Genomic DNA, 57671 nt, shown 5'->3' with positions numbered 1-57671 from the left:
TTGGATAAAGATCCTGATTTACTCATACATCTAACAGATATCTCATGCTGTCTTCGTAATTCTTCAACTGTAACATCATCACTATTTCTTGTTCGCCTTTTTTCAGCGATATTTTTAGCCTTTACTTTATTTCGCTTTTCATAGTTATCATTTTTTCTTCTTTCCTTTTCTTCTAAATATTTTTCCTTAAAATTATTTTTAAGGACCTTCGATACATACTGTTTAGAAACTCCTAAATTATCAGCAATGCCAACAACACTTAAGCATTCATTAAAATATAGTTTCTCTATAGCATCATATCTACTCTCCATACCTACATCCCCCTAATTATAACTTTTATTTATATTCTTATTTAGCTTGTACTTTTTTACCTAACAAACCTAAACTCATAAAATAATGCACATTAACTCCCCCTCCAGAGGTATAAACCCTTTATACGTAAAAAAATAAAAAATAAAAAATCGTTAGACTTGCTAACGATTTACTTAGTTGACTTTTTGGGTAACAAAAAATGTATATAGTTCTACCCATATAGACTTTATATTACATAATTTCTCTCTCTATTCGCTCCTATTCTACTATCATTTAGTAGTAAAGTCAACATTTTCATATTAGATTCAAATAAAATGTAATGGGTGATGAAAATGTTATACTTTGTAAGATTAAAAAATTTTAGAGAAGATCGGGACTTAACTCAGGTAGAAATTAGTGAGATTCTCAATATAGATCAACGTGTATATAGCAATTATGAAACTGGTAAAAGAAAAATTCCTATAAATCATCTTATTACTCTTGCCAAATTATATAATACTAGTATTGATTATCTTGTTAATTTAACTGATGATCCCAAACCATACTTACGCAAGTAATACTTCTATATTAAATTTATTATTTTATTTTAAAAGTCAACTAACCGTTTGCCTTAAACGATTGGTTGACTTTTTGGGTAACAAGAAATGGGCATAATATGACTAATATACATACCTTTTTTCTTAATATTGGGGAAAATGTTTTACATATACTATTATAATCTATTTTTCTTAGGTCAAATTTCAAAATTCTATCAACTTTTATTCAAAAATAGGTTATTTTCATATATTTTCTATATCTATATTAATATAGTATCACTTAACGTCATATAAGACAAGTATTTTTTGCAAATTGTCGTCATAGCCTTCCAATACAAATAATGATTCTTGCCTTATAATGTTATTAAGGGGGTGATTTTATGTATGATTCAAATTCCAGCATTACTATAGGAAGTAGACTTAAACAACTTCGACATGAGCTTAATTTATCTCAAAACGAGGTAGCTAATCTATGTTTTGTTGCTAGATCAAGTTATGCTCAGTATGAAAACAATGCTGTATATCCTCCCCAATCTGTGCAAATAACATTGACTAAACTTTATAAGGTTAGTCTTGATTACTTGAATGGTTTAACAGATATTAGGAAGCAAGATATTGGGGTTGTTTGTGAGAATCCAGTTATAAATAACTTTAAAATAGTTCCTATAATAAACCCTAATACTCTTGAAGTATTGAATAGGATTCCTGCACCCTTAGATAAAGTAACTAAAGGTTCATTTTGTTATATGTATTCTCCAGCACGATTTCCTGATTATAGAATTAAAAAAAATGATTTATTATTGTTAAGGCGATTAAAAAAATTCTCTACTGGTGATATTTTAGTTATACGATTCAAAGATGAAACTTTTATTGGAAAAGTGTTTATTACAGAAAAATCTTTCATTCTTTATAATTCCATATTAAATAATGGTTTTATTGAGATTCCAATTGATGACTCCCTCCCTATCGGCCAGGTTAAAGAAGTTACTTTCTCAATATAAAAATGGTATTATCTATTTGATTGATAATACCATTTTTATATCTTATTTTAATTTTAATCTCATATAATCGCTTCCTTCAGATATAAATCCAAATTCAGAATAAAACTTCATTAAATCTGACTGTGACATGAAAAATCTATCTGCACTTGCAAACAAATATAATTCCTTAACCTCTCTAAGCTTAGCCCATTCAATTACTCTTTCCATCATAAAAGTTGCTATACCATTTCTCCTATAATCCTTTAGCACTCTTAATTTTTCAATTTTGTATATGCCTTCCTTTTCTCTATACAAATCTATTAAAGCAATCTTTTTTACCCCGTTTCCATATTCTATGTTCATATCTATAATTTCATCATATCCCATGTACAGATCTATATCTTTTTTGTTAGATACATAAATATCAATACCTTTGTACATATAATCAAGTTCATCTTTTATTACTAAAACTTCATTACTTTCTTTCAATTCAAAGTTAATATTGGAATTAGCTATCCTCTTACTATTTAAGATTTTGTTTCTATATTCCTCATTACTACTATCCCGTAAGGAATTTAAACGTTCATATTCTTGTTCTAAATACTCATTTCTTTTCTTTATATCTTTCCTAGAATAATAAAACCATGTACTTGTAAACATCAATCCCCCTATTAAAATTAATTCAAACATAATATTCCCCCTTCTAACTATACATAATTAAAATATAAGGGATATTGCCACTAAAGACAATATCCCCTGGTTCTATAAGTTTAATTCCTCGTCCAAGATATTAGCTACGTTACTTATTCTCCTAGAAATAGTTGATTTACTAATATTCAATTTTTTTACTATAAATAGATAATCCCTTCCATGCTTGTATCGCATTTCGATTATAGTTCTTTCTTCTTCTGGTAATGATGAAATAATAAATTCCGCTGCAGCTGTCTCTGTTCTAATATCACTTGCTTGTAAAGACTTATTTAAAATCATATTATTATTCTTTTCTATCCTCTTACTTATAGCATTACTCTTAAAATCAGTCTCCATAATTTTTTTCATTTCTTCATTGTTCTTAGTTAAAACATCAATCTCATACTCAAGCTTGTCTAACGTACGTCTCTTCTTATAAAAATCCTTTAATAATTCTTCTTTTTCTGTCTTTCTCATAAATTACTACTCCCCTAATAATTATAATTTGTTATTATTAGTTCCTTGTAACTCTTTCTCGCTTCAGCACTCCTTGATATCGAGTAATTTACATTTACCTCTTTAATGTTAAAATCACTATACAATTTTCTAATTTTATTATGGTCATTTATTGTGAGTAAAAATTTCCCCTTTATGTTCGTTAAGTAATCTTTTAATTTTATATGATCATTCTCATCGAATTTAACACCATATCCTCCAGTTTCGAGATATGGAGGGTCACAAAAGAAAAATGTATGCTCCCTATCATATTTTTCAATAATTTTTATAAAATCTAGATTCTCAACATATGTATTCTGAAGCCTATTTCTAATGTCCACAAGAACTTCCGGTGTAAAAATTTTAGATGATGGAGTTTTAGTAGTTCCGTATCCATAATTATTACCCTTACTTGCAAAGCTCTGACTTATTAAATACAGGAATCTTATTGCTCTATAAGGTTCTGTTAAACTGTCTATAGGAGTGCTTTTATAGTTTTCAAAAATGTCTCTGCTAGAAATTTCATACTTCATCAAGCGCTCCAGCTCTGGCTCATGGTATTTTATTGTTCTAAATAAATTTACAAGCTCTCGATCAATGTCATTTATAACTTCAACCTGGCTGGGTTCCTTTCCGAAGTAAACCCACCCTGCACCAAAAAATGGCTCTACATAGCAAATATGTTCTGGTATCATTTCAATAATTGTTTTTCTTAGTTTACTTTTTCCGCCCATTCTTGAAATTGGTGGTACTAGCATAACTATCATCTCCTTAAAATTTAAATTAAATATAGATGATAGATAATAGTTTAAAGTTTAAATTTACCCCCTCTCATCAATAATATTACTGTTAAGAAAGGTTCTAGGAACTCCCTCCATATTCTACTATTTATTTTCCAAACATAGTAAAGTTTTAAGCCTTCTTTGGGCCCCTAGAATATCTGCAATATTTATAGTCTCTGATCTATTAACAAAAGATAATATACTAGAATCTAATTCCCTCGTTTCTTCAAAATAAAATATTGTTTTTTTCCCACTCTTCTCCTTTTTAATGATTTTGAAATTTTTAGCAATTAGATATACTAATAAATCCATATCTGTTATCTGCTTAATTTTCATAAATAACACCCCTTTTATATAATTGTACAATATTTAAATAGGGGTTATTTATCAATTTTAGCTCGTCATATGTTCTCTTTTATGTCAATATATTTCTTCTTATGTAAAATTAATCATAAAAAAATAGGATAGCATGAAAAATCACTATCCTAATCACCTTACATTTTTTATTATTTCTCATTAAACTTATATACAATTAACTAAGCTCATTTATATCAATGATTTCCTCTACATTCCACAATCTATTTTCCATAACACTTTCTATTATCTTTTTTATATCAGCAGCACTATATCCTTCTTGTAAAAAATGTTCCTTAATCATCCTTTTTAATTTATTTTGGTTCTTTTCTGGTAACTGGCAAACAAAAATATTGGAATTCATATATTACCCTCACTTACTTTTAGAGTACCTATTATTTTATATCTTTTAAGAATTCTTCAATAGCTATTTCAGTTTCTTTCTTATAACACTTTTCAACTTTATCCTGAAGGTATTCTAAGAATTTTCTTAAATTTTCCTTTTCTATCTTATTCATATATAAAACACCTCTTTTCTTTATATCCTTAAATTGTGAATTATCTTGTCCATGCCACACCTTTTTGTAAATAATTAAGCATTTCTTTAAAGCTATTGCAGTCTTGAATTTTAGTAATTCTCTGTCCTTTTTCAGTTAAATATTCTACACAACAGCCAACTAAAAAAGTCTTATTCTCAAAACAATCTTCAATTTTTAAAATCTTATCATATCCTTTTCTTTCATACCATTCCCAAAAATATTCTGGCATAATAAACCTCCCTCAAACACTCACTGTATCTACACATTATTTTCTTGTTATATACACGAAACAAAAACACCACATATTCAATTTGAACAATACGGTATCCTTAAAACTTATTCCACTTCAAATAACTAATTAAAAACTATTTTTTAAACTAAACTTTCATGAATATTTTTTATAGTAAATGATTCTACAAGATATTTCCCTAATAATGTTGGATTAACAACATTAAAAATTTCTCCGCCTCCAATGCTTTTTTGAACAGATATACACCCTAAGCGTGAAAGATTAGCAAGTGCAAATAGTACTTGTTCATTTTCTAAATGATATTCACTTATCTTTTCAATTTCTTCATGTGAATACGGAATTGCTTCTTCTGGTAATCCAATTGTAAATACTCCTCTATGTTCAATTTCATTGAATGGATGAGAATAAATAGTTATTAAAATTCTTGCCTCTAATGGACTCAACTTTTCTAAAATATCGATATAAGTTCTACATAGCTTTACATTACTCTCATTATTGCTAGAATTTACAAGTAACTTTACCCATAAATCTTGTAGGTAGTCATCATCTTCCAAAGTAGCAGCTTGAAATAATGGAATAGCAAATTTTAATGGTATAGTTTTCGTAGGCCCTTTGAAATTTATAGATTCCATAAATTCTTCTGATTTTTTCATTAAGCGAACTTGGCGTTCCCACCTCATATACTTTAACCTATCTTCGAATATTCCTATGCCTTGTTCTAGTGATCCTGATATAAATTTAGCTATAAAACCTCCAACCTTTTCACTAGCATCTATAACTTTTCCAGCTGTTTTAGCAATTTCTTCAATAGATTTTAAATCTTCACTCATCCATATACCTCCATTCAACGTCTTATTTTCAACATTTAATCTTAATTATAATATATATTTCTATATCTATCCATAGAATCTTATTTCGATATACTACATTATATTTTAAAACACCGTACTATTAAATTTTCAAAGAACATATTTTTTAAATTTATAATATCTACAATTAAAGAATTTCAAATTAGCCTATACTTCCATCACTATAGAAATAGCTGAACATTCCATCAAGATAATATATCTTAAACTTATCGTTACTTAACTTTTCTACTTTTATCGGAACATCTTGCCTATTTCCACAACCACAACCGTTCAAGTACCCTATAAATAACATTATAACCAATTCTTTATCTTCTTCTGATAATATATCTAATCCTTTCATCGCCAATATATCTGTCCCATGTAAGGCTTTTACATCATCCACAGTTTTTAATTTATAATCCATTAATCCCATTTCTTCATACTTTTGATATATAGTCATCTTTTCAAATCCTCCCTTTTAAAACTTTAATATATGTTGCTCTTGGGCTATACTTATCCTAATATGTAGCTTTATAATAAAGTCATATCATTATTGTATTACAAACAAAAACACCATAAAATTCATCTATGAATAATACGGTGTTTTAAATAACTATTCGGTTTTATTTTTGTGATGTTAAATAAGAATTATATATAAAATAAATATTGAATAATGTTATATAGTTATTAAACTCTTGTATCTTTAAATAAAACAGTTCAAATTAAAAGGCTACGTTTCCTATATACCCTTTCAATTTCACATAATTTTTGCTTTTACAAGCCTTTTGACTTAAGGTATTTTAAATAATCCAAATCATTGCAAAAAACAAACGATGTACCATTATTTGATATCTTAGCCAATCCTACAAGCTCAAATAAATCTCCTGAAGGCATAGGAATACTTGTAAATGCTACTGTATGGGGTTCTTCACCTTCTATGAAATTTATAACATCTTTCATCGTTTTAATCATATTATTTATCTCTTCTTTACCATGCTCTCCATAATATTCATCATTTTCATCTCCAATTAATGATTCAGGTGGTATTGTAGCTTTCCAAAAATCGAATGGGCTTGTTTGTAAAACATATTTAAAAGATGAACCAGGAGGCATTATTGCCAAATCCTCTATTCCACTCAATTCCCACCATCTACTATAGTAAGAATATCTTAAAGTATAATCTTCTTTTCTCTCTCTTGATTCTTGTATTTTTTTTATTATTTCTAAACTTTCATTTTCTAAACCCATAGTGCTATCAACTCCTTCTTAAATTATCAACAAAGTAAACTGAGTAACAATTTATTACTATTATATCATAATAATTTACGAGCGAGACTTGTTTATTTGTAATTATACCATATTTAAATATATTATATTTTTTCACCGTATTATTCAATTTTCAAAGAACACTATTTGTATATCTAATTTCAATAATTACTTCGCAATCTCTACAATAATTGAATTACGTATTAAAACACTTGTATATCTATAACTGCTTTTTTTGTTGCTCCTATAACTTTGACCTTCATCTCTAATATATCTGCTGGAATATCATTTGTGGTGCCTTTATATATATCTTCAAAATCTCTATTATTTGCTTTATATATGGTCACTTTATCAAAGGTAACACTTATCAACTCTTTAACTTTCATTATAAATCTCCCTTCAAAATTCGCTCTTCCTACAATTAGATTATAATAATAAAACAAGAAAGCGTAAATATTATTACACTATTCATTTCAAAAAAAGAAACATTTAGTTACCTATTTCTTTTTCAATCCTCATTTCTTAAGTTTAGTATCCATAAATCCCCATTTCATATAACCTACATATTTTTTATGTCTTTCTTCAAAGTTATTCATGCAATAAATAAATATAAGTAATTCTGTAAATTCTCCTACTGTTAACTTTTTTCCATGCATTCTCATACATAAATTCTTATAATTATTAAAATCTACTTTAAACCTTTTTTGAGTATCGCTAGATAAAAGTAGTCCTTTTGGTTCTCTACGACCTGTAAATTCTTCAGTTATTATATAATGAAATCCATTATATGCTATATAGTCTAATGAGAAATTTACTAATTCCTCATATATTTTAATAGAATCTCTGCCTGTTTCTTTTGCGAAAAAATCTATAAAGGTACAAAGAGTCCTATATTCTTCCCTTAATCTAACTATCTTTTGATTCCATCCCTGTTTAGTCGCACTCATCTTTGTAACCTTACGTTCCATGTTTACCTCCAATTTATTAAAATCTATCGTTAAAATTCTCCTTTTTTAAAAAATATATAACCATTATACTACATTTTTCATTGTAATAATATATACAGTATCGTTGCTTCACGGCGATGTTTCCTCAGACTTTCTTTAAAATATGAACTATTCAACGATATTCCAACCTTCATATTTATTTATATGCTTTTTAACTATCTCATCTAAAGCTTCATCTGAAAAGTGATGATATGTTATGTCTAATTTTTCATAAAGTTGATGGCATTTTGACATATCGAAAATCCTTATTATTAGTTTTACATCCATCCTAGAATGTTTTTCAAAAACTTCAACCTCAGCTTTATATATAATACCTAGTTCACTTCTAAATAGTTTTTCTTTTTTATATGATTCATTATCCATTTTACACCCCTTTATTATATCTCGTGCACCTGCTTGTACACCGACTTAATTTCGTAATACCTACACATTGTGCTTGAATTGTGAATTAGTCCATCAAGTCTATCTTGAAATTTTTATCTAATTCAAGAAATGAATGTTTAATTTCTCCATTCTCTATCATAATATATTCATCGTTTCTATTATTTGAAAAAGATAATATTTCTTTCTTATATGAATAAAAAATATTTGATAAATAGTTTTTAGCAAATTCATCACAAGGATTAAATATAAAAATCTTATCAAACTCATTTAATTTTTTTATCCAGGGCAACGTTAAATTATTTAATTGAATTCTTAACACCTCATTAAATAACACCTCATTAAATTCTTCTAATAACCAATGATAATCCATTAAAAATTCAGGATCATTATGATAATTCATATAAAATTCTTGCTTTCCTCCTTGAAAATTAAATGTCTAAAGAAAACATAAGCTCCACTCCCTCGGTTTCCAATAATAACTGTTTTCATATTTTATCTTTAGTGAGAGAGTGTATTGTAAGTACCAAACCCTCACTAAATCCTCCTTTCTTCTTGCTATTCATTTTTGAGTGTCTAACAAGTTATTTTTTACGGTTTAATAAATACTCTTTATAATTTTCCTTTTCTTTTAAAATCTCTTCATCTGTAAATTCAAAAGATTTAAAAATAGCCTTAAGAGTAAGATTTGTTATTTCCTGTTCTTCTTTATAATTTATTATTTCATCTTTTACATTCTCAGGAACATTTATTTTTTCAATTACTGTATCATTAATATTATAAAACTTTAATATAGTTTCCAAGGAATAATAAAAAATTGAATTTACCAATATTGAGGTTTCCTTAACTAAAATATCATTTGGACCTATTGAAATAATATTTCCATTCTTATTTTTATATAGTGCATTGCTATTAGCGTGTGAGTGGTTACATAAAACTTCATATGCTTTATATAACCTTGTATTAAAAGAATATATACTCTTTTTATATTTTCCAACCTTATTTCCATCTTTAAAATAGTTCAATGCTCTTTCATAGGTTTTATTTGTATCTCCTAAAATGAAATTGATTTCTAAAATTATTTCTACCATTTGTCTTAAATTAACTAAAGCATTTGTTGCATATCCATTACGAATTAGCAACATGCTTGAATTATAATTTCTTATTTCTTGGCAAGTTAAAAATGTAATCGCCTTATTTATTAATAATTGTTTTTTGTCATTTTTAACTCCATGAAGATATTCATTTATTTTAGGGACTATATCATTATCTATTAAAATTTTAATATCATCCTCAAATTGAAACTGTTCTTTACATTCAATATTTACTTTATTTATTATCTCATCTTCCATAATACCCTCCAATTATTACTTTAATTTATCTAAACTTTCTCTTAATCTTTTATTTTCATCTTTAAGTTCTTCCAACTCTACTAATTGGATAATTAGTTTTTCTTTATCTTCTTTAAGTTTCTTTATTTCTTCATAAAGTTGCTTTCTTTTCTAACACTCTTTTTAATTCTTACATTTCATTATTCAATCCTTTTACCTATATTAATTATACTTTCTTCGGCTACTTTTTCATATATATCACCTTCCATGATAATTCTTCTTATATCAATAATGGCTTTCTGTATCTTCATATATTTTAATCCATCTATATAAAGTAGCCCTTCCACATCCTAATAACTTAGCCATTTCTACCTTTGTTATTTTTTCCTCTTTAATGTTACTCTTCATCTTATCATAGTATTTTCTAAAATTTTTGGGTAAATCCTCAGCGGTCTTATTCTGTCTACCAAACCATCGCCCAGTCTTTGTTGTTCCCCTTATTTTACATAACTCAACACCTTGAAGCACTCTCTCTTGAATATACTCACCTTCCATTTCTGCAACTCCTCCAAATATGGCCAGCAATAACTTATAAGTACTACTACTGGTGTCTATTCCTTCTTTTACGATTATTACCCTTCCTCCCTTTTTTAGTAGCTGCTCTACTATATCTATAAGATCTTTCAAACTTCGCCCTAATCTACTTATACTTTCACTATAAACTATATCTCCTTCTTTTACTTCTACAATCATCTTATTTAACTGTGGTCTTTCTTCTGTTTTTCCTGTAACTTTATCTATGTATTCTCTATCAAACTTAATACCTAGTTTATCCAATTGAAGCTCTTGTCTTCCCTCATCTTGTTTTTTAGTGCTTACTCTCAAATATTTGATTAACATTTCTATTACCTCATACATTAAATTTAAATATGTATCATTAAACTATGATTTACATTTGATACACTTTAACCTTCTAAAAATACATGAAATTCTATTTAAATTCCATGTTTTTAATTCTTAATTATAGTGTATCATAAAACTATAGTTTGATGATACATATATCATTAATAAAAATGCAGGGCCACCGCTTCCCCTGCATTTTTAGATCCACACTTAAAATCAATCTAGCTAATTTAATTTTTTTCCAAACAAATCATTAATATTAATTCCTATTGCATACATGTATTTTAATAAATTGTTCAATGAAGGCTTATTTCCATATTTCTCTATCCTGGATACAGCCTGTTGAGACAACCCTGTCCTTTCAGCTATTTCTTTTTGTGTAATAGACCTCCTTTTTCTTTCTCTTACTAAATTCTCAATTAATTGAAACTCCATATCTTCTACTTCATATAAAAATTTTGAAAAATCGTTATTAAAAATATTTTGTTCTAAAAATATGTTTAAATTATTATTTGTAAACTCCTTCATAGCGGTATTCCCCTTATTATTGTTTAGTTTTTTAAATTACGATTTGGGGGCGACCTAAACTAACCCTCCTCATCTTATATGTAATCCCATATTATAGTATAAATAAAAACTAAAAATGAAATTACTATTTTTCTAATGGAATCTGCAGATTTAAATATACAGATTATTTAGATGATCATGTAATAAACACTTTGTTATTATGTTATATTACCTTAACTACCTTTTAACACCTCCAATTCATTATTTTCTTATTAATTATTCTATAATTATTTTGACTTATTTTTTGAAGAATATCCCCCTAGGGGGAAAATGTTATTGATTTTTATACTTCTTTTGCACGATTTAGAATTAAGTCTACATCCGTTTGTTGTATCTTTGCACTTTTCTTTCTTATTATATGAATTATATGAATTCCAGAAATTTTAGTAGTATAGAATATTCTATACCATCCTACTTTCAATTCTTTTACATTCTTTCTGAATGCTTTTATGTTTAAATTTTGTGAACCCTCCTCTAGTCCTTTAAGTGCCCTAGATAATTTAACTTGTTCCTGAATTGGTTGTTTAAGTATAAAATCAAAAATAACATTTTCTCCCCTGGAGTCAGTGTAATATTCCATATTACTTCCTCCAACAGTCAAAATTTTATTTTTTCAAAATACATCAAATATGATGTATAATACTATTATATACCATTCCCTTAAAAAGTAAATACTTTTTGTGAAATTTATTTATTATATTTTTTTAGTATTTAATCTATTTAATTAAATACACTCTGATCCATAGGTAAATATAAAAACAAGAGCATTTTTATTGGCCTTATTTTTATAAATTATTCTTACTTTAATTGAATTTAGGTATTTTAACATTGTTTATTTTTAATACATGCAATGTACACATAAGTATTATCATCAAAATTAAGCTTACTGCAGCTGTTATCAAAGTCCACTTAACAATAAGTCCTAACCAATTAATTATTGCTTCAATTCCTAATATTAATCCATTCATATCCATATTAATTCTCCCTTTCTTGTTTGAGCCGAAATAATATGTTACAATCATCTTGTTCAGGGATTGGTAGTAACATTTTATGTTCTGCCTTTCTTTTATATCTCGTGCATGTCTTAACACAAAATCGTATTTTATTCATTCTCAGATAACTTTTCTATAATCATCTTCCAAGCTTCCTTTTAATAGCATGTAAGAACTTCCACTAGCCTCTAGAACATCTGCGATAGCATCTAATTGTTTTATATATTGTGTACTAAAAATAAATTTACACCCAAACTTCCTGCTCTTAAGTGTCCCTATTACTATTTTGCCTACCAATTTGTTTACAATAACTACAGGATCTACACTTAGCCATATTTCCCTCCCACTTTGAATATCTACTATAGCTGAATTATGACTATTATATTTTATCTATAGCCTCCTTAAGTTTATATTACTTTTTATCACACTCTCTTAATTCGTTAACTGCATTGTTATAATCTCTCACCGATAAATCCTCTTCGAGCTCGTACTCTGTATAATTAATTATTGCTGAATATATGCCATTTTTATATATAGGTTCACCATATCTCACCCTTACAAGTTCACCTATCATGTCATAATCTCCTAAATACATAGCTGATTCTCTTCTTTCAAACTTTCCCTTTATTGAATTGTATTTGTTTTCAAATTCTTCACTACTATTGCTTTCAATTATTTTAACTTTTTTTGCTTCATAAAGGCGATTGTTATATTTTAATTTATAGTCTTCCAATAACTTATGTCTTATTACTTCTACTTCCTTCAGTTCTCTCTTCAATCTTTTAACTTTTTCTTTTCTTGCTTTTCTCTCTTGCCAATATCTAAACATCTTTATTTCCCTTTCCGTGCTTCATACCATAATTTTTATTTTCTCGTTTTAATACACTCCATCGACATATTTAACTGTCATCATCACCACAGTACCATCATAATTAATTAATGGTTCTACATCTATTATATTCCCTTGCTTATCTACAACATTTTTTAAGAAGTCATTTACTTCCCTATCTATTTCATCACATAGTTTATTTTTAAATTTAAAAGTTTTTATTTGAATTCCTCGTACCATTTTAATAATTCACCCTTTCCATTTAACCTTCTAATTTGTTTATAAAAAGTATTATTAACGATTTATAAAACACATACTCATTATCGGAGATATACTTATCTTTTTTATTACCATTTCCTAAATCATAAATACAATCATATAATTCATGATAAGCGCCATAAAAATCATTTTTTTCAATATTTTCTATTACTGAATTCCCACAAAGTATTTGTCTTAGAGTCATTCTAGACTTTTCATCTTCATAAGTCATAGATCCAATATATTTTTTTCTTTTTAGAATTTCATATGCTTTAATTAATGCTGGTTTTATATCTTCTTTTTTATCTCTTGCAAACCAATTAGCACCAACCTCATTTTTCTCAAGTATTTTCAGTAACTCAATAGATTTAATTTTTTCTTTCATCTTTTTCTCCTTCTACCTATTTCTCTACATAGTTTTGGATATTTTTAATTACCATGTTGATGCTGCCATCATCATTTTTAATAACCTCAAACTTACTTTGGTCACTATATGCTTCCTGACTTATAGAAATATCTATATCTCTATCAACTTTTAGCTTTATCTTTTTAAGCTTTTTTTCCACATATTTTTTATCAACTTCAAATTCATTTTCACAATTTGTAGTCATGTGTAATAAATAACTTTCCTTGTAATCACACATTATACTTGCTACATCTTCAATGATTATATTGTCCTTATTAATTAACTTTTCTCTTACTTGTTCTCTAAGCATTTCAGCTTTTATAGCATCCTCATTAAGGTATCTTTGAATAAAACCTTCTGTTGCTCTCATAAAGTTTTTGGTATTATCCCGATCATTAATAACTATTTTACATCCCAAATAATTATCTATAAAATAATTAGTACCATATTCTTTTTCTTCACTTATCTTCTTATTCTGCTTGTCCATAACTAATAAATCATATTCATTTGTTGTCGTTGTTCCTTTTATAAAAGTACATTTTTTTATCTTGGCCCCACTTGAAGGAAGTCCCATATGCTGGGGTACTATGTTTATTCCTACCTCTCCATTTATAGATTCTACGTTATGCATATAACTTTTTATATAATCCATTTTAAATATACCTAGGAATGGTCCATATTCTGTAGTAAATCCAACTGTAAGCAAATCACATGATGGTATATTCCCTTTTGATCTCATTAATCTAAACATCTGCTTGGCCAATTCCTGTGATACATTTATTAAATTATTTTCGCCATTTAGGTACTCATAAGCAATTTCTTTAACAATGTTCTTTTCTTCTGTGAATTTTGCATACCTCAGCTCTTCATCTCTTAGGCATCTTTGAATATGCTTAAAAATAAATATATATACCTCTTCCGTTAACTCTAATGAATATTTGTTTAGAACTGGTCCCTCTGAATTGTTATCTAAAATATGAATTATTGCTTCACTTATATTAATTTCGTTTATATATTCCATTTTTACTTCTCCATATCTATAAATTCTTTATTGTTGTTTATTAATTTTTTTACACACTTCTTATAAAATGCACTATGCTTATTATCAAAGATGCAATTTATTGTATCTCCATTGTTGTAAATACTTGTCACAACACCCTTAAATGTACCTTCACCATATTGTAGCTCTACACTATCCCCTACTCTAATTTCATCTTCTGTAATATTTCTATTAATAATATCTTCAGTTTCGCATACGCTGATATTATTAAACTCTAGCACCCAACCTTTACTATTTATACTTATAACCTTATCTCCTGTTAAAGCTATAATATTTTCATCACCTTTACGTCTTATTACCTTTAATAATCCATCTTGTATTTCTAATAACTTTTTCTCCTGGATCTCGTTAGCTTTAAAATCATTCCTATAATAAATAATTTTATCCATTGGAAGTGGTGATGCTTTTTTATCATATTCAAATTCCTTTATGCCATTAGGATTAATCCATATTGTTTTATACGAATCTTGAACTGCTAATTCTATAATTAATCCTCCGCTGCAATGTATTATTAATCTAGATAAATTCTCATTTTTCATTATTAAATTTTTAGTAAGAAAATCTTGTTGTTCACCTGTCATAATTAGCGTATTTTCTAAATTATCAATTTTAGTATTTGTCTCTTTCTTTGATAATTTAGTAAATAATATAGGGTTTTCTGATAATGACTTATTAACCCCAATATCACTGTTTTTAATACAATTATCTCTACTTTCTATGTCCCACAATGATACTTGTCCTTCAATCTGCTTTGCCATTCTGATACCTCATTTCTTTATACCTATTGAACAAGTTCAAATTTTCTACAATTTTAATATCTACCTTCATTTAAGATTTCTCTTACAATTTCAATATCCTTGAAATTATCTTCTTCTAATGGCCTATCTCCTATTTTTTCTACTATTTTATCAATAAATGATTTGTACTCTCTGAAGTTACAAGTACAAATCATTTTCCCTTTCCACTTTCCCTTAAGAATTGTTATTGAAACTCCACTAGCATATGAATTTATTGGATAGTGAACTGCATATCCCTTATACATTACTGCTGCAACTGTACCTTTTTCATCCTCTGTATACCTAATATCTATAAAAGATTTATCTAGATTTTCAAACTCAGTTTTTGATTTTTCCTCTTCAATATGATTTTTTTCAAGTTCTTCTTCTATTTTGTAGTACCCATGTTCATTTTTAAATTTTTCTATATTCTCATTATATTGCTTTAGATCTTCTTCTGTTGCTTCCCTTATATTCTCTAATTTATCTATATTTATTTCATTTATTAATTCACAATTTTCATTAAGTACATACCATATGCAATAGTTATAATTATTTGAAATTAACTCTTTTAATTCTGTATCATAACTTATCTTATAGAATTGTTCTATTTCTTCATAATCAATAGGTCCAATAATCATTGGATCCATCTCGCCAATTTGTGTAACTAATAAATTTAACCCTTTTATGTCTTTATACTCTTCAATGTCTTTTACAGTTCCAATTAAATTTCTAACCATCCATATCATCCTTTCTAAGCTTAATTTATTATACTTATCTCATTTTATATTTGTATTTAACTCTTGTTTTCTTATCATACTGAATACATCTGTATTCAGTTCTTTTCATTTAAGATTCTTTTGAATGAACTTTAATAATTAGAAATTTGTAATTCTTCTAAGCCTTCATTTTCAATTTTATCTGATATATCAAACAAACTCCCATCTTTTTTACCTAACTCAAACGCAAGATTATATTTATAAAATTCTTGGTTAACATCTATCGAATTAAATCCACTTGAGAACTCTTTATATCCTGCTATAACGACTTCTTCCTTTTGTAGCAGTAATCCCCACTCCTTATTTGAACCAACTTGTGTTTTAAACCTTTCTTCTAATCCACGTATAAATCCTAATGCATAATCACTCTTTATCCCTTTAAAGTATTTTCTTCGTTTATCATTTTTCATTTTTTTTACAAGTTTATCTCCATTAAGATTAATACATCTTATAGCATAGTCCAGCATTATATTACAAATAGCCACATCCTCACTCTTTCCATAAAAGCAAACTTTATGACTGTTTGAAGTTTCTAAATACATATAACATCCAAAGTTATTTGCAATTACTGAACCTAAATTTGACTTCCAACTACTTCCTTTAAACTTATGGCTTGTTTTGTAGCTATCTAAATCAATATTTGTTTTAGAATAATCTTCAACCTCTTTTAGAGATAACTTATGCTTCAATAAAAGCTTTTGAGCCATCATTATAGCATTTTGTGCTTCGTTTTCATTTGAGCTTTTGCTTAATGCTAACAGCTTTTGAATTTTTAGTTTTATATTGTCCATATTTTTCTACTCCCCATATTCACAATTTTTACAGCATTTGAATTGCTAAATATTATAAATTATATTTATCTTGAAACTTTAAAAATTCATTATGTCCAATTTTCTTGAATTATTCACTAATTTCAGCAGCCTTTAATTGTTCTGAAGCCATCTGTAAGCCTACTATATACCCTAATATTCTAGGTGGTGTCACTCTACCTATGTGATACATCTACTTTAAATTTATCTTTTCTAAATAATATTCTGATTCACTCAATGATCCACTGAATAAAACTTTTTCTTGTTCATCTCTCACTTCCCAACATCCTTTAAATTGATTGCAACATAAATGATACTTGATTTTCATTCCCTCCCTATATTGGTTAGTTCGTCTTATCTACAAATTAAAACTTAATAAATATATAAAAATAGCCAAACCTATATAAAAAAGCACCTATTACCAATGCTATTAGTACATAAACCCATATTTCTAAAATATAAGGATGTTCTGCAATATAGGTAAATATATTAACCTTTTTTATATTCCCAGGTATAGGACATCTTATATTATTATTTAAATTTTTTTGCATCGCTATAACTCTAGACTTTTCTTCTCCTTTTTTTCTTTCTTCCTCTGTTTCTTCTCTAAATATTTTATTGAACAAACCCATTTTTTACTCCTCACTTTTAAATATAATTACTTCTTCCTTCCTACAAACTCTATTTGAATTGTGTACTAAATACTTTCTAATATCTTAACTACATCTGATAACTTCTTATATTTGAGCTATTCTTCCTATTCATTTAATACTTCTAATTTTAAACATCTGTTATTTGCATTGTTCTTTATCAATGCAATGATTACAGTCCTTCATATTGCACTTCTCTAAACACATCATATCTTTTTTCTCATCCTTAGATTTAAGTATAAACATCATGTAAATTACTAGTACTAGCATTATAAAGAGAATTACTGCCATCTTATTTTCCTCCCTTTTTTCTTGAATGGTAAACTTATTCTTCATCTAGATCAGGAATAATTACAGTAAATTCAGTACCATCTTCTGATTTCTCATCTGTAACTTCAAATACATCATCACCTAAATATTCTTACTTCATAATCTAGAATTTCTAATATAATCTTCATCAACATTTTTACTGTATTCTTCTTCTGTTATTAGAGTTATGTATTTTTCATCAACTTCCATTTGATATGCCATCATCTTTTTTAGAACTTCATGTTGATTCTTATATTCTTCTTCAGCTATTTCTTTTTCAGTATCAGCTGATACCCTCATGTAAAATTCGCAAGGTTCTCCAGTATCAATCTCTTCTCCTAGCTCTAATTCTTTTTCTAACCTAAAACAATAAGATACTCTCATCTTTCACACCTCATATTTTTACTTATTTTCTTCATCTTTGTCATTCATGTTATCCTTAGATATTGATGAATCTTCATCTTCATTTACTAATACGTACTTATTTAAAAATTCTATTAACAACATAGCTTGTCTCCTTTCTCCTCCTTTGTATATCACTATTTAAACCGAACTAGTTATATTTTTTAATCTGCATTCACATACTATTGGAGAATCTCTATTTACCAAAGATATTATTTTCTTTTTTATTGTTAATCTTTCATATAAAATTAAACTTAAACATCCTATTGAAATTACTGAAATAGGTATACTTAACAAAGAATTATCTAAAAAAGCAAATGTAATTATTAGTATAATTTCTGTTATTAATAAATTTCTTTGTTTTTTATTATATAAACACAACTGATCTAGTTGCATACGATTTAACCTTGATATTTTACATAAATTCATTAACCCCACAACATCCATCTAACTCTCTCCTTCTTCATCTAAAAATTTAATTATTAATTTATACTGGATATAAAACTAATAAGTTATATAACTCTCCTGCAGCTAAAAAATATAAAAATAATATTTTCATAAACCTTACTGATCTGGAATCTATAAATTTATTATCAAAAACTATGCCTAAACTTTCTAACCTATACTTCTCAAACAAATATAGTCTTATTTTTTTATATATCCTTGATACTATTTCAAATAGTATGACCAATCCTATTAAATAAAAAATTAGACCTAACCCATATTTACTTTTTATATTCTTTAATCCATTAAAAGTTGTATAAATTACTATTCCTATCTTCATTCCCTTGATTAAAAAGTCATTTAGTAGTACAACTATCAAATTTAATAGCTTAAATGTAACTATCTTAATTTTCACACTAATCATTTTAATTCTCCTAACTCAATTAACTAAAACTCTCATATAGTGAATTTAAACCCACTTTATTCTCTATAGGTGTAATTACTCTGCTACTTCAATTTAAATTCGATATGGGTTATTCTGTGAAGTCACTTTTATTTTGAAATTATATTTTCACCATCACTCTTTATAACTACTGTTCCATCTATGTCTGTTCTATATGTTTTAATAGATTTATCATTTAATCTACTAAGAGTTTCATCTGTTGGATGGTTATATTTATTACCTTCTCCAACACTTATCACCCCCACTTCAGGATCTACTTTTTCTAAAAATTTTTCTGTTGTTGATAATGAGCTGCCATGATGTCCAACTTTAAGTACATCTGATTTTAAATTTTCAACACTAGATATGGCTTCTAATTCAGCCTCTCTTTCTGCGTCACCTGTGAACAAAAATGATGTCTCACCATAAGAAACCTTCATTATTGGTGAATAATTATTCAATTCTCCATATAATCCCTTCATAGGTGTATATACTTCAACTTCTGCACCTTCACCTAAATTAAACTCATCACTCATTCCTTCAGCTACAATCTTAATTTTTAAATTCTTCTTGTTAAGTTCATTAATCATGTTTTTAAATGTTTTAGTATTGGCTGCTACTTTAGGAGAATAAAATTCTCCAACTTCAAAGTTTTCTATTACTTCATCCATTCCACCAATGTGATCTTCATGTGGATGAGTTGCTAATACGTAATCTAATTTTTTAATATTATTTTTATTTAAATAATTAACTACATCGTCTTCACTACTTCCTGATCCCGCATCTATCAATAAGTTTTTATCATTTACCTGGATTAATATTGAATCCCCTTGTCCCACAACGATGTAATGAACTATCATTACATCGTTTAAATCTAAGTTGTTATTTACTGGCTGACATCCAACAATATTTAAAACAATTATTATTAGTGTTAAAAATAAACTTAATACTTTTTTCTTTTTATTCATTATGAACTTCCCCTAACATTTAATTTTTCAGTTTAGATTTACCTTATATTGTTATTATAGTTTTCTATGTTTGTAAAGTCAACTATGTTTTTATAGTTTTTATAGTTTTTATAGACTTTTTTTGTTTTTACCTATATAATAAATCTATAATCAATAAATTGAGGTGAATTTTTTATGGCCAATGAAACTAAAAATACAAACTTAGTTCCTATTAATATAAAATTAGATGCGACTTTATATAATAAAGTAAAAATATTATCAACAATTCTTGAGACAAAAAGAAATAATAAAGTCCACATATATGATGTGATGAACGAAGCCATGGCTCTCGTTATTGAAAAATATGCTGAAGACATAAAGTCTCAACTTGAGCTGTTTAATGATCTAAAATAATAAACCTACAATAAACAGCGGTATTTTCACAATTAAACATAAAAAAAATCAAGGTATTGAAAGTTAACAAGACCTTGATTTCTTTTTTTCTATTCTATAAATTTATAACTTTCTCCACGTATTTCTTTAACATTATTAATTCCTGATTCACAATTAGGATTTACTTTATCTATCTCTGCATTATATACATTGCATACACCATTTTTACAATGATCACATTTATCACATTTTATTTCTAAGTTATTTGAAAAAATATTTATATCATCTCTTTCTAATAACTTTATAAATCCTAGTCTAGCTAGTGATTTAATAAAGTCTTTCTCTTTATCTACATATATCTTTTCAAAATTAGTAATATCTGCTGGCATTTCATAATCCTCGTCGTCTGATGCAGCTGCATAGTTATTATTTATAACCCCTTTCTCCCTATCATATACAACAATATCTAAGTTTCTATTTAATGCAAACATGGCCTGTTTTCTTGCATATCTAACTCTTAAATTCCAATCATCTAAGCTATCTTCTGCATCCAAATATTCTGGAATTATAATACTTATTATTCCTCTAATAGAATCAGCCTCTCCGACTATTCCATCGTTTTTTACAACAACAAATGGTAATTTAGGTGTACTCTCTTCAACTCCATCTTTGTAAATTATTCTTTGAATACTCATCTTAACCCCTCCATTAACCTAATTTTTTAGCTATTTCATATATTACTTTTACTGTAACTCCATTCCCGGCTTGTTTATACAGTTGTGAATTACTACATACACTTGCAGCTCTATCAAAATATTCATCTGACCATCCCTGCAGTCTAAAATATTCTCGTGGGGTAAGCTTTCTTATTCTATACCCCTTCAATGTCCCCTGATTACAACCACAAGTAAGTGTATGTGCAATGCCTCTTCCTACTCTTCCTCTTTTAGAATTACTACTAGGGTAACTTATATTTACGCTATCTCCTTCATGGGCTATCTTATAGCCCCTTTTAGTTGCTTCTCTAATCGCTACACCATGTCTATCCTGTGCAGTTAAAGTAAACATAGGTTCTTCATCATTTTTAAATCTTCTTCCATTCTGTCTCTTATTTATTCTATCTGGAGTTAATACCGCCCTGGCTATAATCTTTGGCTGTGTGTTTCCACCTTGTGCACTAGTTAAAGTTGGACTTACTCCTTCTGGATCATATACTCTTCTCATACTTTCATGACCTGGTATATCTAAGTTTCCTTTAACCAATATTCGCTTAGGATCTTTATAATCAGTTGCAGTTAAACAACTACATGAACCTGTTGTTCCTAAAACTAAAGATCTCGTGTTTCTTCCTTCTATTAATGCCCTTATATCTGTAGCACCTATTACTTTAATATCAGCTTTTTCTGCATTTCCTCTGATAGGAAATACTTCTCGTCTACGTTTTCCTCTAAGATATCCGATAATGAACACTCTTTCCCTGTGTTGTGGAACTCTGAAGTTTTGCGAATCAAGTACTTCCCATTCTGCATCATACCCGATTTCATCCATTTCAATGAGAAGTTTTGCGAAATCAAACCCTCTGTTAACACTAAGTAAGTTTTTAACGTTCTCAATAAATAGGATTGAGGGTTTACAGTTTTCTTCTGTATCTCTAATAAGTCTTGTAACTGTGAAAAACAAACTTGAACGTTTTCCTTCAAAGCCTTTTCGTGTTCCTGCAAGACTAATATCTTGGCATGGGAATCCGAAGCACCACACATCGGCTTTAGGCACTTCACTTGCTCTGACATTTCTGATATCTCTTTCAAACCATTCACTCTCCTTCGGCTTATGCATAGCTGCATAACTCATATTTGCATATTTATCATACTCACAATGGCCTATACACTTATGTCCTGCCATTTCCATACCTAATCTAAACCCACCTATTCCACTGAAAAAATCAATAAAAGTTAAACCCAAATTTTCAACTCCCTTTATGTAATCTGCATTATACCGCTCTCTGATATTTAATTCAATTTGATTAATTCTTTACTATCTCCATATATTTTTAGCGAATACATTCAAAAGTGCATCCTTATCTCTTTTCCTTGTACATATAACATCTAAAAATTCAGCTATTTTCTTATTACTTCTACTAGCTGTATTATTAGGATTCTTAAGTAACTTTCCTCTTCTTTTGAATGCATCAGAAACTTCATAACCTATAGAATTAATATTTTTTGTTCTACATTTTCTGGCAGCCATCATTACCCCTGCAGATAACTTTACATTTGCCTGTATTTGTTTTGCATTTAATGAACCATTGAAATACCTAAATTCAACAGTATCTGGCTTACCCATTTCAGCTACATTCTTTAAGTTTAATGCATAATATCTATTTCTCTGACTAACATCCTCTGCAAGATCTCTAACATCATCTATACTTTCTAGTCTTATTCTTCTGCTCGAACCATAATCTGCTCTATGTTGAAAGGATTCTGCATAATGTCTATGTCCACTTCTTATTTGTCCTTCATCCCCACCTGCAGCTCTATAAATGCATTCTTCATATCCAGACATGACATTAAAAAATCTTCTCCACCGCTGCCTTGCAGTATCCAGTGGCTCCATTCCTATATGTACATGTCCTCCACACCTATCATCGATTCTTGCTCCATGTCTTTTAGCTATCTTACAAATCTTCTCTATATTTTCCCATGTTTCAGGAGTATCTTTTAAAACCGGTGAAACAAGTTCCCCCCCATGACTTCCATTTGATACACTTCCATCACGTTCTAATTTCCACTTACCTTCAACTGAACGAGCGTGATAACTTACTCTATGATCAAAAGCACATATACCTTCTCTATATAGATCTCTAGCTATTGCATCAGCATCACCTCCAACAAATTCTAATTCAATACCAAATGTTACATCAGAACCATTTAACACATTTTCATACTCATATGGTACATTAACCCCATCTCTAAGTTTTCTTTCAAACTCTTCTTCATTATCTAAATAAAAAAATTCATCATCTTCCTGGTCTACCATAATTTCATTTCTATTAATTTCTTCTATGGTATCTGATTCCACTAAATTCTCTATAGCATTTATGTTGTTACCCGTTCTCTGCCTATCTATTACCTGTCCCATTGCCATATCTACAGCATCCATATGCCTACAACGCTCTTCCCTCATGGTATGATGCATACAAGTACATCCTCCATTTATATGATCCACGCTATATGTATTTCCGCTTCCAGAACGTACATGAGCCATACCAGGAGTATCTGAAAATGTGACTTCTAAATCTTCTAATTGATTTCTTGATCTGGAGTTAATCTGAACTCTAACAGTCTCAGCCTCCCTCAATCTTTCATTTATTTGTTCGGCAGTATTATCAGAGCCTTGAAAGTTTGTCGCTGCTGCAGATATACTGCTACCTCCACCTCCACCTGTTGCTATACTATTTCTTCTGCCTTTTGGCATTCAATCACCCCATTCTCATTAATTTCTTTATATAACTTATTAAAATATATTATATTTTTCTCAAGTAATTTTTCTTTTGGGGTAACTATGTCCCGGGACCTATCTCCAGAATACATTCCTCTTTGACTTTGAATATAAGCAGACTGGTTTAGAAAATATAATTTAATATTTTCCCCTGCTGCTCTTCTTATTTCAATTGCCTTCTTAGCTGAAGATGCACCTATAATTATAAAATCTACATTCTTTGAAATCTGACTACATAAATATCTGAATCCTGCTAAGTAATTTTTCCAGGCATTCGATGCTTTTAACCTAACATCTACAACTTGAAACGAAAATGCTGCAGTCTTTATTTCACTCTCATTTATCATCTTTATCCATAACTCTAAATCTTTTAATCCATACCATGAAACATCAGGTATCGCCCTTATACCTGCTTGTCTCATCTCATTATAAATAGTTATACTACGTTGAATATTGTAAATATGGTCCATTCTTGGGGCATCTTCATAAACGCTAAAATTAGGTGATATTATTGCTTCAAAGTCTTGTTCTGCTAATTCTTTATATAAGCCTAATCTATTGTCCCAAATGCATTCTAAAATCCTATCCTTTACATAGAACTGAAGAATCCCTTTTACACTACTTTCAACATTTAAAGCTTTGTTAAATCCATTCTTACTATATATATTTCTAATCTTTTTTCCATTTCTAGATAGAAAATTATTTCCTCTGATCCCTATGGTCTTTAATAAATCTTCTTTTACTTTATAATTTAATCTATCTGGAAGTACAGGGATATGGTATGACAAATTATATTTTTCATTAGGCATTAGTTTCACGTCCTCTTTTAATATTTGATTTAGATGGACTACCGAACTTCCTCTCTTTGGACAAATGGCAGCACACTTATTACAAGACTCACTGCATATTGCTCCTTCACACATAGAACATCCACCGCATCGTACATTAAAAAGACACTTATCACATCTAACTTTACATATTGCTCTCAAATAAATCCTCCTTAAAACAATCAGCGGTATATGTTAGACTCTATAGCTCTATCCATATACCACCTGGTTATTAAATGTATTTTTGACTTTCCTGGATTACAGCTTTTATAGAATTGTTAATTACCTGCTGTGTATACTCATCTTTTACTCTGTTTTTTTTCACTATTTTAAGCTGTCTAACGTAATTCCTTGTAATCTTTAAAAACTCCTGGATGTCTGGAAAATCTACCTGCTTATTTGTCATAACATACCTCTACTCCTCTTATATCAAGTTAAATTCCTTTAACCAAATAACAGCAGTAATAATTATAAAAATACCGCATACTGCTGTTTCTCCTATTCCTCCAGTAGAAACGGTTATCGGAAAACCTATATTTTTTTTACATGGCCATAATAACTCTACCCCTTCTGGGTTAAACATATCCGCCAATATATGTGTCATAATCCCTAAAGTAAATGGAATGATTATATTAATACCATATAAAGAATTTAATACATATAAAAATACTGCCATGAATACTGCTCCAAATAAGCTATGGGTAACACTCCTATGCCTACTAAAACCAATTGTGGCCAATATTATCACCATAAAAATAATAAGCTTTGAATCAATATATTTAGGTCCATAAAAGTACATTAATCCGGCTAATGCTAGATAAGTTAATAATTTAAATGCACCATTATTAATTAATAAAACCTTTTGATTTAATGCCCCCTTAGGATGGTCCAAATCAGGAAATATAGAACCTATAGCTGCCATTATAATAAATATAGGTGTTATACTTATTCCACCTACTGCAGCTGCAGCACTGCTTAATGTAACTCCTGTAATTATATGTGTTTTCTTCATCATAATAATCTTCTCCAATCTACCCCTAAAATTTTTTAAATTGAGTTTTATTTCCATTCCAAATAATTCTTGCTGAAAACTCGCCTTTAGAACCTTTAAATCTAAGTACATCAGTCTGCTTTTCTTCTATAAGATTTTTGACTTGTTTTTCATCAATATATGTTCCCAAAATCTCTTTTGAAATAAAAAATCTACAGCCTGTACTCTTTAGATTAGTGCAGCCATAACCTTTATCCTTCGCTCTAACGATATTTCCTCTCTTACAAATTGGACACTTACCAATAGGATCATTATTTTTATCAGGAATAACTATACTCTTTAGTTCCTCAATGTGACGTTCTAAAAATTTAATAGTATCTTTAATGAGCTCATCTTTATCTAGTTCACCATCCTGAATCTGCTGTAACTGCTGCTCTATTACCGCTGTAAAAAAAGGCTCTAGCAGTTTATCAGTTCTTATGTCTTTGACTAGCTCTATTCCTGGTATTGTTGGAATAATATATTTTTGTTGTCTAGTAACATATCCATTTATTATAAGGTCCTTTAAAAGAAGAGCTCTAGTTGCATTAGTGCCTATACCACTTTCTCTTAATATCTTTTTAAGTTTAGTATCTTCAACGAATTTAGCTGGATTTTCTAAAACTTCAAATAATGTATCATCTGTATATCTCTCTTTAGGTTTAGATAGTTTTTTCTCAACTACAGAGTCCTCAACATTAACATATTCACCTTCTTTAACCTCTACTATATTTTTATCCTGTTTTTTTCTTTCCTTCCATCCATGAGTTATAACTTTATTTTGCCTTGTTATAAAAGTATAGTTTTCAACCTTTGTTAAAAAAGCTATGCTTTCATACTCATAATTTTCAAGGAAATTATTTAGAAAGTTTTCTACTATTACGTCATAAACATTCTTTTCTTTTGTACTAAGCAATTTATATTTTTCTTCAAGAGATTCCACTTCTAATGGTATGATTGCTGTATGTTCAATCACTTTTTCATCATTAACACATCTCTTAATAAATCTCTCTATATTATTTATATCACTTTTTTTCATGCTAAATTTATCAATATTTATGCAATTTACTATCAATTTTACATCATTTATCATGCTCTTTTTAATATATCTAGAATCTGTCCTGGCATAGCTAATTAATTTATGTTCTTCATATAACTTCTGTGCTATATCATATACTTCATCTGCTGCATATCCATATCGGCGGTTAACAGCTCTTATTAAGTCATTAAGATTATATAAACTCTCTGGTTCGATACTCTTAATATCTCTATCGATTGAATCTATTTTCCCTTGCTTATTACATATATCCTTTACTATGCTTCTAGCCTCTGATTCTGATTTTAAAGCATAATTAAGCCTTCCAGCATATTCACAATTATCATTTTTAAACTTAGTTATTACCCCATAACTAAGGCTTTGTTTAAAATTATTTATTTCCTCTTCTCTTTTACATAGAAGATTTAATAATACAGTCTTACACCTACCAACGTAATATTTTTTGCCATATATAACTGAATATGCTCTACTTAAATTAGTTCCTAGTAACCAGTCAATCTCATCCCTTGCTTGAGCCGCCAAAGTCATATTTTTATAATATTTATCTTCCTTCATATTCTTAAATCCAGCCTTAATTTCTTTTTCATTTAAAGCATTTATCATAGCTCTATATACATTCTTTTTATTTTCTATGGCCATTAACGTATATTCACCAATAAGATTTCCTTCTCTGGCTGAATCTGTCGCTATACAAACGGCGGTTATCTCCTGCCTCTCAATAATTTTCTTTATTGAATTTAGAATTTGTCCTTTACCTGGTCTAACCTTAATCCAAAATCCGTTTGGTATGATAGGTAAATCTTCAACTTTCCATATTTTAAACTTCTCATCATAATCTTCTGGCTGATATAACGTACAAATATGTCCATTAGTCCATAGAATTACGTATTTATCACCTTCAAAGTAAGTATCCTTTTTACTGCATCCTAATGCTTTAGCATACTCTACAGCTACACTATACTTTTCTGCAATTACACATATCTTTGTTTTTTCTAAAAATTTATTTAATATGCCCATATTTCACTCTCCTATCTTAATAAAAAAAAGATGCCATTAATGACATCTCTTTCTCATGATAAACTTCAGTTATATTACCTAATTTATATTAAATTTTTCCTTAAGAGCCTCTTGTAATATCTGCGAACAATTCACCTTTTCATCTTCAGCCATTTTATTAAGCCATGATGGTATAGTTAAAGTTTTCTTTATAGCTTTATTATCATATTGCTTTAATATTTCTTTTAAGTTTACTTTAACAAGTATTAAAGTTTCATCGATTCCAACTTTAATATTACTTACATCCGAAGATTCTGGTATCTCTAATTTATCATTATATAGGTCGAATATCTCTAACTTTAGTGCATCTTCAGCTGCATCAAAGGCATCTGCTAATGACTCTCCACAAGTTGTTATATTTTCAAAGTCTAAAAATCGAACATTATAATCTTTTTCACCAAGAAAACTGATTACTGCTGGAAAGATATAGTTGTTTTCATACATGATTTTTTACTCCTCCTTCTTTTATATATTTATAATCTATATATAACTCTTTCAGCTAGGGCTATTTAAGCCCTAACTTCTTGAGTATTTGATTTAATGTTCCTGTAGGTATATCTTTTGCTCCATGATAAGGAATTATTTCTGTTTTATTTAATTCCTTATGTATTAGTTTTACATGTGAACCTCTTTGGCTTTTTATCTCCCAACCTTTTTCTTTAGCTTGTTTAATTATTTCCTTAGCATTCACCTTCTTACCTCCTCTCTATATTTATATTATATCATACGTATTATACGTATTCAATACTTTTTTTAAAGTTTTTATTTTTTTATAATGAACTATTCAAACATGTTAGTTACTGAGTCATCAGATACCCTTTTGTATATATCTCCTAGTGGATTTTCATTAAAGAAGTCAAATGTACTTACTAAAAATTCTAAATTAGTCTCCTTAACTTCCCTAACAGATTGTGCCATGTATAATGCCCTTGATTTCGTATTAGTTAAGAATATTATTCTAGGATATACATCAAAATAGTTTTTCCATTCATTGACTCTCCTAAATGTCTCATAACGAGGTATTTTACTAGTAAATACAGAACTTCTACTTTGGGGACCATTAATGGCCATGGTCCCCATATCTATTTCAAAAAAATATTGATATTTCTTTTGTCCATCATTATAAATAAAATATAAATCTGGCTTCAATGAATATTTGACATCATTGTTTTTAAATTCATAGTTTAAATGCCTATCACAAAAGCAGCTCTCGATCTTATGTCCTTTAGATCTGGCAGCTGCTTCTAAAATAGTTCTAACTTCTGAAATTTTTAGTGAATGTGATAAATTTTCAAAATTAATTAAATTACTTCTTATATCCCAATTAAGCCTTTTTACGCTCATGCCATATGAACCTGCAATAAACAATGCTCCGCCCCTATCAAGCATCCAGAAGGTTTCTTTTCTTCCTTCTCCTATGTTCTGTTGCTCTAATCTTTTATATACAAATCCATTCATATACAATACAGCTAACTGCTTCCTTACATATTCGGCGGTAATACCTTTTATTACTGCAATTTGAGATGTGCTTAAAACTCTCATCTCATAAATTAGTTTTATAACCTCTCTCTGAAATGACGAAAACTTAAAATTTAAAATAAATCTTTCATCAACTGTCATAGGATCTATTCTTTCTTTACTCTTTTTACCCATATGTCTCACCTTTCTAATCCCAACAAGATTTTTTTGTATTATTTTTATCTTCAGTCTTTTTAACCTTAAAAATATCTAATAGTTCTTCATCTTCTTGTTCTTCAACACATTTTATTGGTTCTTTGAAAAAGCCCTTGCCTGTGTCCATAGAATCTTCATTCCAACAGGATTTTTTTATGTTACTTTTGTCTTCAGTATTTTTGGTTTTAAAAGTATCCATTAATTCTTCATCATCTACTTCCTCAACACAGTTATCAATCTCTTCTAAATCTCTGTGGTCCTGGTCCTTAACTATAAAACCCTCATTCTTGTCATCAGCATCATTTAGTTCTACAGCAAATTGCTGCTCTTCTTCATCAAATACTACATCTTCTCCAGCAAATCTCTCAGCTATCATTTCATCGATTTCATCGATACTCATTTTCCCTTTTTTATTATATTCTAAAATCTCTCTTACCGAGTTAGCAGCATCTTCGGTGGTAGATGCTTCTGGTCTATCCAGGGAATATATATTAAAAGTATCAGTAGTATGGCCATTAACTAATAATCTACAATATCCATATCTTGATGGAAGGTCCTTAAGATCATCAGCATCTACTCTCGGACCATATTTATTCGCAAAAAAAGGTGCATCCATATCCCCTACAGTGAAAGTTATACTAGTACCTACGTTATTATATATTGCATTAATCAGTCCTGGTACCTCTTTCATCTGCTCTAGTTCTTGGTGCATCAATATTAATCCTATTCCATATTTTCTAAGTTCGTATAAAACATCTTTTATACTTTCATTTATAAAGTTTTGAGCCTCATCAATCCATACTGTAAATGGTATATTCCACATACTCTTATCTCTAGCAAATGCCCCTACTATTAATAGTTTCATTGCTATTCCACCTAAGAAAGTAATTCTATCTTTAGACATTCTATCCTTAGAGAACTTAAAAATAATTATTTTATTATTGTCTAGTATTTCCTTAAAGTCTATACAATCATCTTGCCCTAATGCTCTTACCAATTCCTTAGAATTTAAAAATTTCTCTAATTTGTATTCTACTGATTGAGCTGTAGACTCTGTTGCCGCATCTATCTTACCTTGAGCGTTAGTTTTAAATTTATCTATCCAAAACTTCTTTACCTTAGGATCTTTTAGTTTTGGTATTATGGAATCTCTGAATTTCTTATCTGAAAACATTCTAGGTAGTTCTACCATGGTATGTCCAGTCTCCATTATCGCCTTAATTGCATTTGTAATATAAAACTCATTCTTTTCTGACCATACATCAGAAAATGCCCTTTTAAAAATTTCTATTGCTTCATCCAAAGTCTTTTGCATAAGCTGTTCTTGATTTAAAATTCCATTTTCTCTATCTGGAACTTTACAGAAGTTAAATGGCCAAGGATGATCACTAAATAAATCAAATACTATGACATCTTTTCGGCGGTCTTCAGGAATTATCTCTAAAAGTTCATCAGCAAGTTTCCCATGAGGTTCAAGGACCATGGCTCCTCTCCCTTTTTTGATATGATCTAAAAATGCTGTCTTCATCCACTCAGATTTTCCTGATCCAGTTTTACCCTGAATAACAACATGTCTTACTATATCTTTATCTTTTATTTCCACTACCTTTTCATTTCCCTTATACGTATTCTTAGCAAAGACCACACCTTTTCCTGAACTTTCTGTTTCTGGTGGAGCCTCAAACTCTTTTATAGCTACTTTTTCAATTTCTCCGAACTTCTCTAAAAGTTCTTCTCCTGGTAATCTTAAAAAGAAATTAGCTAATTCTGAAGGTGTGAGTATATTACTTTTATCCTGGTAATGTGGACTTCTATTTCTATATTGGCTTAACAGATAACCTTGATTTAAAACTAGATCCTTCTTAAACCTATTTTCAGCATCCAGTTCATTAAATGCTGCAGATATAGCTTTGACTCTTGCAGTGTTTCCCTTACGATATTTACCCATAGCCACAATCCTAATAACAACCTCAAACCCTGGCTCTGTTAACTTTTCAGATGCTACAACAATCTCTCTTCTTTCCAACCTGGTCTTTCTACTAGATCTATCACCATTAAATATATTTACTCTAATACCTTCATGCTTTAACATCTCATCCACTTGACTCGATAGACTATCTCTTAGATTACTAAGCTTACCACCCATACCATCTTTTTCTCCTGGTCTCTTTCCATCCCTTTCAAACCTTGCTAATTCTCTTCGGCCCTTTATCTGCCAAGAGTTATCAATAGGTCTTAAGATGATTTGAACCCCATTAAAATCATTTTTACCTAAATCTTTCATTCCTGAAAGTATTGAATTTATTATATCATGTTGAGCCTTGGTCCTAATCTTCAATGTGTGATGAAGCCCTAACACTAGCTCAGAAGTATAATATGGCTGCTTATCCTCAGGAATATAATCTTCAACTATTTCAATTGCAATATCCTTATACGTTGCATAGATTCTATCCACAATTCGGTCTTTCATATCCACAGGAACTTTAATATAAAAATTCATTTTACCTTGCTTTGCAGCCAATTCAAAACTCATAAATGGCCTACCATATTTAATTTTTCTGAACTTAGTATTTAAAAGCATTGAATGTAAATTCTTTATCAATTGCTCTGTTTCTTTAATATCTACTCCCCCCTTTGGAAGTACTTTAAGAAGTACAGATTGCTTTTCTAAACGCTTATCATGTACGTAGTAAAGCAATGCTACTCCAGCGAAATAACACACCCCTACTACTGCTAAAATTACGGCCACTGGAATAGCATATTTTAATAACTGCCCCCCATGTTCTGCTATGACCTTTAGGTCTAAATTCTTCATCATCTTCTAATCACTCCTTTTTGATATTCATGGATATAATATATATGGTTGTATGAAACTAAAAGTATAAGTAAAGTCCGCCCCCCTCCTAGAAGCCTACAGCTATCCTAAATAAAAATCTAAGACCGTTAAAACTTGTTTTTAGGTATATAATTTATTTAAGACTTGTTTTACGTATTTAAAAGTAAAGAAGTCTTGTAACCAGCACCTCAAAAGTCACCCTCTAAAAATCCCTAGTAATTCTAACGTCCATAAAAAAGTGTAATACACTTTTCGCTCCCTAAAATCTAGCCTAGCTCGTAGCCAAACAAGGAAAGAACAAAGCATAGATACAGGTACTGTAATATGCAATAGGCTATGCCCTATCTTGCAGGGTTAGGATATAAAGATAATTAATATATTATGGCTAAAATTTGCGACTACAAAAGTCGCTTGGTTACAAAGGTTAGGGTGCTTTTTTTCATAAATCCTTGTGGCTAAATCGTGTTAATTTTGTTTTATCCAGGTTAATTTCACCCTGGATTTTTTGGTGATGGTGGTGATCCTCGATATAAAATAATGTTATTTTTATTCTCAAAACTTACAACATTATCACACTTAAAATCACTAGTTTTTAAGTCGTAAATACTAAGTTGTTCACCCACCACTTTTAACTGCTCCTGGTCCTCATGAGAGGCTTCCTTTGCATCATTAATATTAACGATCTTGTAACTGCTATAATATAAAGTTAATGTACTTGTTTTACTAAAATGATTTAATAATCCAATGTCTTTTAATTTTCTAAAAAGTCTATATACAGATCCAGCATCTTTATAATTAAGATCATCCATAAGAGTTTCTATAGAACTTCTTATTATCATGTATTTATCATTTGCTTTATACCCTTTAACAAACAATCTAAGGTATTGTTTTATTGTTTCACCTAGTTTACCTACTGTCTCTTCCATAAACTCGTTAGGAAGCCTATATACCCTCTTTGAAGGGTTGTATGTTATGTATACCTCATCTCCTGTTTTCCTTCTTGTTAAAACAGTATATTTACAAAATTCTCTTAAAGCTCTTTCATCGATACCTTGTTCTGAAGGTATGAATGACTTATTTAATAATTCCTTTTTCACTAATTCAAGGTATAGTAAATAATGCCTTGTTGCTGCTTTATTGCTCCAAAGCGAATTTATTATACTAGCATCTATTTCTATACCACCTATAGCTCTAGCTGCATTCTTCTTTTTATTATATGGACAATTTTTACACATGTTTTCTATACCCATATCAGCAAAAACTCCCTGGGCATATTTACAGCTAAATTTATAATTCTTCCTGAATACAGAGTTAACCTTCGCATTTATAGCTCTATCGGATTCATCATGATTCCATTGGCTTCCAAGCTCAGTTAATTTGTTCTTAACTTCATCTTTTGTATATCCTAAAGACTTTAAATATATGGCAACACTAACAAGCCCAAAGTTCCTAAATCCTTTTTCAATCATATGTTCTTGCAGATACTTAACACATGATCCATTGCATATAAATTCCTTTGTACTCTCATCATTATTAGGTTTATATCCATATTTAACAGTCTTAAATGCATTACTATAAAGCTTAGCAGCCTTCATTGATACTATGCCTGGTACATCTCTATTTAAACTTCTCTTATTCCTGGTTAATTCTTCTTTTGTCTTAGAACCTATAAGTAATTGCATAAGCTCTTCTATTTCAATCCATACAAAGTATCCACCTTTGTAATATGTGTTTGGTGTTTTCATTAACTTATAACTTGAAGATACTATAGATTCATCTACATATTTCAAGCCAAGCTCTGCTTTAAAATGCTCATACATTTTATAATATATTTTATGTAAATCTTTATCTGGCTTAGCAGCGTAAACTTTAGGATTAACAAAAACATATATAGATTTAGAATTATTAATCATTACAATTATGTCATTTCTATTTATAGACATCTCTGCAGTTAAATATTTTACATATGTAGCCACTTCCAGAAGAACTTCTTCATACTCTTTCTTTTTTCTTGATTCAAATTCTAAAACAAATGGATAATATCTTTGTTCGTTTTCTTCTCTAGAAGGCTTGTCCTTTAACCATGTACAATATGTTTGGATACTCATATGACTTAATGTATCATGCTTTATAGTGTAATCTAACGCTCTTTCTATGTGAGTCTCATACTTTTTCTCAACTCTATTTTGTGCTAGATCATCACCTTTTATTACTTCTAATATTCCAAAATAATTTTTCTCTTTATACTCATATGTCCAAAAATCTTTTATTAAGTTTCCCATGGTTAGTCTCACCTTCTTTCTACTTAATCTAAATATTGGCGTAATAAAAGAGGATACAGCAACAAACAGTCACAATATCCTCTAATACCATTCAAATATCTATCTTTTATGTGTCAAAAACAGTTCACTTTTGCATCTAAACCATGTCAAAAATGCACCGAAACATGCACAATTTTAGTTCAATAACCCTCTTGATTTTAGAATATCAATATGATATCCTAAAGTCATAGAACTATAAAAAATATTTTAAATGATATTCAATGACATTTAAGAATATTTTTATTTAGTGGGTTGTATGAACAATAACACATATTAATTTGATGGTGAGATATCGAATTTTTGTTTGTTGATGGTAACGTGTTTATATCAAATGTTGGCGCACTTGATATACTTGGTTGTTCAGTATAGCCCTTTGTTTTATTTTAAGAACTATACTAAAGTACTAAACTAAAGTACTAAAATACTAAACTAATTTGGTTCTTATTCTTTTTATTTTGTTTTAAGATGCATTCATATGTAATGCATCTTTTTTCTTGCCCTTATTTTACAATATTTTTTTTATAAGTTCAAGTCTTCCTGTAAACCTCAAACCCCTTGCTATATCTAGCTTTACGAAAAGTGTATTACACTTTTTTTGGGGCTATTGCTGGGTTTCAACGGATTTTATTCTAAAAAAATCCTCATTTTCCAAAAGTGTATTACACTTTCGTTAAATTTATAACAAAAGTGTAATACACTTTTGTGTTATTTACTCTTAAACCCTTTAAAATCAGCGTCTCTCACTATTCTTAAAAGTGTATTACACTTTCGTTAAATTTATAACAAAAGTGTAATACACTTTTTCATTGATACTATTAAAACATAGTAAAATCAACATTTTCTTAATTTCAAAAAGTGTATTACACTTTTTTTATATTTATTTGTCGAAAACTTTTTTTAAAAATTTCTTCTTAAACTTTTAAATGCCCTGTTTAAGCCACTTTTTTCTTCTTCATCTTCTTGTTTATGCTCTTCAAATAACTCTTCAGCTGCATTATTTTCATTCAAATAAGAGTATCTTTCTAAATTTATTACTTTATTTTTACTTTCATCATAAGAACTACTTGTACTACTTTGTACATCTAACTTCTTATCTGCAAATATCTCTTCTTCACTTAACTCAGCTGTGCTTATGCCATATACTTCGTTATATACATCTTCTTCATAATCTGTATCTTTATCTGCAGCTATATCCTCTTTTAATGTTCCTTTTTTAAATTTACAATATATCTTTAATGCTTCTATAATCTCTATATTTAATATATCACTCTTGTTGGCTTCATTTAACAATTCCAGGACATCATCACTATACTGTTGTTTCTTTAAAAGTCTGAAGGTTACTACATCTCCCCGTTTATATACTTTTTTCCTTTTTTCACCTTCATTCATCATAATCTACTCCTTACATAAATTCCTGGATTAATTAATTTGAAACTTCATCAGATGCAAAGACCTCTCCAGCTGCATCTTGTTCGCTTTGCTTTGCAATAATGCTATATAATGCTCCTAGAGCATTAGCAAACCTTGGATCTTCTACTAGATTCACATTTGCTAGTCCAATTTCTTTCTTTAAATTATCAATTACTGTGATGCTACCACCACCACCTAAATCAACTTTATTAATTAATGAAGTATTTATTCCTTGTTTACCTAGTTTTTTATTAATGTCATTTACTAGTTGTTTAACAAAGAAACTAAATCTTCTTTCTTTTGAGGCTACTAATTTTTCAGTTTTATCTACTGTTTCTCCACCTTCATTTATTACTAATTGTTTGTTATTTCTAATAATATAGTCCATTTGATGTCTTGTCATATTTACCCCTAAATCTTCTATAATTCTATCTAATGGATCTGATGTACCTAATTCTATTCCAAAGAATCCTTTTGGATTAAATTCTCCATTTTCAAAAATAGATATTTCTGTTGTTATAGAACCTATAAATATCCCTAAATGTGTTTCTTTATCTGCATTTTCCATGCCTTTTCTAGGGTTTCCATCTACATCATACATATTTGCTAATACTCCTGCAGCACTTTCTGGTTGAATCTCATGCTCTACAATGTTTAATGTTATATCAGCACCTTTAAATGATGTAGAATTGAATTTTACTCTATAACTCTTCTTAAGCTTTTGAGAAAATTCCTTGATTAATTCATCATCCCAATACTCTTCTGTAGGAAGCAATGTTCCTAATGCTATATTCTCAGTTTTTTTAGGATTATTAGGATCATACATAGCGTAAGCTATGCCAGTCATGAGTAAAATTATCGTATCTGGGCTCTTTGCTTTTTTATCTCTTTTACTTTTTTCAATTAAATCTCCTCTGCCCTCTTTAAATGCAATTCCACCTACAAAATATCTTCCTAAATCCTGATCCTCTTCATAAACATTTACATCTAGTAGATTCACAAGTTGACCTTTTTCCATTCCTAGAATACGTCTTTGATATCCTGGAGCAACTACATTCATAACTTCTAACTTAGTCTTTGCTTCAGCATTTGCTTCTCCTAAATAGATTTTTAAAGCATCATTTCCAACATCTGCCCCTACATTCTTTACTAATTTCATTATAGATTTCCCCCTTCATATACTTTTAATAAATTCTCACCATCTTCAGTGATCCTATAACTTCTACTAGAACCGTTTAATCTCATTTCAATTAATCCTATTGCTAAAAATGATGTAATACACTTATCTGCTACAAACTTACTTAGTCCTGATTTAATAAATACCTCACCATGGCTAATCTCCTCTGCTTTTATTACTTTAAGTGCATCTAAAGCCTGATTATTAATCTTTAATATATTTTTAATCAGCTTATTAATTTGTTCCGATGTATAATTCATCATTATTTTAACCTCCTAAACATATCATAACAGATTGGATTGAATTTAACTCCATTCAATTCAATTCAATCTAATTCAATCTAATTCAATTATATATTTAGGTTTATCATTAGTCAACTATTTTATGTATTTATTTATAAAAAAAAAGTGTATTAATTATTAAAAATTTCTACACTCTTTTTCTTAAATATTTTATGCATATCCCATTATATTATCGTGAAATTCATTTCCTGTTAAATTGCTAAATGCTTTAACCACATGAGGATCAAATTGAGTACCAGAACATGCATATAACTCCTTAATTGCCTCATCATGACTTATAGCCATTGAATATGGCCTATCATGAGTCATTGCATCATATGAATCTGCTACAGCTATAATTCTCGAATATATAGGTATACTAGTACCTTTTATTCCCTTTGGATATCCATGGCCATCCCATCTTTCATGATGATATAATGCTGCAGCTATTACATCTTCGCTCACATTCATTCTTTTCAAAATATCTGCACTAAAATAAGGATGACATTTAATTAATTCCTTTTCTATATTAGATAGCTTTGATCTTTTATTTAATATCTTATTGTTAATTTTACTTTTACCAATATCATGATATAATCCTGCTATTGATAATATTTTTAATTCTTGGGCACTCATCTTTAGCTCTATACCTATAATAACTGCAAGTCTACTTACATTTAGACAATGCCTGTTTATATCTATCATTAATCCTTTTTCACTGCCTCTCTAATATAGTTAACCTCCTCTTTAACTTTCTTAATAATTTTAATAACTATATTTATAATGCTATTAATTACTAAACCTGCATATAATAAATTGCATATATTTATTAACAATTCTGAATGAACGATGCTAAAATTTGAATTAACAACGTTAACACAAAGTACCATGCTCGTCAAATGACCCATCATAATGCACTGACATAATCTTATTACTATCCTTATGAAGAACTTTTTATTTAACTTAATTCCTAAATTATTAGAACTATATTTTAGACATTTAAACATACCTGCCATACCCGCCATAAGAATCCCGAACACAACACCATAATATGCTACCACATTATAACTTAATTCCATTGGATATATACACATTGCTACTACTAACATACTATATAGTAATATTATCAAACAATTTTCAATAATTTTTTTCACTTTTATTTCCCCTTCCTATCTAACATATTAATATAAATGCTAAATACCCTATTGCAATCATTGGACAGAAGGCAACCTCTTTAACCTTTTTCTTTTTGATAAATAGTATTACAATACCTAAAACACTTGCGACTAGCAATATTGGTAACAATCCACTATACCCTACAACCAGAGTTATTAATGCTATTACCTGAACATCACCGTACCACTTACCTGTTAACCATGCCATTATAGATAAATATATGGCAATTCCTATAGCATTTAATATATATAATGGTCCACTAAATACTTTAATACTTAATATTACTAATACATACCCTATTATTATGGGTGTCCTATAAACATACTTCGTATAGTAATCTGTTATTGCTGTAGAAATCAATACTGAACCAAGCACCCAATATTTAATGAAATTACTTAATTCAAACTTAAAAATAGTGGTCATGGTGAATAACCCCATGACCACTATTAAAACATATATATTAATATTGTAATTGCCCTTAAATTCATCTTCTAATTCAACTCTATACTTACTACCTCTCCAAATAATTAATGCTGCTACAATTGAAATTAAGCAGCCTATAATATACTTCATAACTTCACTCCACTATTTCTTTCTATCATATCCTGTCGCTTTAATTCCATATTGTAATTTATCAAAAATTGATCCTTGTACATCTAAATCTATATATCCTTTAACTATCTTTCCATAAGTGTTTTCTGCCTCTATATATATCTTATATGCAGGTTTAACCCTTATATTATCCTTATCTAATGTCACAGGGGTTTCTAAAGGCAGCCAAGCATGTATTCTTTCTTTATGAGTTGGTTCTACAGTAATTGCCTTTTCAAATTTAAGTGGACTATCTACTGTTGCCAACTTAACTAATTCATCAGGAAAAACTATTTTTATTCTTTTAGCTTTTCCTATTGTAGTTATATCCATTGATACCTTTTTACCTGCAGGCGATGGATTCGGATCTATAACTCCTGATATTGTTAGATCTCTATCTATATTTACTGTAAATTCCTTTGTGAATATATTCCCTACATTATCTATAGATGATACTACAAACTTATTCTCCCCTTCCTCATCTACGGTTGTAGTTATAGAATTTGTACCTGTAATTGTCTTTCCATTCCTAGTTAGCGTCATGGACTTCACCCCTGATAATAAATCTGTTGCCTTAAGTGTAAATTCAAATGGTCCCTCTCTATCTTGTGAAGAAGGAATACCTGATACTAGTGGAGGATCACCATCTGTTTTTAAAGTAATTTCACTTGAAATGGGGTTAGACCAGAAGCCATATTGAGCTGACGTATGCAATAAATATGATTTTCCACTCTCTTTTGCCCTTATAGTGTGCCTACCGGTAATAGCTCTTAAATTATTATATGTCCCCAGGACTGCTTTTTGTGTTGTAGCATTACTAAAGCTAGTACTAAATTGACTATTAGTCCCTATAGTTCCTGGTGTCATTTCATGATATGGGCTATTGTTAATATTGCTATAACTACTGTTGTATAAGTGTAGTTTAATACCATTCATATCACTTTTCACATTCACGGTACCTCGAGTATTTATGTTTACATCAGTATTAGTCTTAGTCCAATAGGTAGAATTATTTTGTTTATATACTGTATTACTCGTTCCTATTGATGTAACTTCTGAATTTATATTTATATTGTCTGTATGATATCCATTCAATACAAATTGGTATACATATCCATTTGCAGGTGAATTCCAATAACAAATCCAATATGCCTCATATTCACCATCGTTTACTCCTATAACCATAGTTGGATTAGAATTTTTGTTTGGTTCACTTCCTATCACCAACTTTAGTACATCATTTAAATATTTAGTTATAGCAATTAAATTGCTTCCATCTTTTGCTTTCTTCTCTTTTTCCAAGGCCCCTCTAATTGTAGCTTTATATTTATCATCTACTCCAATCATTACTAATCCATTATCATCACTTGAGTAGTGTTGTGGTCCTTCTACTCTAGAAGGTAATTTTAACATCAAATTTTTAGTTTCCTCACGATTTAATCCTCCAGCACGTATAACATTAAATCCTGATGTTAATCCTGCAGTATAATTGAAAATAGTACTTCCACCTAATACATATATGTTTTTTATACCTTTTTTCTGCATAGCACTTTTAACTCTATTATCAATATTTTCTCCGTTGTTTAAATATATAGGATAATTTTTCCCACCTCTTGATGACATTGCAGCAACCCTTGAGTCCCCCATTCCTCTTTTCGTTGTTGTTAAATATGCACTATTTGTATTTGAATATTGTATATTAGCAAAATCAATCGAATCTTTTACTATGTCTACATTTTTATGAGTTGTATCTATAACCTTTCCCAGATATTCTGGGGAGAATTGACTCGTGTAGTCTATAAATACTCCATACAGACTGTCATACCAACTTGTGTATCCAAGCCCCATTGGACTATTATAATAAGTTATATTAGAGTAATCAAAATTATTAGTTGGACTTGTAGGTACTAATAGCTTGTTTTGCATTAAAACAGAATCCTTAATTTTACTTGCTCTTCCCTTCAAACTATATGAACTTCTTAACCTTGTCATTATAGTAGAACCACTTATATCACTCTTTTTTAAGTGAGAAGAATAATCTTTCAATGTTTCATTGGAATTTAGTGTAGACCATGTATATTTGGGTTTCCCTTCATTGGTCCAGCCTACTTTTTCATACTCATATGCAAATACATTAGATGTTATCAAAATACTAATTAATAAAGCAACTATTAATATTGTTAACTTATTTTTTTTCATGCATATCACCTTTTACTATTATTTTTTTAATTAAAAAAGATACATAATTAGCAAACTTAAAATTACTAATCATGTATCTTAACTTTTTATTTATATCATTATTATTTTTTTAATTGATTTACTATGGTGTCTGATACAACACCTTTATCACCGAGTATATACAAATCTTTAATCTTTGTACTATCTAAGAATGTTTTCTGTGCTTTAGCATTACTATTATTAACCAAAAGTATTGGAGCATTACACTTACTTGCTAATGCACTTCCTGCTAATGCGTCTGGAAAGTTTAATCCATAGGCAACCATAGCATTTGTAGCGCCTGTTGAGAAATGTTTAGCAATAGCTAAAGAAGTTGCATATCTGTCTGAACCACCTAGTCTTTTTACTGATCCAATTGATTTTAATTGTTTTTCTATTGAACTGCTAACAACACCAGTACCACCCACAATATAAATTTGTTTTGGAGATATGTTTTTAATTTTTGCTAATATATCAGTATCAAAACTGCCATTTACAAGGAATATAGGCATATCTTTTGCTCCAGCAATTCCAGATATAGATAAGCTATCTGCAAATGACATAGAGTTAGCAACTACGATATTAGTTCCTTTTGGAACATTAGTTTCATTAACTATAGATAAGTTTGTATCATATCTATCCTTTCCTCCAAGTCTTTTTATATTTTTAAATCCAATTGATTTTATTTGATTAATTACACTATCAGAAATAACACCTTTACCACCTAGAATATACACAGTACCATTAGAATTTAAATTATTTTTAATGTAAGTCATAGTAGATGAATTTTGTGCTGTACTTCCTACTAAAAGAATTGGGGCATCTTTTTTCCCTGCTAAAACACTACCAGCTAAAGCATCTGGAAAGTTCATTCCACTTGCCAGAACAACTGAATTAACCTTATTTCCACTGCTGAATTTATTAGCAATAGACAATGCGGTAGTATATCTATCCTTTCCTCCAAGACGTGTGCTTGTATAACTCTTTGTATCAGGATTAGTTGGTGTAGTAGGTTCAGTTGGCTCTACTGGAGGTGTTACTTTCCCCTCATTTAAAATATAATTATATGCTTTACTGTCACTATATTCTATAGAGTAATTTTCTTTTACCACTAACTGACCATCTGTATAAGTAGCCACACTATAATCTTTTATTACTTTTCCTTCACTTCCTAGCCTCATTGAATAAACATGATAAAAATCATCAACTTGGATACCTAAGTCTTTATAATAATAACCATAATGATATATATTATTAGATATATACATTTTTCCTGCTGATAAAAGCATAGTTCCTGTAGTCATATGTGGTTCAAAAAATTCTGGATTATTCGTAGGATTTACACTTATAGACCCAGCCTTAAGCTGTTCTAATATTGGATTTTCAGGTATTTTATTGCTATATTTAATCTTCCCACTTATCACCCCCGTAGGTGTCTGAATACCAGTTGAATCTGCTGCATATGCAATTTTTATACTGTCTCCACTAATTCCATTCCCTACACTACTTAATGCTAATCCAGTTGATAATGAAGTTACCATCAGTGCTGTAGCTATTATCTTCCCATATTTCTTATTTAACATACCTATACACTCCCCTTAGTATTATAATTTAATATTTATTCAATTCAATTCAATTCAATTCAATTCAATCGAATTGAATGTAACTAAATTATACCATCCTACATTTACCATGTCAACTAATTATTTCACATCTTTTACTAATTTTACTTTTTGTGTTGAAACTGCTTTGTCTAATGCCACTGCTTCCTCTTTAGTTACTTCTAATATAAACATACCTGCAGGAACATTTTCACCACTTAATTGACCACCATTGCTATCAAATACAGATATTACTTTTAAGCTCTTTGGTTGTCCACTTTCATCTTTAATAATATAATCTGTTTTTGCTTCGCCAGCTGAGTTACTAATTAATGTTCCAACTATCTTAACTTTGTCTCCAGGTCTTATTGTACCTGCTACGGCTTCTTCAGGTAATAATTTTATAGAGTATTGCTTTTTAGCATCTATACTATCATCTATTTCTTTATCAAGCCTCTCATTTATTATCGGCTCTTCCTGATATATCTTGTCTGTTACTATTAATCCTTCTATATCCTTAACACTAGTAACATGTTTAAAATTAATGTCTCCACTATGGGTTGCTTCCTTAACATTATCTTTTGTTATAGCATCACCTGGCTTAAGCTCTGACGCAGCCACAATATATTTTACATCCTTTTTAGTTTGTGATACTGTTATAGATTTTTCTAATACCTTTAACCCTAATACTGCTACTATAATTGAAATAACTATTATTATCATATTTCTTTTACTATAGTTAAGTTTAAATTTCTTCAATGTTTATACCTCCTAATTACCTATTATTATATCAGTATCCACAGATACACTCTGTCTCTCTACTACTCCATATATACCTTTTACATCCATCGATATCGTTGTAGTTACTACTGTGCTATTAACTTTATGTTCATTCTTCGTAATTATATCTTCATTTAAAGTATTTTTTGAATCTACTGTAAATGCTCCATTATTATAAGTTATTATATCTACACTTCCACCTTTGTAATTATAAATAATAAAGTCTGTTATTTCTATTGGACTCTTTATAATCCCATTATCACTTGGCTCCATATTTTCATTCAATTTCATATTGTTTATAAGGTATTTCTTTACCTCATTATACGCTGCAGAATAGTCAGTTATTAAAAGCATAGGATTATCTTCTCCTAACACCCTTGGATCTATATATTTATATACTGTTGAACTAGACAAAATTAAATCATCCTGAATTCCTTGTGCTACTGCATTCATAACATTTGCTCGAAATACTGCTGATGCAACTAAACATATCACTAATGCAAACATACATGATAAAACAAAAATGTTTCCACTACCCTTTGATTTTTTATTTAAGATGTACATTTACTTACTGTCTCCTTAGGTATATTTACTCTCCGAATTACATCATTCATTTTAGGTAGTAATCCATCTTCAATGGTTAGCTCTTTTATCACTGCATCATATTCAACATATAAATATACTTTCATACCGTATCCAACTTTAGAGTTAGTTCCAGAAACACTTACGTTTTTACAACCACTTTGTTCTAATTCGTTAATTAAACTATTTCTATTCTCTGGGGTTAAATAACCTTGCTGTTCCATTGTAAAAGCATGATCTCTTATTTTAGACTCGGCCTTTACTTTTATCAATACAGGAATGTTTGGATATATTAAACATACTAATAATGTACAAAGTGAGGCGAATACAATTATACCTGATATAAAATTACTTATACCTTTGCTCTTTTTCACATTCCTTTCCTCCTTTTAATTCAAGGAGAAATAACTTAAATTATTTCTCCTTGGATATGATATTTAACTCTTATCCTTAGCTAAATATACTTGGTAAGAATCCTGCAAACCATGCTTTTATAGTTGTAAATGAAGCACTTAACATATCCTTATATAATGGATATAGTACAACTAACAATATTACTACTATTACAGAAATCTCTAAAAAGTTTACTGCTCCTTTACTCTTTCTTGTAATTCTCTCCCTTACTGTTTCCTTTGTTGAGTTTATTTTGTTCATTAATTTTTTCATAATTTTACTCCTCCACTTTACATAAATATTTGATTTAATGAATTTCCTACTTCAGCAAATGTAATCATAAATACTAGTGCCATTGCACCTATAAAAATTGCTCCGCCATAAATATATAAAGGTTTGTCTACCTTCTCAATCTGAGTATTTCTATATTCCGTATTTTTTCTATTTAATTGCACTGCTTGTCCTTGTAATACATTTTCAACTAATCCAGTTTTTAATGCCTGTTTTAATGAATTTGCGAATAGATTAGTTTCATCAAAATCGAATCTATTCTTGAAATCATCTAATGCTCCTTCAATATCAGCTGTCATATTAATTTTTGCAGCTAATCTTAAGAGTGCTTTTCTTAATCTCTCGCTTTTTCTTGCACCTGTGTATGCATTTGCTAATGCTATACCCAAGGATTCCTTAGATCTAATACTAAATCTTAAAGAATTATATACCTCTTCTAAATCCAATCTTATAAAATCTAAGTCTCTTTTATTACTTCTTTTGTAAATCCAATCTAACAAGTAAAATCCTATTGGTATCCCTATGATCCCAATAATTAAGTTTTCAAACCTTACATATAACCCAATAAAGAATAATATGCCTAGTCCTATCTTTATCACTGTATATCCAAGTAAATCAAGATGAATTGGAAATGGATCTCCCATCTTGTTGAGTTCTTCTTCTGTAGTTTTAAATGGTGCAAATAATACTATCTTTTTTCTTATAGTTTCTTTATATCCTATATCACCTCCCTTCCCATTTTTAATTTCATTTATTTCTTTAATAAATTTTTTATCTGCCTTGCTAGGCCTATATAAAAATTTATAGCAAATAATTATCATACTTAAAGTTATAAATATCTTTAATCCTATCAATACCTTCACCCCCCTTATGAATTAAATTTATTTATCTTAAAGTATTTATTTACTATTAAGATTCCAATGAGTCCAAAATAAGCCACTATTAATTGTCCTTGCAATGTATCCTCTAACATTCCAATTAAATTTGATGAGAATCCATTTAGTCCAATTAAAACAAATATTTCAACTATAACTAGCATAATGAGGCCCTTTTTCCCATCGTTTACTTTTCTTTTGCCCTTCATTTTCTGTTCATAAAAACGCTCATGAATATTTCTAGCACTTTCTAAAGTTCCTTTGTAATCTGCATCCTCTTGAGCAACAATACATAAATTTTTTAATATCTCTTTTAACCGTACATTATCTGTCTTGCTGGCTGCATTTTCAAAAGCAACATGCAATGGTACCCCTCTCTTTAATTCATTAGCTAATTGGCTAATTATTGCTTTTAATGGTCCTGTTAAATATTCAGCGGTATTTTCTAATATAAATAACAATTCATTTTTACTAGTTGAAAAGTTTATCGCTGTGTCTATAAATAAAAGAATTTTATCATCTATACTATCAAAAACATTTGTAGCTATTTGTTCCATTATTAAACTTGGAAGCATTAACCCTAATATTATGGCTTCTACCTTCAAAATTTGGTTTTTACTTATAGAATTTACTGCAATAAAAAAAACTATCGCAACAACGATAGAAATTAATATTAGTATTTCACTTGTAAAAAAGGGGGCATATTCTCTTACTTTAGTTCTTATAATTAGATCATCTAGATAATCTAACTTTTTATTTTTATTTTTCTTTATATATGAACTTTCTTTGGCTTCTATTATTCTTTGCTCATACTTGCTATTAATATTTCCTACTAAATCTATAATCTTCTTTTCTATCTTACCTATTTTCATATTATTTACTAATACAAAAATCAGTCCAAATAACCCTATTAGAAGTAATAAATATCCTAACATATCTCCCTCCTCCTTTTCTTATAATAATGATAATCAATTTTTTCTTGTAGTCTCTTACATGTAGGCTTTATTCTTTCAAATTTATTAGTTCTAAAATCAAACCTAAAGACTGGATTATATATAATTTTATTATTCTTATAATCATATCCCTCAACCTCAGTTACCTCTAGGCATTTAAAGTCTTTTAAGAATATTACTATATCTAATCTACTAAGCATTTCTAATAATGCTTCTTCTTTTAAATTCACACTAGCATATTGTATATACTGAAGTAATTTAGTAATTGCTTCAGTACTCGACATTGCGTGAACTGAGGACCATGCAATATGACCACTATACGAAGCATTAAACAAATCGAATGCCTCTGGCCCTTTTATCTCTCCAATACCTATTAACTTTACACTCATCAGCATAGCATTTCTGGTTATGTCATTTAGACTATATTCTGTATCTGTTTCTGATGACTTTTTCTTTATTTTTTGAAATATAATATTTTTTTTCTTAGAATGTAATTCACCTGATTCCTGAACAAATAAAGCTTTTATGTTTTCATCTATTTTTTCTATGAATGCATTCATCCATGTAGTTTTCCCTGAACCTCCATCACCACATGTCAATATTTGTGCACCAGATTCAACGCATTCCTCAAAGTATTTCCTCATCTCTTCATTAAACATACCTTTTTTAACTAATTCTATATCGGAGTACTTATCTCTCGGTGTCTTTCTAATTACTATACAAGGTAGTCCACTTTCGTTTATTGCTGAGCCTGTAATATCAATTCTTAATATGGCATCTTTACATCTTTCTTTATCTGTAGTTATTCTTATGGCATTTTTATTATTTAATTCCACCTCATTTCTTCTTGCTATATAGTTACAAAACTTATCATATGAATCATCACTATCAAAGTATATATCTTCTGCTTGAAATAGCTGCTCTACACCATTTTTAATTTTAGTTATTATGATATTATCTTTTGCTATAGCAGTTATAGTTGTTACTTCTGGTGTCTCTAAATAATCTTGAAATGTATAATACTTATATAGATAATCATATACACTCTTAAAAATTTCTTCTTTCGTAAAACCTTTTAAATCAACATCGTTAGAACTAATATAATACTCTATCTCTCGTTCCATTGCTGAAAATGGTAGCGTTTCATCTTCAACCTCATTTATTAACACTGCTTTGTTTTCTACAAAATAATTAACTACTTTACTAGTTATTCTATCTATTGATCCTATATTAATTTTAGTAGTATTTTTTTTTGATTCTTCCTTATTTAACTCATCTGCTAACACTATATTGGGCACATCTATTTCTCCTTCCTCATTATTTTACTTAATAACCCTGTCCTCCTCTCTCCAATCAAATATCCAAGTTCTATTATAATCTTGTCATAATTTTCTTTTGAATTTTTATCAATTACATCTAAATAAACCTTTTCTTCATTAATAGCCTTATCTATAAGTGTATTTTGATTTATAAACCCTAAAAATTTATATTCATCAAACATATCTTTTAATATTTCCTCTTTAATTCCGTAATCAATATTTTTAGATACTATAATATTAAACTTTTCCTTATCAATTCTTTTATTTAATAATACTATTTGTGATATCAGATTCCTTATACTCGAATAATTATCTCTTGATATAGTTATAACTTTTGTTGCATTCGTTAATGCAGTAAAAGTTGATTCAGCTTTCAAGTATGAATTAGTATTTATTATAACTAAATCGTAAATATCACTTGCAGCTTTAATTATTTTTTCATAATGATGTCTTTCTACATGATCATCTAAAAATAAATCATAAAGACCGGTTATAACATCAAATTTATATTTAGGATGCCTTATAACTAATTTTTTAAATATATCTGGATTTAACCTCTCTCTATCTATTGCATTAACCAAAGCAGCCATACTTGTTTTTGAATCTAACCCATATCTATCATTTATAGGTAACTTTTTATCTATTACCAGAAGATGATCTATCATTGGATTAATATTATTAAAATCAATAACTATTGTTTTTAGTTGATTTATTTCACTTAATTTTATGGCCAATTGCGAAGACACCTCTGCAGATAAAAAATTATCGTCTGGAGAATAACAAGTTATTATATTACTCTTTAATACTGTAGCTTTGATAATCTCTTCTTTAACTATTTTCTCTTTTTCAATAAATTTAACTTCTTGTTTACCCAACATATTAAAATTAAATTCCTTTGGGTAGTTATCTAGTATGTTATTCAATTTTTCCTCTGTTAAATCATTTATAAATATAAATGCATTTACATCTACATTTGCCAATGCACCTACAAGCTTTTTCTCTATTATACTTTCCATGCCTGGCATAATAACTATAACCTTAATATCATTTTTTCTTGCTTCTTTAGCTATTTCTAATAAGCTATCCCCTTCCTCATCTAATAAGCTATTTATAATAATATACTCAACCTGTAGATGTTGTATAAGTGCTTTTACTATTTTTAAATCACTCTCACCATCTACTATTTCTATATTATTATAGCTTTTGATTTTATCCTCCAATGTTTTATTTCCAATAGATAAAAAAACTTTATGTTTCATCTTTATTACTCCTTCCTTGCTCTGTTCTAATTATTCTTCTCACTTCTTTATTGAATACTGATCTCCAATAAGGATCATTTAAATCATCTATCCAAACACCGATGCTTGAGTTATCATTAATAAATTTCCCATCTCCTAGATAAATACCTACATGTCCATTTTTAGTATAGGTATCAAAGAAAATAACGTCTCCTCGTTTCATATCTTTAGGATCTATCTTTTCTCCCAGGTTAATAAGTGAAAATGTTACTACATTCGCTCTATCACCTAAATTTATTCCAACAGAAGAATAACAATAATGTACAAAAGAGCTACAATCAAATCTCCCTGCATCCACATCTGCCTGAGTTCTTCCACCTCCCCATACGTAAGGAGATTTTCCTACCCATTTCATACCTGCCGCAATTGCTTTTTCTATGGTTTCATTATCTCCAACTAAACTTCCTTTCCTGAATTCCATAGCATATTGAAACACCTTGTTAGGATAACCATAATAGGCATTATCTAAATCCACGTTCATTCCATAGCTTGGTCCACCATTGTAACATGCAAAACTACGTCTAAGTATTTCTCTAAAATTACTATCATTCTCATCGGCATCCCATTCTACCAACTTCATATTCTCTATATTGTTATAGTCTAAGCTATGTACTATATCCTTTTTATACAATACATAATTTATATAATAACGTATCTCATATGCTCCTGCTAAAATTTGCGCTCGTGGATCTTTTAAATATAGGCTCCACATCTGTTCTGGGCTTGAAAAACTATATGATGCCTTTTTATATACGTCTCCTAACCCCATATTTATTAAATAGTTCCATAAATCTTTCCCGCTTCCTGGATCTATCTTTTGTATTTGCATCATACCATACGCTCCACCATAGCCAGCGTCTGGGTTGAAATTACTTTCTTGCTTGGCCACTGCAGCAAGACACCAATTAGGTATACCAAAGATTTCTTCTGCTTCATCGAAATATTCTATATATTCAAGAGGTACTCCTAATCCACCTAAATCAGAAGTATTATCTCCATTAGATGTACTTTCACTTTCCATAGCTCCACCGGTTAAAAAAATCATAAGTAACATTATTAATGCTAAATATGAAAACACTATCACCTTCATAGCTTTGTTACTTGATCTTCTTCTTACCTCCACATTACCACCTCGTAATTACCAAATAAAAAAACTGGACTAAGATCTTCTTAATCCAATTTCCTATTTAACTAATTCTATATTGAATAACTCTATACTCATCATCTATTTTAACTAGACTAACCTCATAACTTTCGTGCTGCTCTCCAACCTTTTTGTCATGTTCGTCTATTACACTCCACTCTGCTCTTACTTTAAATACTATATAATTATTATCTTCTCTATTTATCACTTCTCTAGAGACTACTTTTTCCATAACTGTTTTCTTTATATCCTTATTTTTCCCTAGATATATATATAATGATTCTATTTCTTCTTTTTTCTCATCTATTACATATTTTGTTGCTTTATCTACTGTTTCTTTAGGTTTATCAATATCAAAACTACATATAGCTTGTACGAAATTTTCAGCCACATTTTTAGCCATTAATTTTTCTTTTATTGTTGCTGTCTCATTTTCTTGTAAATTATTCTTTTCTATTATCTCTTCTATTGTTCCTTTGGAATCTACTGTACTTAAAAAATCTTCTTCCACTATATATTTATCATTAATATCTGTATTTTTGTCTGTATCTACATTTTTACCTGAATTGTCTATTAAATTTTTACCGGCTTTATTTACTTTGTCTATTATTTCTGAATCCTTATTAAAATCTTTATAAGCTAAATATCCCCCATATACTAGTATTATACCTACTACTATAATCGTTATAACTGCAAACTTTCTCTTCATCTAAAAATCACCTTCTCTTATTTGTAATTAATAAGAGAAGTGGATATATGCCACTTCCCTTACTATTAATTAATATTATTCTTAGATTTTAAATCTAACTTATTGTTAGTTTTATTGGATGAAACTCTAATTCTATTAGGCATTACTTTCTTTTCTTTTGTTGAATTCTCATTAAATGTTATTTTTTTAGATCGATTAATACTTTTGGGTGAAATGGTCTCTGTAGTATTACCTTCTATACCACTTGAAGTCGAATTACTTGATAATTCTACGCTAGATATATTTTCTTTATTCTCAGAGTTCTGCATATTACCAGATTCAAATGATATATCCTTACCAAAAGAATTTGCACCATGTTGCTTATTGCCATTTATTGATCTAATTGAATATCCAGTTGGTTTTTTAATCTTATTTTCTCCATTAATTTTGTTTTGTATATTATTAGATTTAAATGACATTTCATTATTAAAAGAACCTGTATTTTGCTGCTTATTGTTATTTAATGATTTCATTAAATATCCAGCTGGGTTTTTAATCTTATTTTGTTCATTAATTCTTACCATATCATTTATTACTGTCCCAACATTCTCTTGACCATAAGATGTAACTAAACTCTCCATAAACTCATTATTGTAACCTTTATCAAAAGTACTATTAAAAGTATTTACGTATTGCATGCTGGCTTCCCTATTACTCAATTTCTTAGGTTGCTCTATTACTTCAACTTCACTCGGTCTATCAACTTCAATTCCACTTGGTCGCTTAATATACTTATTAATATCTTCTTTTTCTTCAACTCCTTCTATATCCTTAATATTAATACCCCTGGCCTCGTTCCATTTAATTTGATTAACAACTGCCTGTTTTTCTCGTTCATCAAATTTAGGTAAATTCATTTCTTCTCTATTCATGACAGTTTTTACCCAATTGCTATATTCAGGATCTTTACCTAAAGCCTGAGCCCTATCTTCAGATTGATGTTTTAAATTTCTATATCTTTCTTCTAAAATCTCTTCAGCTATTTTCCTTGATTCATTAAGATTACCATCTACTCTATTTTCACGACCACTTTCAAACTCATGATACCCTTTATTGAAATCTCTATTATTCCCTTTTTGACTCTTTTGGGATTTATTATAAGGCGAATTGCTTGATTTATTACTTTCTCCAGTAGTTGTTTCGTAATATTCATTATTGTTCTTGTCTCTCAATTGCTGTCTTCTTCTATTCCAATCTCTAATACCATTTTCTATACTCATATCCTGCCTAAATGCTCTATTTAAACTTTGTGCACTAGGTATTTCTTTTGTTGCTGATGCAAACTTTAAAAAGCCATCTAACAACGATTCTCTCTTATACCAAACTATACCTAAAAGTGCTATTTGAATTAGGGATACCATTAATATTCCATATTTATCAGTTAGCTCATAGGTTGATATTAAAAATGAGAATAACACAGCTATAATTAATGATAATACAGCTTTCATACTACCATAACCTATAATCTTTCCTCCCCAACTTTTTACTGTATTAAACCCAAAGCTAGGAATTAAAGCAAGTAATAAAGCTAATGGTCCCGCAATTGCATATATCAGCATGAGAAACTGATATCCTATAATTAAAAAACAAAATGCTATTATTACTGCAGCTAATACAATAAATATAGCAAAGTAAAGTATCATTATACCTAATCTTTTTAGTCCAAGATTAGGTTGAAAATGAACATCGTCTTCTGCTATTTCATTTATTATATCTTGTCTTTCATCACTATCAGGAGATAATCTAAGAATTTCATCCTCATACTCTTCTGCCATGCTAGTACTCCCGAATTCAAGTACTTGCCATGGCTTGTGAACAAACATAAGCCAGAGGTTCGTTGTAATGGATTCTGTAGCCGAAGATGAAGATTTTCCATCCATTGTAGCTTTATATGTCCCCTCAAGTGCAGCTTGTCCGATCCCTTTTGATAGTGAATCTACTCCTTTTAACATAGCCGTTGGTTGCCTAAAAAATACTAATGCTAATACTAATATACATATCATCTTAGCCATAGTCATTAATACCTGAGTTTTTTGATTTTTAATCATTTTGAAAATATAGTATATACCTATAAATGAAATACATACTAATGCAAATTCATCAAATATTCCTATCTTCAGATTTTTTACTATTGTATCTATCGGTCCAGAAAATAAATCAAAAATAGAAAGTTCAAATGTATAATAAATAACCGCTGCCAGGACCTGAGTAAGAAGAACTTCAAGTTCAAATAATACATTTGCTCCTCCATTAAGAAACTTGCCTACTTGACCTTTAATTACTACATCTTTTAGGTCTAAATAATAGTTTCCTTTATAGTCCGTAAAATATTTATTATCCTTATAATTATATAAATCTTCTAATTTAGGTATCATTTCCGCTGATGGATTAGCACTCTCTGAAGCATAAACTACATTTTTAGGTATTATAAGCATAGATATTATTAACCCAATTAATAAGAAGAATTTAAAATTTTTCATCTTATTCACCTTCTTTACTTACCTTCTCTGGATTAGTATTAAAGGCCTTATCAATTAAATGACTAAATACGGCATCAAATTTTAATACGCCTACCCTACCATCTAAATCTTGAAATAAGCATTCACCATTTTCTAAATTTTTTACTGTGTCTATATTTTCCTGAGTTACCTCTAAATCTAGGAATTCTAATACACTTTTTATTTCTTTAATTTCTGTAGCCTTAAAGCAGAATTTATATGATATATTAGTTTTTACAGCCTCTTCTTTTACATCCTTTGTTGACTGCGAAATAAACAAGCATCCCGCATTTAAAGCCCTTCCTTCTCTTATAAGTGAGTTCATCATTTGCTTTCCTGCTGAGTTTGACTCTAATGCCCATGCTTCATCAAATAAAACTGCTTTGAAAAATTTCCTACTCTGATGCATAAACTTTCTTGCGAATGATGCTATTGGAAGCATCAACACTGTAGACAATACTTCTTCCTGAGTATACTCTTCTTTTAATGTATCTGGTTTAGGCATGTTTAGATTTTGAATTTGAATTATATTTACCCTCTTTTTAAAATCTAATCCTTCCTCTCCGCCTTCCCCAAACAATAGACCTGCCATAGCCATGTTTCTGAGAAGTTTTATCTTTCTTCCTAGCTTTTTAGCTATGACTCCTAGATCATCATCATCATCCATATCCATTAATCTATCTGCTAATAGAGACATACAACGATTTTCTTGCTTTTTAACCCATTCTATTGCTTCTAAAATTGCTATATATTCATCATCCTTCGGATTTATATTAAATAATTCACTTAATATTGCAATAGCTAAATATGCAGCACTTTCTAAATCATCTCTATAAATTAACCACGGATCTAGCTTTCCTTTATCTTCTTTATCTGAAGATAGAGTAATAACATTTATCTGATCTTTTAATTCTGGTAAATCTTTAATCCAATTACTTCTTTCACCTTTTGGATCTATTACTAATCCATATGCTCCATATAATACTGATAAATAAAAAAGCAGATTAGCTCCAAAGCTTTTACCACCACCAAGAGTTCCATAAAAACCTGCAGATGCAGACCTATTTAGTTTTGTAGCCCTTGATATATCTAGGTATACATTCTTTTTCAGTATTCCAGTTGTTCCTATATATGGTCCAAGATTATCTCCTAATATTCTTGTTGCACCTATACCTGAACCTGCTAAAGTCCTCGGCGGTAATGGCATAATGTAATCTTTAACATATCTCGAAGTTCCAGGAATACTTTCCATAAATAATTTAAATTGATCTGTTAAAGGTCTTTCTAATATAAAATTATTATCTGTATAAATTTCTTTAATGAAATCCACTTTAGCCTCTAGTTCTTCTTTATTATCTGCAAATAGACAAAATGTAATAGATACCTCAGACATAGGTGATCTACTCGCTTTTAATTCTGCTTCCAAATCATTTGCGAATCCCTGTGAATCATAAAGTTCATCTGGTAATTCATCTTCTGCTTTAGATTGAATTATATGTTCTATTTGGTCTTTAATTTCTTTTTTCTTTTTATGAACATTTTTAATAGATTCCTTATGATCTGATGTCGTTATTTTTATAATTGTTTCTGTTGTTATTGGATAATCTTGAAGGGCCAATAGCCACTCATTTCCTGGAAATACTATTCCATCAGGTATATAAGCCATAGTTAAAAATGTTTGATATGATGTTCCACTATCATGTTCAATCTTAATATATCTATTTTCACTGGCTTCAATTAACCCTTCTGTTAATTGTAATATCTGTGTATCATCACATCTAACTACTTTTTCTCCATTTTTTATAATTCTATCTGTAAATGGAGTCCAGCTTTGGTTCTCAGTCGATCTTAACGTAAATCCATCCTTCATTCCTCTAAAGAAAGGTCTTCTAATTAGCCATTCTACATCGCTAGAATTACATAATTCAATTTCTACCCTTCTACGTTGTTTTCTAAAAAATTCATTAGCTAGTTTCTTAAACATTACAATATCTTTTTCATAAATTTCCTTGTATCCCACTCCCATAAATTCCTCTATAGAAGCACATGGATCTTTAATTAAATAGTTAAGGAAATCTTTAAATTCTTCTAATATGGTATTTTTAATAGTCAACTTAGTTAAAATATAAATTTTATAATCATTTGCATTCCCTTTTATTTGTAAACTCTCTTGTAAATATGCCTCAATTCCTGATGCATGAGCTTTAGCTTGTCTATAAAATATATCATCCTTATCTAATTTATTGGTTAAATTTATATAATGCGCCTTTACATTCTGTGCTACAGGTATTATACAAATCATTGCTTCTTTTCCTATATTAGCTATAAACCTCGCCATGAAATTCAAAATACCTATTTTGCCTTGTTCGGATTTAAAATCATAATTATATCCAATCATTTTATAAACTGCCCAGCACTCATTCTTTTCTTTATTAAAAATTAAATTATCTTCAAAGTGTTTTATTGGAAACTCGTACAAACTATCGCCTCCTATCATCTATTACCAAGTCAGTTTTATTAACTATTATTTGATTTCTAAACAAGACTCTATAATCAAAATGTATTTTTTTCTTATTTTTCTTAATTGGTTTAAACCTCGCATATTGTCGTGGACTACATATGAATAATATATAGTCATAAATAAACTTATGAGCTGCTTTTCCATCTAACTTTATTGTTGTTAATGCCTTCATGATACCAAAAGGCATAACTAACCATTTCATTATACCGTTTAAATTATTAAGAAATGGCAATATTTTAATAAGTATAAATGTTATTATTATACTTATACCGAGATATACAAATTCATTTATTACGAAAGGAAATGGGAGCCTAAGCCCATCAATAGAATAAATTTTTCTATCTATTTTCCAAACGCTTCCATAAGTTCTTAGTATTATTTCATTACTTTGCTCTTTTTCCATAACAAATAGGAGCAAATAGCAAACTTACTCCTTCTCCTTTCTATCAAAGAATCATAAAAAATCTAATGAGCTCTAACGCTGTGGCCACCGCCAGGAATTCCACAACAAAACCTTACAGATGATGATCTGTTTAGTTTTGTAGCTCTCGATAAATCAAGGTACTCATCCTTTTTCAGTATTCCAGTTGCTCTTATATATGATCCAAGATCATCTTTCCAAACACTTTCACAATCATTAAGTATTTTTTCAATGCTTTGTTCTTTTTTCATAACAAATAGGAGCAAATAGCAAACTTACTACTTGCTCCTCCTCCTTTCTATCCAATAACAATATTAGTTAAATACTCCCCTATGCCTCTCATAAGGCTTGGATTATAT

At 29.2% G+C, this 57671-nt stretch carries 72 protein-coding genes (1 of these 72 running past the window's edge); 3 read left to right on the top strand and 69 right to left on the bottom strand.

The features are described 5' to 3' along the window. Positions 1–311: the 5' portion of a hypothetical protein gene (locus tag ACTNBA_RS18065; RefSeq protein WP_441075672.1), read on the bottom strand. Its footprint begins 130 nt before the window's first position; 311 of the gene's 441 nt are visible here — the first part of the coding sequence; it begins with the start codon at positions 309–311; the stop codon falls past the left edge of the window. A gap of 333 nt (positions 312–644) precedes the next feature. Between ACTNBA_RS18065 and ACTNBA_RS18060 the strand changes: the two genes are divergently transcribed. Both ACTNBA_RS18060 and ACTNBA_RS18055 read left to right on the top strand, forming a co-directional pair. After that, entirely contained in the window at positions 645–869 is a 225-nt protein-coding gene (locus ACTNBA_RS18060; protein WP_441075671.1) for a helix-turn-helix domain-containing protein, read from the top strand. A 359-nt stretch (positions 870–1228) separates the two neighbouring features. Continuing rightward, positions 1229–1849 carry a helix-turn-helix domain-containing protein gene (locus ACTNBA_RS18055; RefSeq protein WP_441075670.1) on the top strand — a complete coding sequence of 207 codons (621 nt, stop codon included), beginning with the start codon at positions 1229–1231 and terminating at the stop codon, positions 1847–1849. A 42-nt stretch (positions 1850–1891) separates the two neighbouring features. Here the strand turns inward: ACTNBA_RS18055 and ACTNBA_RS18050 are convergent, their stop codons facing one another. The 34 genes from ACTNBA_RS18050 to ACTNBA_RS17885 form a co-directional block, all read right to left on the bottom strand. Next, positions 1892–2518, bottom strand: a complete 627-nt coding sequence (locus tag ACTNBA_RS18050; protein WP_441075669.1) for a GNAT family N-acetyltransferase — start codon at positions 2516–2518, stop codon at positions 1892–1894. Positions 2519–2590: 72 nt separating this feature from the next. Next, positions 2591–2995: a sigma factor-like helix-turn-helix DNA-binding protein gene (locus tag ACTNBA_RS18045; RefSeq protein WP_441075668.1), complete on the bottom strand. Its 405-nt coding sequence runs from the start codon at positions 2993–2995 to the stop codon at positions 2591–2593. 14 nt (positions 2996–3009) lie between these two features. Further along, positions 3010–3771 carry a DNA adenine methylase gene (locus tag ACTNBA_RS18040; protein WP_441075667.1) on the bottom strand — a complete coding sequence of 254 codons (762 nt, stop codon included), beginning with the start codon at positions 3769–3771 and terminating at the stop codon, positions 3010–3012. Between the two features lie 126 nt (positions 3772–3897). Beyond that, positions 3898–4131: a DUF5659 domain-containing protein gene (locus ACTNBA_RS18035; protein WP_441075666.1), complete on the bottom strand. Its 234-nt coding sequence runs from the start codon at positions 4129–4131 to the stop codon at positions 3898–3900. Positions 4132–4327: 196 nt separating this feature from the next. Next, complete coding sequence (locus tag ACTNBA_RS18030; protein ID WP_441075665.1) at positions 4328–4513, bottom strand: hypothetical protein; 186 nt, start codon at positions 4511–4513, stop codon at positions 4328–4330. A gap of 31 nt (positions 4514–4544) precedes the next feature. Further along, positions 4545–4667: a hypothetical protein gene (locus ACTNBA_RS18025; RefSeq protein WP_441075664.1), complete on the bottom strand. Its 123-nt coding sequence runs from the start codon at positions 4665–4667 to the stop codon at positions 4545–4547. Positions 4668–4707: 40 nt separating this feature from the next. After that, positions 4708–4917: a hypothetical protein gene (locus ACTNBA_RS18020; RefSeq protein WP_441075663.1), complete on the bottom strand. Its 210-nt coding sequence runs from the start codon at positions 4915–4917 to the stop codon at positions 4708–4710. A gap of 143 nt (positions 4918–5060) precedes the next feature. Further along, positions 5061–5768, bottom strand: a complete 708-nt coding sequence (locus tag ACTNBA_RS18015; protein WP_441075662.1) for an Abi-alpha family protein — start codon at positions 5766–5768, stop codon at positions 5061–5063. Positions 5769–5949: 181 nt separating this feature from the next. After that, positions 5950–6246, bottom strand: coding sequence for a hypothetical protein (locus ACTNBA_RS18010; RefSeq protein ID WP_441075661.1), 297 nt, complete (start codon positions 6244–6246; stop codon positions 5950–5952). Between the two features lie 314 nt (positions 6247–6560). Continuing rightward, complete coding sequence (locus ACTNBA_RS18005; protein ID WP_441075660.1) at positions 6561–7034, bottom strand: hypothetical protein; 474 nt, start codon at positions 7032–7034, stop codon at positions 6561–6563. 221 nt (positions 7035–7255) lie between these two features. Further along, a complete protein-coding gene (locus ACTNBA_RS18000) occupies positions 7256–7438 on the bottom strand; it encodes a hypothetical protein (RefSeq protein ID WP_441075659.1) in 183 nt (60 codons plus the stop codon). Positions 7439–7567: 129 nt separating this feature from the next. After that, positions 7568–8020 carry a hypothetical protein gene (locus ACTNBA_RS17995; protein ID WP_441075658.1) on the bottom strand — a complete coding sequence of 151 codons (453 nt, stop codon included), beginning with the start codon at positions 8018–8020 and terminating at the stop codon, positions 7568–7570. Between the two features lie 147 nt (positions 8021–8167). Continuing rightward, the gene (locus ACTNBA_RS17990) at positions 8168–8422 is read right to left on the bottom strand and encodes a hypothetical protein (RefSeq protein ID WP_441075657.1); all 255 of its coding nucleotides are present in this window, start codon (positions 8420–8422) and stop codon (positions 8168–8170) included. Between the two features lie 85 nt (positions 8423–8507). Beyond that, positions 8508–8843 (bottom strand): hypothetical protein, encoded by a 336-nt coding sequence (locus tag ACTNBA_RS17985; protein ID WP_441075656.1) that lies wholly within the window; start codon positions 8841–8843, stop codon positions 8508–8510. Positions 8844–9024: 181 nt separating this feature from the next. Beyond that, positions 9025–9792 (bottom strand): hypothetical protein, encoded by a 768-nt coding sequence (locus tag ACTNBA_RS17980; protein ID WP_441075655.1) that lies wholly within the window; start codon positions 9790–9792, stop codon positions 9025–9027. A 264-nt stretch (positions 9793–10056) separates the two neighbouring features. Continuing rightward, the gene (locus ACTNBA_RS17975; protein ID WP_441075654.1) at positions 10057–10671 is read right to left on the bottom strand and encodes a recombinase family protein; all 615 of its coding nucleotides are present in this window, start codon (positions 10669–10671) and stop codon (positions 10057–10059) included. 228 nt (positions 10672–10899) lie between these two features. Beyond that, entirely contained in the window at positions 10900–11202 is a 303-nt protein-coding gene (locus ACTNBA_RS17970; RefSeq protein ID WP_441075653.1) for a helix-turn-helix domain-containing protein, read from the bottom strand. Positions 11203–11524: 322 nt separating this feature from the next. After that, positions 11525–11821: a type II toxin-antitoxin system RelE/ParE family toxin gene (locus tag ACTNBA_RS17965; RefSeq protein ID WP_441075652.1), complete on the bottom strand. Its 297-nt coding sequence runs from the start codon at positions 11819–11821 to the stop codon at positions 11525–11527. Positions 11822–12044: 223 nt separating this feature from the next. Beyond that, positions 12045–12215 (bottom strand): hypothetical protein, encoded by a 171-nt coding sequence (locus tag ACTNBA_RS17960; protein ID WP_441075651.1) that lies wholly within the window; start codon positions 12213–12215, stop codon positions 12045–12047. A 138-nt stretch (positions 12216–12353) separates the two neighbouring features. Beyond that, positions 12354–12530, bottom strand: coding sequence for a hypothetical protein (locus ACTNBA_RS17955; RefSeq protein ID WP_441075650.1), 177 nt, complete (start codon positions 12528–12530; stop codon positions 12354–12356). A 115-nt stretch (positions 12531–12645) separates the two neighbouring features. Next, the gene (locus ACTNBA_RS17950; protein ID WP_441075649.1) at positions 12646–13062 is read right to left on the bottom strand and encodes a hypothetical protein; all 417 of its coding nucleotides are present in this window, start codon (positions 13060–13062) and stop codon (positions 12646–12648) included. A gap of 48 nt (positions 13063–13110) precedes the next feature. Further along, positions 13111–13302 (bottom strand): hypothetical protein, encoded by a 192-nt coding sequence (locus ACTNBA_RS17945; protein WP_441075648.1) that lies wholly within the window; start codon positions 13300–13302, stop codon positions 13111–13113. Between the two features lie 22 nt (positions 13303–13324). After that, complete coding sequence (locus ACTNBA_RS17940; protein WP_441075647.1) at positions 13325–13705, bottom strand: hypothetical protein; 381 nt, start codon at positions 13703–13705, stop codon at positions 13325–13327. Positions 13706–13721: 16 nt separating this feature from the next. Next, a complete protein-coding gene (locus ACTNBA_RS17935; protein WP_441075646.1) occupies positions 13722–14747 on the bottom strand; it encodes a nucleoid-associated protein in 1026 nt (341 codons plus the stop codon). A 2-nt stretch (positions 14748–14749) separates the two neighbouring features. Further along, entirely contained in the window at positions 14750–15544 is a 795-nt protein-coding gene (locus tag ACTNBA_RS17930; RefSeq protein WP_441075645.1) for a hypothetical protein, read from the bottom strand. Positions 15545–15597: 53 nt separating this feature from the next. After that, positions 15598–16302 (bottom strand): hypothetical protein, encoded by a 705-nt coding sequence (locus ACTNBA_RS17925; RefSeq protein WP_441075644.1) that lies wholly within the window; start codon positions 16300–16302, stop codon positions 15598–15600. A gap of 131 nt (positions 16303–16433) precedes the next feature. Continuing rightward, positions 16434–17132 carry a DUF2786 domain-containing protein gene (locus tag ACTNBA_RS17920; RefSeq protein ID WP_441075643.1) on the bottom strand — a complete coding sequence of 233 codons (699 nt, stop codon included), beginning with the start codon at positions 17130–17132 and terminating at the stop codon, positions 16434–16436. 211 nt (positions 17133–17343) lie between these two features. Next, positions 17344–17478, bottom strand: a complete 135-nt coding sequence (locus ACTNBA_RS17915; RefSeq protein ID WP_441075642.1) for a hypothetical protein — start codon at positions 17476–17478, stop codon at positions 17344–17346. A gap of 37 nt (positions 17479–17515) precedes the next feature. Next, positions 17516–17782: a hypothetical protein gene (locus tag ACTNBA_RS17910; RefSeq protein ID WP_441075641.1), complete on the bottom strand. Its 267-nt coding sequence runs from the start codon at positions 17780–17782 to the stop codon at positions 17516–17518. Between the two features lie 159 nt (positions 17783–17941). Next, on the bottom strand, positions 17942–18136 hold the full coding sequence (locus ACTNBA_RS17905) for a hypothetical protein (protein WP_441075640.1): 195 nt from the start codon (positions 18134–18136) through the stop codon (positions 17942–17944). Between the two features lie 90 nt (positions 18137–18226). Next, a complete protein-coding gene (locus ACTNBA_RS17900) occupies positions 18227–18493 on the bottom strand; it encodes a hypothetical protein (protein WP_441075639.1) in 267 nt (88 codons plus the stop codon). A 159-nt stretch (positions 18494–18652) separates the two neighbouring features. Then, positions 18653–18940 (bottom strand): hypothetical protein, encoded by a 288-nt coding sequence (locus ACTNBA_RS17895; protein ID WP_441075638.1) that lies wholly within the window; start codon positions 18938–18940, stop codon positions 18653–18655. A 58-nt stretch (positions 18941–18998) separates the two neighbouring features. Further along, positions 18999–19379 carry a hypothetical protein gene (locus tag ACTNBA_RS17890; protein ID WP_441075637.1) on the bottom strand — a complete coding sequence of 127 codons (381 nt, stop codon included), beginning with the start codon at positions 19377–19379 and terminating at the stop codon, positions 18999–19001. A gap of 128 nt (positions 19380–19507) precedes the next feature. Continuing rightward, positions 19508–20365, bottom strand: coding sequence for a ComEC/Rec2 family competence protein (locus tag ACTNBA_RS17885; protein WP_441075636.1), 858 nt, complete (start codon positions 20363–20365; stop codon positions 19508–19510). Between the two features lie 174 nt (positions 20366–20539). On the opposite strand from ACTNBA_RS17885, the gene ACTNBA_RS17880 reads away from it, so the two are divergent. Next, entirely contained in the window at positions 20540–20758 is a 219-nt protein-coding gene (locus ACTNBA_RS17880) for a hypothetical protein (protein WP_441075635.1), read from the top strand. An 89-nt stretch (positions 20759–20847) separates the two neighbouring features. Here the strand turns inward: ACTNBA_RS17880 and ACTNBA_RS17875 are convergent, their stop codons facing one another. From ACTNBA_RS17875 to ACTNBA_RS17710, 34 genes are all read right to left on the bottom strand, one after another. Next, positions 20848–21432, bottom strand: a complete 585-nt coding sequence (locus tag ACTNBA_RS17875; RefSeq protein ID WP_441075634.1) for a hypothetical protein — start codon at positions 21430–21432, stop codon at positions 20848–20850. A gap of 13 nt (positions 21433–21445) precedes the next feature. Then, positions 21446–22699 carry a DNA cytosine methyltransferase gene (locus ACTNBA_RS17870; RefSeq protein WP_441075633.1) on the bottom strand — a complete coding sequence of 418 codons (1254 nt, stop codon included), beginning with the start codon at positions 22697–22699 and terminating at the stop codon, positions 21446–21448. Positions 22700–22771: 72 nt separating this feature from the next. Beyond that, positions 22772–24211 (bottom strand): amidoligase family protein, encoded by a 1440-nt coding sequence (locus ACTNBA_RS17865; RefSeq protein WP_441075632.1) that lies wholly within the window; start codon positions 24209–24211, stop codon positions 22772–22774. After that, positions 24184–25224, bottom strand: coding sequence for a DUF4417 domain-containing protein (locus tag ACTNBA_RS17860; RefSeq protein WP_441075631.1), 1041 nt, complete (start codon positions 25222–25224; stop codon positions 24184–24186). The genes ACTNBA_RS17865 and ACTNBA_RS17860 overlap by 28 nt, the downstream gene beginning before the upstream one ends. A gap of 70 nt (positions 25225–25294) precedes the next feature. Further along, complete coding sequence (locus ACTNBA_RS17855) at positions 25295–25468, bottom strand: hypothetical protein (protein WP_441075630.1); 174 nt, start codon at positions 25466–25468, stop codon at positions 25295–25297. Between the two features lie 18 nt (positions 25469–25486). Then, entirely contained in the window at positions 25487–26077 is a 591-nt protein-coding gene (locus ACTNBA_RS17850) for a metal-dependent hydrolase (RefSeq protein WP_441075629.1), read from the bottom strand. A gap of 22 nt (positions 26078–26099) precedes the next feature. Further along, a complete protein-coding gene (locus ACTNBA_RS17845; RefSeq protein ID WP_441075628.1) occupies positions 26100–28166 on the bottom strand; it encodes a type IA DNA topoisomerase in 2067 nt (688 codons plus the stop codon). 78 nt (positions 28167–28244) lie between these two features. Next, complete coding sequence (locus tag ACTNBA_RS17840; RefSeq protein WP_441075627.1) at positions 28245–28649, bottom strand: type II toxin-antitoxin system HicB family antitoxin; 405 nt, start codon at positions 28647–28649, stop codon at positions 28245–28247. Positions 28650–28710: 61 nt separating this feature from the next. Then, positions 28711–28896 carry a type II toxin-antitoxin system HicA family toxin gene (locus ACTNBA_RS17835; protein ID WP_441075626.1) on the bottom strand — a complete coding sequence of 62 codons (186 nt, stop codon included), beginning with the start codon at positions 28894–28896 and terminating at the stop codon, positions 28711–28713. Between the two features lie 89 nt (positions 28897–28985). Next, positions 28986–29858 carry a replication-relaxation family protein gene (locus tag ACTNBA_RS17830; protein ID WP_441075625.1) on the bottom strand — a complete coding sequence of 291 codons (873 nt, stop codon included), beginning with the start codon at positions 29856–29858 and terminating at the stop codon, positions 28986–28988. Between the two features lie 13 nt (positions 29859–29871). After that, the gene (locus ACTNBA_RS17825) at positions 29872–32697 is read right to left on the bottom strand and encodes a type IV secretory system conjugative DNA transfer family protein (protein ID WP_441075624.1); all 2826 of its coding nucleotides are present in this window, start codon (positions 32695–32697) and stop codon (positions 29872–29874) included. 509 nt (positions 32698–33206) lie between these two features. Further along, positions 33207–34997 carry a hypothetical protein gene (locus ACTNBA_RS17820; RefSeq protein WP_441075623.1) on the bottom strand — a complete coding sequence of 597 codons (1791 nt, stop codon included), beginning with the start codon at positions 34995–34997 and terminating at the stop codon, positions 33207–33209. 936 nt (positions 34998–35933) lie between these two features. Continuing rightward, positions 35934–36428, bottom strand: a complete 495-nt coding sequence (locus ACTNBA_RS17815; protein ID WP_441075622.1) for a hypothetical protein — start codon at positions 36426–36428, stop codon at positions 35934–35936. Between the two features lie 31 nt (positions 36429–36459). Then, entirely contained in the window at positions 36460–37605 is a 1146-nt protein-coding gene (locus ACTNBA_RS17810; RefSeq protein WP_441075621.1) for a ParM/StbA family protein, read from the bottom strand. Continuing rightward, the gene (locus ACTNBA_RS17805; RefSeq protein ID WP_441075620.1) at positions 37605–37886 is read right to left on the bottom strand and encodes a hypothetical protein; all 282 of its coding nucleotides are present in this window, start codon (positions 37884–37886) and stop codon (positions 37605–37607) included. Before ACTNBA_RS17805 ends, ACTNBA_RS17810 begins: the two co-directional genes overlap by 1 nt. 189 nt (positions 37887–38075) lie before the next feature. Next, positions 38076–38609 carry an HD-GYP domain-containing protein gene (locus tag ACTNBA_RS17800; RefSeq protein WP_441075619.1) on the bottom strand — a complete coding sequence of 178 codons (534 nt, stop codon included), beginning with the start codon at positions 38607–38609 and terminating at the stop codon, positions 38076–38078. Beyond that, positions 38609–39058, bottom strand: coding sequence for a hypothetical protein (locus tag ACTNBA_RS17795; protein ID WP_441075618.1), 450 nt, complete (start codon positions 39056–39058; stop codon positions 38609–38611). The genes ACTNBA_RS17800 and ACTNBA_RS17795 overlap by 1 nt, the downstream gene beginning before the upstream one ends. Before the next feature lie 19 nt (positions 39059–39077). Continuing rightward, positions 39078–39653, bottom strand: coding sequence for a hypothetical protein (locus ACTNBA_RS17790; protein ID WP_441075617.1), 576 nt, complete (start codon positions 39651–39653; stop codon positions 39078–39080). A gap of 12 nt (positions 39654–39665) precedes the next feature. Next, positions 39666–41870, bottom strand: a complete 2205-nt coding sequence (locus tag ACTNBA_RS17785) for a hypothetical protein (RefSeq protein ID WP_441075616.1) — start codon at positions 41868–41870, stop codon at positions 39666–39668. Between the two features lie 101 nt (positions 41871–41971). Further along, positions 41972–43471 (bottom strand): cell wall-binding repeat-containing protein, encoded by a 1500-nt coding sequence (locus tag ACTNBA_RS17780; protein ID WP_441075615.1) that lies wholly within the window; start codon positions 43469–43471, stop codon positions 41972–41974. A gap of 120 nt (positions 43472–43591) precedes the next feature. Beyond that, entirely contained in the window at positions 43592–44248 is a 657-nt protein-coding gene (locus tag ACTNBA_RS17775) for a CpaB family protein (RefSeq protein ID WP_441075614.1), read from the bottom strand. 12 nt (positions 44249–44260) lie between these two features. Further along, positions 44261–44833: a hypothetical protein gene (locus ACTNBA_RS17770; protein ID WP_441075613.1), complete on the bottom strand. Its 573-nt coding sequence runs from the start codon at positions 44831–44833 to the stop codon at positions 44261–44263. After that, the gene (locus tag ACTNBA_RS17765; protein WP_441075612.1) at positions 44821–45225 is read right to left on the bottom strand and encodes a hypothetical protein; all 405 of its coding nucleotides are present in this window, start codon (positions 45223–45225) and stop codon (positions 44821–44823) included. Before ACTNBA_RS17765 ends, ACTNBA_RS17770 begins: the two co-directional genes overlap by 13 nt. Positions 45226–45301: 76 nt before the next feature. Then, complete coding sequence (locus ACTNBA_RS17760; RefSeq protein WP_441075611.1) at positions 45302–45517, bottom strand: hypothetical protein; 216 nt, start codon at positions 45515–45517, stop codon at positions 45302–45304. A 17-nt stretch (positions 45518–45534) separates the two neighbouring features. Then, positions 45535–46389: a type II secretion system F family protein gene (locus tag ACTNBA_RS17755; protein ID WP_441075610.1), complete on the bottom strand. Its 855-nt coding sequence runs from the start codon at positions 46387–46389 to the stop codon at positions 45535–45537. A 14-nt stretch (positions 46390–46403) separates the two neighbouring features. Then, the gene (locus ACTNBA_RS17750) at positions 46404–47345 is read right to left on the bottom strand and encodes a type II secretion system F family protein (RefSeq protein ID WP_441075609.1); all 942 of its coding nucleotides are present in this window, start codon (positions 47343–47345) and stop codon (positions 46404–46406) included. Next, positions 47339–48661 (bottom strand): ATPase, T2SS/T4P/T4SS family, encoded by a 1323-nt coding sequence (locus ACTNBA_RS17745; RefSeq protein WP_441075608.1) that lies wholly within the window; start codon positions 48659–48661, stop codon positions 47339–47341. The genes ACTNBA_RS17750 and ACTNBA_RS17745 overlap by 7 nt, the downstream gene beginning before the upstream one ends. Before the next feature lie 2 nt (positions 48662–48663). After that, a complete protein-coding gene (locus ACTNBA_RS17740) occupies positions 48664–49941 on the bottom strand; it encodes a CpaE/TadZ family protein (RefSeq protein ID WP_441075607.1) in 1278 nt (425 codons plus the stop codon). Then, positions 49931–51070: a C40 family peptidase gene (locus ACTNBA_RS17735; RefSeq protein ID WP_441075676.1), complete on the bottom strand. Its 1140-nt coding sequence runs from the start codon at positions 51068–51070 to the stop codon at positions 49931–49933. The genes ACTNBA_RS17740 and ACTNBA_RS17735 overlap by 11 nt, the downstream gene beginning before the upstream one ends. A 97-nt stretch (positions 51071–51167) precedes the next feature. Then, the gene (locus ACTNBA_RS17730; RefSeq protein WP_441075606.1) at positions 51168–51833 is read right to left on the bottom strand and encodes a hypothetical protein; all 666 of its coding nucleotides are present in this window, start codon (positions 51831–51833) and stop codon (positions 51168–51170) included. A 65-nt stretch (positions 51834–51898) separates the two neighbouring features. Further along, a complete protein-coding gene (locus ACTNBA_RS17725) occupies positions 51899–54352 on the bottom strand; it encodes a CD3337/EF1877 family mobilome membrane protein (protein ID WP_441075605.1) in 2454 nt (817 codons plus the stop codon). A gap of 1 nt (position 54353) precedes the next feature. Continuing rightward, positions 54354–56849 carry an ATP-binding protein gene (locus ACTNBA_RS17720; protein ID WP_441075604.1) on the bottom strand — a complete coding sequence of 832 codons (2496 nt, stop codon included), beginning with the start codon at positions 56847–56849 and terminating at the stop codon, positions 54354–54356. A gap of 1 nt (position 56850) precedes the next feature. Beyond that, positions 56851–57294: a TcpE family conjugal transfer membrane protein gene (locus ACTNBA_RS17715; RefSeq protein ID WP_441075603.1), complete on the bottom strand. Its 444-nt coding sequence runs from the start codon at positions 57292–57294 to the stop codon at positions 56851–56853. 62 nt (positions 57295–57356) lie between these two features. Beyond that, on the bottom strand, positions 57357–57578 hold the full coding sequence (locus tag ACTNBA_RS17710; RefSeq protein WP_441075602.1) for a hypothetical protein: 222 nt from the start codon (positions 57576–57578) through the stop codon (positions 57357–57359). Between the last annotated feature and the right edge of the window lie 93 nt (positions 57579–57671).

Origin of the sequence: Clostridium sulfidigenes (assembly GCF_052067195.1) — a bacterium.
Classification (GTDB): domain Bacteria; phylum Bacillota; class Clostridia; order Clostridiales; family Clostridiaceae; genus Clostridium_J; species Clostridium_J sulfidigenes.
Note: the sequence above shows the minus strand (reverse complement) of the source record. Positions and strands in the feature narration are given on the sequence as shown.

Coding starts and splice junctions, on each gene's coding strand:
- ACTNBA_RS17890 (WP_441075637.1), bottom strand. CDS start 19,379: ATGATTAGTGTGAAAATTAAGATAGTTACATTTAAGCTATTAAATTTG.
- ACTNBA_RS17840 (WP_441075627.1), bottom strand. CDS start 28,649: ATGTATGAAAACAACTATATCTTTCCAGCAGTAATCAGTTTTCTTGGT.
- ACTNBA_RS17975 (WP_441075654.1), bottom strand. CDS start 10,671: ATGTTAATCAAATATTTGAGAGTAAGCACTAAAAAACAAGATGAGGGA.
- ACTNBA_RS17905 (WP_441075640.1), bottom strand. CDS start 18,136: ATGAAGAATAAGTTTACCATTCAAGAAAAAAGGGAGGAAAATAAGATG.
- ACTNBA_RS18055 (WP_441075670.1), top strand. CDS start 1,229: ATGTATGATTCAAATTCCAGCATTACTATAGGAAGTAGACTTAAACAA.
- ACTNBA_RS17920 (WP_441075643.1), bottom strand. CDS start 17,132: ATGGACAATATAAAACTAAAAATTCAAAAGCTGTTAGCATTAAGCAAA.
- ACTNBA_RS17960 (WP_441075651.1), bottom strand. CDS start 12,215: ATGGATATGAATGGATTAATATTAGGAATTGAAGCAATAATTAATTGG.
- ACTNBA_RS18020 (WP_441075663.1), bottom strand. CDS start 4,917: ATGCCAGAATATTTTTGGGAATGGTATGAAAGAAAAGGATATGATAAG.
- ACTNBA_RS18000 (WP_441075659.1), bottom strand. CDS start 7,438: ATGAAAGTTAAAGAGTTGATAAGTGTTACCTTTGATAAAGTGACCATA.
- ACTNBA_RS18035 (WP_441075666.1), bottom strand. CDS start 4,131: ATGAAAATTAAGCAGATAACAGATATGGATTTATTAGTATATCTAATT.
- ACTNBA_RS17770 (WP_441075613.1), bottom strand. CDS start 44,833: ATGTACATCTTAAATAAAAAATCAAAGGGTAGTGGAAACATTTTTGTT.
- ACTNBA_RS17970 (WP_441075653.1), bottom strand. CDS start 11,202: ATGAAGGAGTTTACAAATAATAATTTAAACATATTTTTAGAACAAAAT.
- ACTNBA_RS17855 (WP_441075630.1), bottom strand. CDS start 25,468: ATGACAAATAAGCAGGTAGATTTTCCAGACATCCAGGAGTTTTTAAAG.
- ACTNBA_RS17715 (WP_441075603.1), bottom strand. CDS start 57,294: ATGGAAAAAGAGCAAAGTAATGAAATAATACTAAGAACTTATGGAAGC.
- ACTNBA_RS17990 (WP_441075657.1), bottom strand. CDS start 8,422: ATGGATAATGAATCATATAAAAAAGAAAAACTATTTAGAAGTGAACTA.
- ACTNBA_RS17730 (WP_441075606.1), bottom strand. CDS start 51,833: ATGAAGAGAAAGTTTGCAGTTATAACGATTATAGTAGTAGGTATAATA.
- ACTNBA_RS17880 (WP_441075635.1), top strand. CDS start 20,540: ATGGCCAATGAAACTAAAAATACAAACTTAGTTCCTATTAATATAAAA.
- ACTNBA_RS17805 (WP_441075620.1), bottom strand. CDS start 37,886: ATGATGAATTATACATCGGAACAAATTAATAAGCTGATTAAAAATATA.
- ACTNBA_RS17830 (WP_441075625.1), bottom strand. CDS start 29,858: ATGGGTAAAAAGAGTAAAGAAAGAATAGATCCTATGACAGTTGATGAA.
- ACTNBA_RS18045 (WP_441075668.1), bottom strand. CDS start 2,995: ATGAGAAAGACAGAAAAAGAAGAATTATTAAAGGATTTTTATAAGAAG.
- ACTNBA_RS18015 (WP_441075662.1), bottom strand. CDS start 5,768: ATGAGTGAAGATTTAAAATCTATTGAAGAAATTGCTAAAACAGCTGGA.
- ACTNBA_RS17875 (WP_441075634.1), bottom strand. CDS start 21,432: ATGAGTATTCAAAGAATAATTTACAAAGATGGAGTTGAAGAGAGTACA.
- ACTNBA_RS17750 (WP_441075609.1), bottom strand. CDS start 47,345: ATGTTAGGATATTTATTACTTCTAATAGGGTTATTTGGACTGATTTTT.
- ACTNBA_RS17925 (WP_441075644.1), bottom strand. CDS start 16,302: ATGGTTAGAAATTTAATTGGAACTGTAAAAGACATTGAAGAGTATAAA.
- ACTNBA_RS17985 (WP_441075656.1), bottom strand. CDS start 8,843: ATGAATTATCATAATGATCCTGAATTTTTAATGGATTATCATTGGTTA.
- ACTNBA_RS17965 (WP_441075652.1), bottom strand. CDS start 11,821: ATGGAATATTACACTGACTCCAGGGGAGAAAATGTTATTTTTGATTTT.
- ACTNBA_RS17910 (WP_441075641.1), bottom strand. CDS start 17,782: ATGGGTTTGTTCAATAAAATATTTAGAGAAGAAACAGAGGAAGAAAGA.
- ACTNBA_RS18030 (WP_441075665.1), bottom strand. CDS start 4,513: ATGAATTCCAATATTTTTGTTTGCCAGTTACCAGAAAAGAACCAAAAT.
- ACTNBA_RS17785 (WP_441075616.1), bottom strand. CDS start 41,870: ATGAAAAAAAATAAGTTAACAATATTAATAGTTGCTTTATTAATTAGT.
- ACTNBA_RS18010 (WP_441075661.1), bottom strand. CDS start 6,246: ATGACTATATATCAAAAGTATGAAGAAATGGGATTAATGGATTATAAA.
- ACTNBA_RS18005 (WP_441075660.1), bottom strand. CDS start 7,034: ATGGGTTTAGAAAATGAAAGTTTAGAAATAATAAAAAAAATACAAGAA.
- ACTNBA_RS17735 (WP_441075676.1), bottom strand. CDS start 51,070: ATGAAGGTGATAGTGTTTTCATATTTAGCATTAATAATGTTACTTATG.
- ACTNBA_RS17810 (WP_441075621.1), bottom strand. CDS start 37,605: ATGAAATTAGTAAAGAATGTAGGGGCAGATGTTGGAAATGATGCTTTA.
- ACTNBA_RS18040 (WP_441075667.1), bottom strand. CDS start 3,771: ATGCTAGTACCACCAATTTCAAGAATGGGCGGAAAAAGTAAACTAAGA.
- ACTNBA_RS17945 (WP_441075648.1), bottom strand. CDS start 13,302: ATGGTACGAGGAATTCAAATAAAAACTTTTAAATTTAAAAATAAACTA.
- ACTNBA_RS17995 (WP_441075658.1), bottom strand. CDS start 8,020: ATGGAACGTAAGGTTACAAAGATGAGTGCGACTAAACAGGGATGGAAT.
- ACTNBA_RS18060 (WP_441075671.1), top strand. CDS start 645: ATGTTATACTTTGTAAGATTAAAAAATTTTAGAGAAGATCGGGACTTA.
- ACTNBA_RS18050 (WP_441075669.1), bottom strand. CDS start 2,518: ATGTTTGAATTAATTTTAATAGGGGGATTGATGTTTACAAGTACATGG.
- ACTNBA_RS17790 (WP_441075617.1), bottom strand. CDS start 39,653: ATGAAGTATATTATAGGCTGCTTAATTTCAATTGTAGCAGCATTAATT.
- ACTNBA_RS17895 (WP_441075638.1), bottom strand. CDS start 18,940: ATGAATTTATGTAAAATATCAAGGTTAAATCGTATGCAACTAGATCAG.
- ACTNBA_RS17950 (WP_441075649.1), bottom strand. CDS start 13,062: ATGTTTAGATATTGGCAAGAGAGAAAAGCAAGAAAAGAAAAAGTTAAA.
- ACTNBA_RS17980 (WP_441075655.1), bottom strand. CDS start 9,792: ATGGAAGATGAGATAATAAATAAAGTAAATATTGAATGTAAAGAACAG.
- ACTNBA_RS17740 (WP_441075607.1), bottom strand. CDS start 49,941: ATGAAACATAAAGTTTTTTTATCTATTGGAAATAAAACATTGGAGGAT.
- ACTNBA_RS17940 (WP_441075647.1), bottom strand. CDS start 13,705: ATGAAAGAAAAAATTAAATCTATTGAGTTACTGAAAATACTTGAGAAA.
- ACTNBA_RS17800 (WP_441075619.1), bottom strand. CDS start 38,609: ATGATAGATATAAACAGGCATTGTCTAAATGTAAGTAGACTTGCAGTT.
- ACTNBA_RS17885 (WP_441075636.1), bottom strand. CDS start 20,365: ATGAATAAAAAGAAAAAAGTATTAAGTTTATTTTTAACACTAATAATA.
- ACTNBA_RS17825 (WP_441075624.1), bottom strand. CDS start 32,697: ATGATGAAGAATTTAGACCTAAAGGTCATAGCAGAACATGGGGGGCAG.
- ACTNBA_RS18025 (WP_441075664.1), bottom strand. CDS start 4,667: ATGAATAAGATAGAAAAGGAAAATTTAAGAAAATTCTTAGAATACCTT.
- ACTNBA_RS17930 (WP_441075645.1), bottom strand. CDS start 15,544: ATGGCAAAGCAGATTGAAGGACAAGTATCATTGTGGGACATAGAAAGT.
- ACTNBA_RS17760 (WP_441075611.1), bottom strand. CDS start 45,517: ATGAAAAAATTAATGAACAAAATAAACTCAACAAAGGAAACAGTAAGG.
- ACTNBA_RS17845 (WP_441075628.1), bottom strand. CDS start 28,166: ATGGGCATATTAAATAAATTTTTAGAAAAAACAAAGATATGTGTAATT.
- ACTNBA_RS17865 (WP_441075632.1), bottom strand. CDS start 24,211: ATGCCAAAAGGCAGAAGAAATAGTATAGCAACAGGTGGAGGTGGAGGT.
- ACTNBA_RS17725 (WP_441075605.1), bottom strand. CDS start 54,352: ATGAAAAATTTTAAATTCTTCTTATTAATTGGGTTAATAATATCTATG.
- ACTNBA_RS17820 (WP_441075623.1), bottom strand. CDS start 34,997: ATGGGAAACTTAATAAAAGATTTTTGGACATATGAGTATAAAGAGAAA.
- ACTNBA_RS17780 (WP_441075615.1), bottom strand. CDS start 43,471: ATGTTAAATAAGAAATATGGGAAGATAATAGCTACAGCACTGATGGTA.
- ACTNBA_RS17900 (WP_441075639.1), bottom strand. CDS start 18,493: ATGAGAGTATCTTATTGTTTTAGGTTAGAAAAAGAATTAGAGCTAGGA.
- ACTNBA_RS17915 (WP_441075642.1), bottom strand. CDS start 17,478: ATGAAAATCAAGTATCATTTATGTTGCAATCAATTTAAAGGATGTTGG.
- ACTNBA_RS17850 (WP_441075629.1), bottom strand. CDS start 26,077: ATGATGAAGAAAACACATATAATTACAGGAGTTACATTAAGCAGTGCT.
- ACTNBA_RS17935 (WP_441075646.1), bottom strand. CDS start 14,747: ATGGAATATATAAACGAAATTAATATAAGTGAAGCAATAATTCATATT.
- ACTNBA_RS17815 (WP_441075622.1), bottom strand. CDS start 36,428: ATGATGAATGAAGGTGAAAAAAGGAAAAAAGTATATAAACGGGGAGAT.